The organism is Kitasatospora sp. NPDC088346 (assembly GCF_044740765.1).
GTDB lineage: Bacteria > Actinomycetota > Actinomycetes > Streptomycetales > Streptomycetaceae > Kitasatospora.
The window spans coordinates 1-57,537 of sequence record NZ_JBIURH010000004.1 but is presented as its reverse complement, the minus strand read 5'-3'; the positions used below and the strand labels follow the sequence as shown (position 1 = coordinate 57,537).

Here is a 57,537-nt window from a genome sequence, read left to right as displayed (position 1 = left end):
CGCGCCCGCGCGGGGCACCGGGGACGGGATCGCGCTGCTGGCCCGGGTCTGCCGCAGCCACCCCGAGCTGCGCGCCGTCGTGCTGGCCGCGCAGGACGACCCCCGCCGGGCCGTCCGGGCCCTGCACGCCGGGGCCAGCGGCTGGGTGGCGAAGGAGAGTTCGCTCGGCACCCTGATGACGGTGGTCCGGGGCGTGCTGCGGGACGAGACGTTCCTGCCGCCCGCCCTGCTCACCGGTGTGGTCCGGGAGTTGACCTCGGCCCGGCGGGACCGCTCGGAGAGCGAGCAGCTGGTCGCGGCGCTCACCCCGCGGGAGGAGGAGGTGCTGCGCTGCATGGTGGCCGGCCTCGGCCGCCAGGCCGTCGCCGAGCGGCTCTACCTCTCGCCGCACACCGTCCGGACCCACATGCAGAACGTCCTCGGCAAGCTGGGGGTGCACTCCACCCTCGCGGCCGTCGCGGTGGCGCGGCGGGCCGGGATCTCGCCGGCCGAGCCGCCGCCCCCGTCGCTACCCGCTCACACCGTCGCCTCGACCACAGGCCCCGGCGCCGGCTGACCAGCCCCCGCCACGCCCAGATACCGACTCCGTCAGGTCAGGGAAACCGGAGGACAGATGTCGCCGCACAGCAATGCCGCACGCCTGGATCCATTCACCATGCGCATTCCTCGGCAAGTTGACAGCTCCACGGGTCTGCGGACCCTGGTGATCGGAGCCGGCGCGGCCGGCTCGGCGCTGGTCCGCGACCTGGGCCGGACCCCGGAGTTCGGGCTCGCCCCGGTCGGCGTGCTGGACGACGACCCGGCCAAGGCCGGTCTGGAGATCGACGGCGTGCCGGTCCTCGGCGGGCTGGCCGACCTGACCGAACTGGCCGTCAAGCACCGGGCGCAGGTGGTGGTGCTGGCCATCCCGGGCCTGCCGCACCGCAAGGTCCGGGCGCTGGCCACCGCGGCGGCGGCGGCCGGGGTCGCGGTCCGCTACCTGCCGTCCTTCCTGGCCGCGCTGCGCCGGGAGGTGGTCGGCTCGGACCTGCGGAGCCTGGACGTGAACAAGCTGATCGGCCGGGCCGAGCTGCACGTGGCGTCACCGGACGTCCGGGCCGTGATCGAGGGCCGCCGGGTGCTGGTGACCGGTGCCGGTGGTTCCATCGGCAGTGAACTCTGCCGCCAGGTCAACGCCTTCGGGCCGGCCGAGCTCTACATGCTGGACCACGACGAGTCGAACCTGCACCGCCTACAGCTGGAGATCTGGGGCGAGGCCCTGCTCACCGACGACTCGCTGGTGATCGCGGACATCCGGGACCGGCCGCGGATCCAGCAGATATTCCGCGACCTCAAGCCCGAGGTGGTGTTCCACGCCGCGGCCCACAAGCACCTGCCGCTGCTGGAGCGCCATCCCTCCGAGGCGGTCAAGTCCAATGTGCTCGGTACCGACAACCTGGTCGAGGCGGCGCTGGCCACCGGCGTGGAGCGGTTCGTCCTGATCTCCACCGACAAGGCCGCCGACCCGACCTCCGTGCTGGGCGCCAGCAAGCGGCTGGCCGAGCTGATCGTGCAGGCCAACGCCCGGGACGCGCGCAACCTGGGGACGGGGGTGTTCGCCGCCGTCCGGTTCGGCAACGTGCTCGGCTCCCGCGGTTCGCTGCTGTCCGTGCTGGCCGAGCAGTTCCGCAGCGGCGGCCCGGTCACGGTGACCCACCCGGACGTCACCCGGTTCTTCATGACCATCGAGGAGGCGGTCGGGCTGGTCCTGGAGGCCGGCCGGATGGCGGAGGGCGGCGAGGTGTTCGTCCTGGACATGGGCGAGCCGGTGCGGATCGTCGACCTGGTGCACAACTTCGCCCGGCAGGTGCAGATGGGCGCGGACGAGGTGGAGATCCGCTACACCGGCCTGCGGGCGGGGGAGAAGCTGAACGAGGCGCTGTTCTCCGAGCGCGAGGAGCGGCTGCCCACGGCGCACGGGCGGATCTACGCCACGGTGGCCGAGCACTCGGCGGTGCCGGAGGACCTGGCCGGCGGTCTGACCGGTCTGTACGAGGCGGCGGCGGACAACTCCGACATCGAGGTGCGCCGCCGGCTGGCCGAGCTGTTGCCGGGGTACCGCACCCCCGAGGTGGAGGCGGTGCCGGCGCTGAGCACGCCGTACCCGGACGGTTTCTGAGCGGCCCGGGAGTCGCCCGGGGTGTCGGGACCGCCCGGCGCCCCGGGAGTGGTGGCGGCTCGGCAGGCCCGGTGGCGGTGGTGGATCAGCAGAGCCGGTGGCGGTGGTGGTTCAGCCGGCCTGGTCGAAGGGGGCGGTGAGCTGCCGCAGGAGGGCGGCGAGTTCGCCCTGCTGGCCGGAGCTGAGCTGGGCGAGCAGTTCGCGTTCGTGGGCGAGCAGCCCGGCGAGGGCCTGGTCGGCCTTGTCGCGGCCGTCGCCGGTCAGCCGGACCAGCACTCCGCGTCGGTCGTCCGGGTCGGGCAGCCGCTTGACCAGGCCCTTGCCGGTCAGGCGGTCGATCCGGTTGGTCATGGTGCCGGAGGTGACCAGGGTCTGCGTGAGCAACTGTCCGGGGGAGAGCTGGTAGGGGGAGCCGGCCCGGCGCAGGGCCGTCAGCACGTCGAACTCCCAGGGTTCCAGGCCGTGCTCGGCGAACGCGATCCGGCGGGCGCGGTCCAGGTGCCGGGCGAGCCGGCTGACCCGGCTGAGCACTTCGAGCGGTTCCACGTCGAGGTCGGGGCGCTCACGGCGCCATGCTGCGACCAGCCGGTCGACCTCGTCCTCCATGACGATCAGTGTATCGGTGGTTGTGTCGATGTGAAGTCTCTTGACATCAAGAGATAACAAAAGGCAGCCTTGAGTAGATATCTTGATGTCAAGAGACTTTGCGAGGACACCATGCCCACCTGGGATCCCGACCAGTACCTGCGCTTCGCCGACCACCGCACCAGGCCGCTGCGCGAGCTGCTCGCCCGGGTGCCCCACCTGCCGGCCGCCCCCACCGTGCTGGACATCGGCTGCGGCCCGGGCAACTCCACCGCCGTCCTGCGCGAGCGGTGGCCCGACGCCGACATCACCGGCATCGACAGCTCGGCCGAGATGCTCGCCACCGCCCGCTCGGCCGAGGGCGAGCCGAGCGCCGCGTACCTGCTGGCGGACGCGACGACCTACGACCCGGCGCCGGCCGCGCCCGACCTGATCGCCACCAACGCCACCCTGCAGTGGATCGACGGACACCTGGACCTGCTGCCCCGCTGGGCCGAGGCGCTCCGGCCCGGCGGCGCGATCGCCCTCCAGGTGCCGAGCAACTTCGACCAGCCCAGCCACATCCTGCTCGACGAGCTGCGCCGCGGCCCGCGCTGGCGCGAGCGCCTCGGCGACCTCCGGCTCCGCCCGGACATGCCCGAACCCGACGACTACCTGCACACCCTGCTGGGCGCCGGCTGCACCGCCGACGTCTGGGAGACCACCTACCGCAGCCTGCTGCCGGGCACCGACCCGGTGCTGGAGTGGATGAAGGGCACCGGCCTGCGGCCCGTCCTCGGACACCTCACCGACCCGGCCGAACGGGAGGCCTTCCTCGCCGAGTACGGCGCCCTGCTGCGCGAGGCGTACCCGACCGGCCCGCACGGCACGGTCTTCCCGTTCCACCGGGTCTTCGCCGTCGGCGTGCGCCGCTGACCGGCCGCCGCCCCGGGCCGGGCCCGCAGCGGACAGGCCCCGCAGCGGACGGGGCTCAGGACGAGCCGGGCATCGCCGGGTGCCGGCCCAGCAGGGCCACCCCGGCCACGATCGCGATCAGGCCGATCACCTGTCCGGCGATCGCCACGGGGGTGGTCCGCACCTCGTCGCCCAGGAAGCCGACCGCGCAGGCGATCCCGGTCAGCGGTTGGGCGGCGGTCAGCGCGGGCAGCGACATCCGCAGCGGCGCCGCCTCGAAGGCGGACTGCACCAGCAGCAGGCCGACCACGCCGATCGCCACCACCGTGTACGGCTGCCAGGTGGCGAGCACGGCCCCCAGGCCGTCGTGGTCCAGCTGCTCCGCGATCGAGCGGGTCAGCGCGTCCTGCAGCCCGTACAGCAGGCCCGCGGCGAGCGCCAGCAGGGTGGCCTCCTCCAGCAGCGGCAGCCGCCGGGCCACGGCGACCAGCAACAGGGCCAGCCCCGCGACGATGCCGAAGACCAGCCAGTAGCGCAGCTGGCTGTCCGGCGGCTCGCCGCCCTGTGGTCGGCCGGCGGCGATGAACAGGGTGACCCCGACGGCGATCAGCACCACCCCGCCCCAGCCCGAGCGGCCCAGGGACTGCCCGGTGAGCACCCGGGCCAGCAGCATCGCGAAGACCAGGCTGGTCGCCAGCAGCGGCTCCACCAGCGAGACCTCGCCGTGGTCCAGCGCGAGCGCGCTCAGCACCTGTCCGCCGATCATGAACCCGATGCCGAGCAGCCAGTCCGGCATCCGCATCAGGTCGAGCAGCAGGCGCCAGTGCAGCAGGTCGTCGCGCGGGGCGCGCTGCGCCGCGTGCTGCTGGAGCACGAACCCGAGCCCGAGACAGCATGCGGCGCTGATCGCCAGGAGGAAGACCGTCAACGGTCACCATCTCCCCAGGGCCCGTTCAGCCCTTCCGGTCGCCCACCAGCTTGGGATGCCGCTCCAGGCCCTCCAGCCCGTGCCAGGCGAGGTTGACGAGATGTGCCGCCACCTCGGCCTTCTGCGGCTTGCGCACTTCCAGCCACCACTGGCCGGTGAGCGCCACCATGCCGACCAGCATCTGCGAGTACATCGGTGCCAGTCGGGCGTCGAAGCCCCGGGACTTGAACTCCAGGCCCAGGATGTCCTCCACCTGGACGGCGATGTCACCGATCAGCGACGCGAAACTGCCGGTGGACTGGGCCACCGGGGAGTCCCGGACGAGGATCTTGAAGCCGTCGGTGGAGGTGTCGATGTAGTCCATCAGCGCGAACGCCGCCTGTTCCAGCAGCTCGCGCGAGTGCCCGCCGGTGAGCGCCCCGGTGACCATGTCCAGCAGCAGCTGCATCTCGCGGTCGACGACGACCGCGTACAGCCCCTCCTTGCCGCCGAAGTGCTCGTACACCACCGGCTTGGACACCCCGGCGCGCTCGGCGATCTCCTCCACCGAGGTGCCGTCGTACCCGCGCTCGGCGAAGACCGACCGGCCGATCTCCAGCAGCTGCTCGCGCCGCTGCTTCCCGGTCATCCGGACCCGCCCGCGGGTCTTGGCGCCGCGGGCCGGTGCCGGGGAGCGCGTACGGGCGGGCGCCGGGCCACCGTCCTCTGTCCGCGAGGTTCGATGGTCGGCCGCGCTGTCTCCGTTGCTCCCGTTCACCCCTACATCATGCTTCAGCGCACGCCTCATGCGGTGCGGCGGGCGGCGATCCGCTCCGTGCTGGGCCACCGGACGTCCTTCGCCCACCCGGCCCGCTCGAACCAGCGGATCAGCCGGGCCGAGGAGTCGATCTGGCCGCGCAGCACGCCGTGCCGGGCCGAGGTCGGGTCGGCGTGGTGCAGGTTGTGCCAGGACTCGCCGCAGGAGAGCACGGCCAGCCACCAGACGTTGCCGGACCGGTCGCGGGACTTGAACGGGCGCGCGCCGACCGCGTGGCAGATCGAGTTGATCGACCAGGTGACGTGGTGCAGGACGGCGATCCGGACCAGGGTGCCCCAGAAGAACGCGGTCAGCGCGCCCTGCCAGGAGAGCGTGACCAGCCCGCCGACCAGCGGCGGCAGCAGCATCGAGATCAGCGTCCAGAGCCAGAACAGCCGGGAGATCCGCCGGATGTCCGGGTCGTTGACCAGGTCGGGCGCGTACTTGTGCTGCGGGGTCTGCTCCTCGTCGAAGAGCCAGCCCATGTGCGCCCACCACAGGCCCTTGAGCAGGGCCGGCACGCTCTCGCCGTAACGCCACGGCGAGTGCGGGTCACCCTCCTTGTCGCTGAACCGGTGGTGCTTGCGGTGGTCGGCCACCCAGCGCACCAGCGGGCCCTCGACCGCCAGGCTGCCGGCGATCGCCACGGCGATCCGCAGGGCCCGGTTGGCCTTGAACGAGCCGTGGGTGAAGTAGCGGTGGTAGCCGATGGTGATGCCGTGACAGGTGAGGAAGTACATCACCGTCGCAATGGTCAGATCGAGCCAACCGAGCCCCCAGCCCCAGGCCACCGGCACGGCGGCGACCACGGCGAGGAAGGGCACCGCGATGAAGAGCCCTATGGTGACGCGCTCGGCGATGCCTTGCTGATCACCGCTCATGGTGGCGTTCAACGGTACGAGGGCGGGGTCCGCGGTCTGCGGGCGCGCTTCGTCGGCCTGAATGGTCATGACGGTCCTTGGGGTGGCGAAGCCGGTACCTACGTAGCCGTAACCTACGGCATCGTAGGTAATGCGGCCGCCGAAGGGAAGACGTGTCGCGACGGCCCAGGACCCGTGGCGGGGAACCGCCATAGTGGTGGAGCTGGGGCCGTGGAACCCGTAGGGTGTGCTTGCCATCCCCGGTTGCTCTGCTGGCACGGGCGCCCAGACTTTGAATCTGGTCTTCGCAGGTTCGATTCCTGCCCGGGGAGCCTTCTCCCCCTGCGCCGCGGGCGCTCGCCCGTTCGGCTCCCGGTTATCCTCTGACCTGCCGGGGCGCGGCTGTGCGGGCCGAGCCCGGCAGACCCCCTCCCTCACCGTGAACCGACCGAGGAGCCTCCCGCGTGAGTGCCAACCAGACCGCTGCCGTGATCGTGCTCGCCGCCGGTGGCGGGACTCGGATGAAGTCCAAGGCCCTGCCCAAGGTGCTGCACCCGATCTGCGGTCGCACCCTGGTCGGCCACGCGGTCAGCGCCGCACAGGAGTTGACCCCGCAGCAGCTGGTGGTGGTGGTCGGGCACATGCGCGAGCTGGTCCAGGCGCACCTGGCCGAGCAGTACCCCGGCGTGCGGTCCGCCGTGCAGCTGGAGCAGAAGGGCACCGGCCACGCCGTGCGCACCGCCCTGGAGGCGCTGGCCGCCGACGGCGTGCAGCTGGACGGCACGGTGATCGTGACCACCGGCGACGCCCCGCTGCTCACCGGCGCCACCCTGGCCGCGCTGGCCGGGGCACACACCGCGCAGAGCAACGGCGTCACCGTGCTCACCGCCGTGGTGCCGGACGCCACCGGCTACGGCCGGATCCTGCGCGACGCGGACGGCGGGGTCGCCGCCATCGTCGAGCACAAGGACGCCACCGAGGCCCAGCGTGCCGTCGCCGAGATCAACTCGGGCGTCTTCGCCTTCGACGCCAAGCTGCTCGCCGAGGCGCTGGGCCGGCTCGGTACCGACAACGTGCAGGGCGAGGAGTACCTGACCGACACCCTGGAGATCCTGCGCACGGCGGGTCACCGGGTGGGCGCGGTGGTCGCCGCCGACTACCGGGACATCGTCGGGATCAACGACCGGGTGCAGCTGGCCGAGGCCCGCCGGATGCTGAACGAGCGGCTGGTCGAGCGGGCGATGCGGGAGGGCGTCACCGTGGTCGACCCGGCCTCCACCTGGTTCGACGTCCAGGTCACCTACGAGCCGGACGCGGTGGTCCTGCCCGGGACCCAGCTGCACGGCGCCACCCACCTGGGCGAGGGCTGCGAGGTGGGTCCGAACACCACGCTGACGGACACCCGGGTCGGTGCCGGCGCGCATGTGAGCAACACCACGGCGCTGGGCGCCGAGATCGGCGAGCTGGCCTCGGTCGGCCCGTACGCCTACCTGCGGCCGGGCACCAGGCTGGCCCGCAAGGCGAAGGCCGGCACCTACGTCGAGATCAAGAACTCCGAGCTGGGCGAGGGCGCCAAGGTGCCGCACCTGTCGTACATCGGCGACGCCACGATCGGTGAGGGCAGCAACATCGGCGCGGCGTCCGTCACGGTGAACTACGACGGTGTGAACAAGCACCGCACGGTGATCGGGGCGCACTGCCGCACCGGCTCCGACAACATGTTCATCGCCCCGGTGACGGTGGGTGACGGCGCTTACACCGCGGCCGGCTCCGTGGTGACCAACGACATCCCCGCCGGCGCCCTCGGGGTCGCCCGGGCGCAGCAGCGGAACATCGCCGGCTGGGTGGCGCGCAAGCGGCCCGGCACGGCCTCCGCCCAGGCCGCCGAGGCCGCTGGGGCGGGCGGGGCGCAGTAGCACCGGGCCGACGGGTGGGGATCTTGAGGAGTGGTCCCGGGGCGGACGCTTCGCGGCGGGGCGCGTAACCTGGAGTACATGCGTGCGCCACTGGGCCTCCGGTCCGCGCCTCGGCGTACTCCCCAACCCCCGCCCATCCGCCCGCCCGGGTCCTGCCCGGGTGCGTCCGGGCGGGTCCATGTGCGGCAGCAACACGAGGAGACGGTGCAGTGAGCGGGATCACGACGTCGGGTGAGAAGAAGCTCAAGCTCTTCTCCGGCCGTGCCCACCCTGAGCTGGCGGCGGAGGTGGCAGCGGAGCTCGGGACGGAACTCGTCCCGACCAAGGCCCTGGACTTCGCCAACGGCGAGATCTACGTCCGCTTCCTGGAGTCGGCGCGCGGCGCGGACTGCTTTGTGATGCAGAGCCACACGGCTCCCATCAACCAGTGGATCATGGAACAGCTGATCATGATCGATGCTCTGAAGCGGGCCTCCGCCCGGAGCATCACGGCGATCCTGCCGTTCTACGGCTACGCCCGCCAGGACAAGAAGCACCTCGGTCGCGAGCCCATCTCCGCCCGTCTGGTCGCGGACCTGCTGGCCCAGGCCGGCGCCGACCGGATCATGGCCGTGGACCTGCACACCGCGCAGATCCAGGGCTTCTTCTCCGGCCCGGTCGACCACCTGTTCGCCCTGCCGGTGCTGTGCGACTACGTCGGCCAGAAGGTGGACCGCGACAAGCTGACCATCGTCTCGCCGGACGCCGGCCGGGTGAAGGTCGCCGACCAGTGGTCGGACCGCCTCGGCGCCCCGCTGGCGATCATCCACAAGCGCCGCGACATGAACCAGGCCAACACGATCCTGTCCGCCGAGGTCGTCGGTGACGTCAAGGACCGGGTCTGCGTGCTGGTCGACGACATGATCGACACCGCCGGCACCATCTGCGCGGCGGCCGACGCGCTGTTCGAGAACGGCGCCGCCGACGTGATCGTCGCCGCCACCCACGGCGTGCTCTCCGGCCCGGCCGCGGACCGTCTGAAGAACTCGCGGGTCAGCGAGTTCGTCTTCACCAACACCCTGCCGACCCCGGCGCAGCTCCAGCTGGACAAGGTGACCACCCTGTCGATCGCCCCGTCGATCGCGGCCGCGATCCGCGAGGTCTTCGAGGACGGTTCGGTGACCAGCCTGTTCGAGGGCGTGCACTGATCCACCGGCTCGATCGGCCCCCGGCGCTGCCTGCGCCGGGGGCCGATTTCATGGTTGACGCGCCCTGCGGTTAGACTCGTGAGACTGCTCGGCGAGGGATGCCGTGTGCCCACGCGGGTGCCGCATCCGTGATCGACGCGCTGGTCCAGCCGCAGCCCGGCCGGGACCACCCGTCATCTGCCGCCGAGCGTCCCCCCGAACGTACTTGAGGGTGTGGCCCGGCGGTTTTCTGTTGTCGCCTGCACCCGTCGCCAGCTTTTACGAGGAGTGCAGTCGTGTCCGAGATCCGCCTTGCCGCCGAGTCCCGCACCGAGTTCGGCAAGGGTGCCGCCCGTCGTGCCCGCCGCGCCGGTTTCGTCCCCGGTGTCGTCTACGGCCACGGCCACGCCCCGGTTCACCTGAACCTGCCCGGCCACGACCTGATGATGGCCCTCAAGACCCCGAACGCCCTGCTGGTCGTGCCGATCGACGGCAAGGACGAGTACGTGCTGCCGAAGGCCGTCCAGCGCGAGGCCATCAAGCGCAGCATCGAGCACGTCGACCTGCTGCTGGTCAAGCGCGGCGAGAAGGTCACCGTCGAGATCCCGGTCCTGACCGAGGGCGAGCTGGCCCCGGGCGGCAACCTGCTGGAGCACGTCCTGAACGCGCTCCCGATCGAGGCCGAGGCCACCCACCTGCCCGAGTCCGTGACCGTCTCGGTCGAGGGCCTGGAGGCCGGTGCCTCGATCACCGCCGGTGACATCGTGCTCCCCAAGGGCACCACCCTGGCCGTCGACGCCGACGCCGTCGTCCTGCAGGTCATCGGCGCCCAGGCGTCGCAGGCCGACGCGGACGCCGAGGCCGCCGAGGCCGAGGCCGTCGAGGCCGGCGCCGAGGCCTGAGCCTCCCGCTGAAGCGCTGAAGCGCTGAACCGCTGAACCGCTGAACCGCTCGACCGCTGCCCCGGTCGCCCCCTCGCGGGGCGGCCGGGGCAGCGGCGTGTCCGGGGCCCCGGGGCTCGGCGGACGCCAGGGCTTTCGGACGGCGGCGCGGTGGAGGTCACCCCCTGACCGTACGTCAGGGGGGCGGGCCGGGCGTTCGGGGCGGGCGGGCCCGGTCGCGGACGGCCCGGGTCGCGGATAATGGGGGCCGAGCAGGTCGACAGTGAGCGGAGAGCGGCAGGATGAGTGCGGCGGCGGACGAGTACACGGGGCCCTGGCTGGTGGTCGGGCTGGGGAACCCCGGCGACGGCTATGCCCGCAACCGGCACAACATCGGCTTCATGGTGGCCGATCTGCTGGCCGAGCGGATCGGGGCGCGGTTCAAGGCGCACAAGAGCCGGGCGCAGGTCGCCGAGGGCCGGCTGGCCGGCCGGCGGGTGGTGCTGGCCAAGCCGATGACCTTCATGAACCTCTCCGGCGGGCCGACCACGGCGCTGCGGGACTTCTACAAGGTGCCGACCGGCGGGATCGTCGCCGTCCACGACGAGCTGGACATCGACTACGCGGCGCTGCGGCTGAAGACCGGCGGCGGCGACAACGGCCACAACGGCCTGAAGTCCCTCACCAAGTCGCTCGGCCCGGACTACCACCGGGTGCGCTGCGGCATCGGCCGTCCGCCGGGCCGGATGGAGGTGGCGGACTTCGTACTGAAGGACTTCTCCTCGGTCGAGCGCAAGGAGCTGGACTGGTTCGTGGACCGCGCCGCCGACGCGGTCGAGGCGCTGCTGTCGGAGGGTCTGGAGCGGGCGCAGAGCACCTACAACTCCTGACGAGCGATCAGTTCCCGTTCGGCTCCTGTGGCGCGCGGTACACAACGGTCGTGCAACGCTTTGGGGGACGGGGGCTGAAACCCGCTCAGGCACGCCCGCACCATCGGATACGGTCAGCTCTGTACGAAGGGGTTGAGGGGTCGATTCGGGGGTAAGGACTGTGGTTCGGTCACGCCGTGTCCGCTGGGGGAGCACTGCCGGCGGAGCTGTACTGTGCCTGGCTGCGAGCGGGCTCGCGATCCAGCCCGCGCACGCGGCCGATTCGTCCGGCAGCCCGTCGGTGGCGCCGGAGCCCGCCGCGGCGCAGCTGATGCCGCCGGCACCGGTCGTCGGTTCGGTGGGCGGTTCGGCCGGGCTGTACGCGGTCGGCGGGGGCCTGCTGGTCGCCGCGGGGGGAGCGGCGACCTGGTTGCGGCGGCGCCGCGCCGGGCGGCCCACCACCTACTGACGGCGCACGACGCGCGAGAGGGACCGACCCGCGGGGGTCGGTCCCTCTCGGCGTTCGCGCGGCCGGGGTCAGCCGGTGTTGCGCAGGCCGGCCGCGATGCCGTTGACGGTCAGCAGCAGCGCGCGGGCCCGCAGCGGGTCCTCCGGGCGGCCGTGCGCGGCCAGTTCGCGCTGGTGGCGCAGCAGGGCGACCTGGAGGTAGGAGATCGGGTCGAGGTAGGCGTCCCGCACGGTGAAGGTCTGCTTGAGCACCGGGTTGTGCTCCAGCAGCTCACTCTCGCCGGTCAGCCGCAGCACCTCGCGCAGGGTCAGCTCGTGCTCGGCGACGATCTGGTCGAAGACGTGGTGCAGCTCGGCGGGCACCAGCTGCTCGACGTAGTGGCGGGCGATCCGCAGATCGGTCTTGGCCAGCGTCATCGCGACGTTGGACAGGAAGTTGCGGAAGAAGTGCCACTGGTCGTACATCTCGCCCAGGACGTCCCCGAGGCCGGCCTCGCGGGCGGCGGCGAGGCCGGAGCCGACGCCGTACCAGCCCGGGACGATCTGCCGGGACTGGGTCCAGCCGAACACCCACGGGATGGCCCGCAGACCGTCCAGGCCGGCGCCGGAGTCGGGGCGGCGGGACGGGCGGGAGCCCAGGTGCAGCGAGGCGAGCTGGTCGACCGGGGTGGCCGCGAAGAAGTACTTCGGCAGGTCCTCCTGCTCGACCAGGGCGCGGTAGGCGGTGTGCGCGGCCCCGGAGACCTGGTCCATGGCGGCGTCCCAGCGGGCCAGCTCCTCGGGGGCCTGGCGCGGCGCGGTGTGCAGCGCCGAGGCGGCCAGGGTGGCCGAGATGGTCAGCTCCAGGTTCTCCCGGGCGAGCGAGGGCAGCAGGTACTTGTCGGAGATCACCTCGCCCTGCTCGGTGACCTTGATCTCGCCCTCCAGGGTGCCCCAGGGCTGGGCGAGGATCGCCTCGTGCGAGGGGCCGCCGCCGCGGCCGACGGTGCCGCCGCGGCCGTGGAACAGGCGCAGCCGGATGCCGTAGCGGTGGGCGACGTCGCGCAGCCGGCGCTGGGCCCGGTGGATCTCCCACTGGGAGGTGGTGATGCCGCCGAACTTGGAGGAGTCGGAGTACCCGAGCATGACCTCCTGGATGTCCCCGCGCAGCGAGACCAGCAGGCGGTACGAGGGGTCCGAGAGCATCTCGTCCAGGATCCGGTCGGCCTCCTGGAGCTCGTCGGTGGTCTCCAGCAGCGGCACGATGCCGATCTTGGCGATCCCGGCGTGCAGGTCGATCAGGCCGGCCTCGCGGGCCAGCACGGCGGCGGCGAACACGTCGTCCGCGCCCTGGCACATCGAGATGATGTAGCTCTCGACGATCTCGTCGCCGAACCGCTCGAAGCCCTCGCGGATGGTGGTGAACACGCCGAGCGTCTTGGCGCCCGCCGCGTCCAGCGGGGCCGGGGTGGGGGCGAGCGGGCGGCGCGAGCGCAGCTCCTTGGAGAGCAGCCGCTGGCGGTACTCGCGCGGCATGTCGGTGTAGCGCCAGGCCTCCTCGCCGAGCCGGTCGAAGAGCTGGCCGAGCGCGTGGTGGTGGGCCTCGGCGTGCTCGCGCACGTCCATGGTGGCGAGCTGGAGGCCGAACGCCTCGATGGTACGGATCGCGCGGGCCAGGCGGCCGTCGGCGATCAGCTGGCCGCGGTGGCCGTGCAGCGAGTCCTGGATCAGCCTGAGGTCGGCGAGCAGCTCGCGGGTGCCGACGTAGTCGCGGCCGGGGACGTGCTGGGTCCCGGAGGCCAGCCGCTCGCGGGTGTTCTCCAGCTTGAGCCGCACGCAGGTGGCCTTGAGCCGGTACGGCTCCTCGGCGTTCATCCGCTTGTAGCGCGGGCTCAGTTCGGGCAGCAGCGCGAGGTCGGCCTCCAGCGACTCCAGCAGCTCGGCGGAGGCGCCGGAGAGGCGGACCGAGGTGGAGAGCGCGTTGCGCAGGTCGTCGACGGCGGCCAGGGCGTCCTTGATGCCGTACTCGTGCTGGAGGTTGAGCACGTCCCAGGTGACCTGCGGGGTGACGTTGGGGTTGCCGTCCCGGTCGCCGCCGATCCAGGTGCCGAAGGTCAGCGGGCGGACGCCCTCGGGGAGGGTGAGGCCGACCCGGGCCAGCTCCTCGTGCAGCTCCTCCAGGACCTCCGGGACGGCCTCGCGGTACAGCTCGTCCAGGTAGTAGACGGCGTTGCGGGCCTCGTCGGTGGGCTCGGGGCGGGCGATCCGCAGCTCGTCGGTCTGCCACAGCAGGTCGATCACCTCGGCGAGCCGGCGGTCGGCCTGGCGCTTGGCCGAGCTGTGCCGGACCGGGTCCGTGGTGGACAGGCCGGAGGCCACGTGCTCGCGGTGGATGCGCTCCAGCAGCTCGCCGATCCGGCGGAGCTTGTTCAGCACGCTGCGGCGGGCCGCCTCGGTCGGGTGCGCGGTGAAGACCGGCCGGACCGCGAGGTGGGCCAGGGTGTCCTGGAGGTGCTTGGGGTCGGCGTCGGCCAGCTGGTCGGCGGTCTGCGCGAGCAGCGAGCCCTCGCGGGCCCGGCGGGTGGCGAACTCACGGCCGCGGTGCACCTGCTCGGTGACGTTCGCCAGGTGGAAGTAGGTGGAGAAGGCGCGGACCAGCTTGCCGGCGGTCTCCAGGTCGATCTCGCCGAGCAGCTGGGCGGTGGCCTCGCCGTCGGTGCGGCTGAGCAGCCGGACCTGCTCGACCAGGCCGAGCAGTTCGGGGCCCTCCTGCCGGACCAGGGTCTCGCCGAGCAGGTCGCCCAGGCGCCGGATGTCCGCGCGGAGTGCGGCGTTGGCGGCTACCGGGTCGTGTCCGGACGGGGACTGGCTGTCGGCCGGGGTGGGGACCGGAGCGGTCACGGCGGGCTCCCTGTGGTGGTGGGGTTCGGGCAACGGCTCTCACGCCCGACCTTCGGCCGGGAAGTGGGCCCACCGACGGGTCGGGAGATCGGTGCGGACCGCGCTGTCCGTCGCGGACCAGCATAGGTGGCACGGGGTGCCGCGTCCGAGAAGTGGCCGGATGGCGGACAGTCGGGCGGTGTGCCGCGGCGGCCGGGAACTGGGTACGACCCCCCGGGGGCCCGCCCGTAGGCTGTCCCCCATGAGCAAGTCGCCTGACGGGGGCGGGCCGGCCCACTCACTGTGGTGGTGGGAGCGGCGCCGCAGCGCGCTGCTGGACGTCGTGCTGGCCGTGCTGGCCGCACTGGAGTGCGCCTTCGGCGCGTACGGGGTGGTGCACGACCGGTTCCATCTGGGGGTCGGGGTCGCCGTGGCGGCGGCCGTGCCGGGGGCGCTGGCCGGGGCGACCCTGGTGGTGCGGCGGCGCTGGCCGGCGGTGCCGGTGCTGGTGGCCCTGGTCTTCGTGCCGGGGCTGTTCGGGATCCTGCTGCTGGTGGTCTCGCTGTACACGCTGGCGGCCACCTGGGAGTGGCCGTCACGCCGCCGGCGGGTGGTGGCGCTGTCCTCGCTGGCCCTGGTCGAGACCTTCGGCATGGTGCTGTTCGCGATCAACGCCCCGGAGCAGGGCGACACCGCGACCCCGCTGCCGCCCACGTGGGTGTTTGTCGTGATGGCCGCGCTGGTGGCGGTCGGGCTGACCGTCCCGCCGGTGGTCACCGGCCTGTACGTGGGGGCCAGGCGCCGTCTGGTCGAGTCGCTCAAGGACCACGCCCACGGCCTGGAGGCCGAGCTCGGCCTGCTCGCCGAACAGGCCAGGGAGCGGGCCCGCAGGGCCCGGCTGGAGGAGCGGACCAGGATCGCCCGCGAGATGCACGACGTGGTCGCGCACCGGGTCAGCCTGATGGTGGTGCACGCCGCCGCCCTGGAGCGGACCATCCCCCGGGACCCGGACCGGGCGCAGCAGAGCGCCCGGCTGATGGGCGAGGTGGGCCGGCAGGCGCTGGACGAGCTGCGCGAGATCCTCGGGGTGCTGCGGATGGCGGAGCCGGTCGAGCAGGCCGAGCGGCCGGACAGCCTGGCCGGGCTGCCCCGGCTGGTGGAGCAGTCCCGGGCGGCCGGGATGCTGGTGGACCTCGCGGTCAGCGGGGACGGCTGCCCCTACTCCGGGCAGGCCGAGCGGACGGCGTACCGGCTGGTCCAGGAGGGGCTGACCAACGCGCACAAGCACGCCGGCGGCGCCCGGGTGGACGTCCTGGTCAGCTACCTGCCCAACGGGGTGCGGGTGGCGGTGGTGAACGCCCCGGCGGACGGCGGCCGCGAACGGGTCGGGCTGCCCAGCGGTGGAAACGGCCTGGTCGGCATGCAGGAGCGGGTGGTGGCGCTCGGCGGCAGCTTCAGCGCGGGCCCGGCCGAGGACGGCGGGTTCCGGGTCGAGGCGCTGCTGCCGTCACGCCTGGCCGTCCGCCCGGACCGGCTCGGCTGACCGCGGCGCCAGCAGCAGGCCCAGCCGCGGCTGGACCAGCGGCCGGAAGAAGCGGACCGCGGCCGGGGTGGCGAGCAGCACCGCGAGGGTGAGGGCGCAGGCACCCAGCAGGGGCAGCGCGGTGTACCAGTGGTGCAGCGTGCGGGCGTGGTAGACGCCGGAGGCCTGGACGAGCTTCAGCGGCAGCCCGTGCAGCAGGTAGACGTAGAGCGAGGCGCCGCCCAGCGCCGTCCACCGGGTGCGGTGCCCGGGCAGCAGGGCCAGGAACGCCGCGCCGGCGACCAGGGACAGCCCGGCCAGCGCGAGCCGCACGGCCACCCAGACCGGGTAGCCGACGTGCAGTTCGGCGGCGCTCTCGGTGTACTCCACCCAGCCCGGGTTCAGCAGTTTGGGCGAGGCCAGCCAGATCGCGCCGAACACCGCCGCCAGCGCGAACGGTGCGCAGCGGCGCACGGCCGGGCGGCGCAGCGCGGCGAGGTGGCCGGGCCGCAGCACCAGGCCGAGCACGAACCACGGCAGGAAGCCCAGGGTGCGGCCGAGCGCCAGTTCCTCGGGGAAGGCGGCCATCGCGCCCGACCCGGCCGCGACCAGGACGGCGACCGGCAGCGGGTGGCGCAGCGCCGTCCAGACCGGCACGCTGAGCCGCCAGACCAGCAGCGAGAGCAGGAACCAGGTCAGCCAGCGGGGTTCCAGCAGCCGGATCGGGGCGAGCCGCTTCTCCAGGACCATCCCGACCAGGTTGTACAGCACCTGGAAGACCAGGTAGGGGACGGCCAGTTGGGAGATCAGCCGGCCGCCGTCCACCGGCGGCCGGCCGGGTCTCGGGCGGGCGAAGTACCCGCACAGGGTGATGAACACCGGCATCGAGAAGGCCGCGATGGTGAGCACCGCGGCGGCGACCGTCCGGTCCGTCTCCAGCAGCGGCATCCAGGTGTGCGCGCAGACCACCAGCGCGACCGCGGCGAACTTGGCGTTGTCGTACAGCGGTTGGCGTTCCGGCCGGTGGGCGGGCGGTGCTGCCGTCGTGGGCGCGGCAGCCGTCTGGACGCTCATCGCGATACCTCCCGGGTTTCCCCTCACGAGCTCCACACTGCGTGCGGCACAGTGTGGCGGCAACGGAGGCCCGGTGGGAGGGGATTGACCGGAGTCGGGACGCGGCGGCGGGTCAGTCCGTCCCGGCGGCCGTCCGCAGGCGTTCCTGCGGCAGGCCGAGGACCAGGGTGCTGACGGCCTGGTCGATGGAGTGGCCGAGGAACCACTCGCCGGCGTGGTCCAGGCTGAAGACCCGGCCGCCCTCGTCGATGGCCAGCAGGGCCTGGCCGAACGCCTCCTCGCCGAGCGGCGCGACCTTGGTGTCCAGCGCGCGGCCGAGGTCGGCCAGCGTGCGGGGCTGGTGCAGCCCGCAACGCGGGTCCAGCAGGAACGGCGTCCTGGCCTGGGCGCGACCGGCCCCGGACAGGTCGAAGGAGAGCCCGCCGAATTCGGCCCAGGCCTCCACGGCGGCGGGGAACACCGAGTGCCGGACGTCCAGCGGCCCACCGTGGGCGGCCAGTTCGTCGGCCCACTGCTCGGCCTGGATGATCTCCCAGCGGCCGGGGTGCCAGCCGGCCTGCTTGAGGGCGGCGGCCACGTCGGCCGGGAAACGGGGCTGGGTGCGGACCGCGGACGGGTTCAGGGCGTACTCCGGTGACTGGGGGGCAGGGGAGGGGCGTCGGCTCAGCGGGCGGCGGGCCCGACGGCGACGCTCGTCACGTTCAGGTGGTCGAGCAGCGGGGTGCAGGACCGGCAGGGCGGTGCGTGGGTTCCGTGCGCCGGGTCGCCCTCCTCGCGGATCCGTACGGTGGTCAGCCGGGCGCCCTTGAGGGCCTTGCGCGCCTCCGCCAGGCCGAGCGGCTTGCGGGCCGCGCGCTTCGACCGGCCGGCGTCCACCGCCGCCAGGAACTGCGAGAGCAGCGCGGGCTCCGGGCAGTGGCCGAGGAAACGCTCCCGGTGCTCGACGGGCAGCTCCGCCAGGAACTCGGCGACCAGCGGGTGCAGCAGCGGCGGGCGGTCGGACTTGCCGCCGGCCAGGGTGTGGACCTCGCCGCCCTTGAGCGACAGCGCGGCGGCGACGGCCGGCAGCAGGCTGTCCCGCTGGTTGCGCAGCACGGGGGCCGGTTCGCCCGTTCCGGGTTCCGGGTGTTCCATGACCGCTCCTCGGCTGTGCTCGGCGCATCGGCAGTTCTCCGCTGCCGGGGGTCTGCTGACGGATGGTGACCACCGACGCCGGCCGGGGCCGACGCGGAGGTGGTGGGACCAGCCTGCCAAACGCCTCCGACACCCGGCGCCCCGGGGTGGTGCGGCCGGTGCTCCGGCGCCGGCCGGCGGCGGTGTACGGAGCGTGTGCTCCAGGCTGCCGCGCCGGGCCGGGGCCGTACCGGGTTTCCGGATTCGGACCCTTTTCGGCCGCGGTGCCCGGTACCGTTCCACTGCGAGGTCAGAGGGGTCGGGCCGTGGGGAGAGCGGCCTGTGCCAGGGCTTCGCCGGGCAGCAGAGGCAGCCGGGGCGAGGAGGCTTCCGGGGCCGGGGCAAGGGGGGTCTTGCAGTGGCGAGCGGGTCCAGGGATGTGGCGCACGAGGCGCCTGGTGAGCATGTGCCGACTCCGGGGGTGACCGAGCCGCAGCCGGTCGAGCGGATCGGACTGGCGGTGGTCGGCGCCGGGTACTGGGGGCCGAACCTGGTCCGCAACGCGCAGCAGACGGCCGGGCTGCGGCTGCACTGGCTGTGCGACCTCGACGAGGAGCGCTCCCGCCGGGTGCTCGGCGAGTACAGCACGGTACGGACCACCACCTCCTTCGACGAGGTGCTGGCCGACGAGCGGGTCCGGGCGGTGGCGATCGCCACCCCGGCCGCGGCGCACTACAAGCTGGTCCGGGCGGCCCTGGAGGCCGGCAAGCACGTCCTGGTGGAGAAGCCGATCACCACCACCGTCGCCGACGCGGCCGAGCTGGTCGAGCTCGCCGAGGAGCGCGGCCTGGTCCTGATGTGCGACCACACCTTCTGCTACACCCCGGTGGTCCGCCGGATCCGGGAGCTGGTGCACGGCGGCGAGATCGGCGATGTCCAGTTCTTCGACTCGGTCCGGATCAACCTCGGCCTGGTCCAGCCCGACGTCGACGTGCTGTGGGACCTCGCCCCGCACGACCTGTCGATCCTCGACTTCGTGCTGCCGCCGGGCGTCGAGCCGGTCGGGGTGAGCGCCCAGGGCGCCGACCCGATCGGGGCCGGCCGGGCCTGCGTCGCGTACCTGACGGTCCGGCTCAGCAACGGCGCGCTGGCGCACTGCCACGTCAACTGGCTCTCCCCGACGAAGGTCAGGACCACCCTGATCGGCGGCTCCCGCCGCACCCTGGTCTGGGACGACCTCAACCCGCAGGCCCGGCTGGCGGTGCACGACCGCGGCGTCGACCTCACCCCGCCGGACGAGCTGACCGACGCCATCCGGCACCGGGCGCTGATCTCGTACCGGGTCGGCGACATGGTCGCCCCCGCGCTGGTCGAGCAGGAGGCCCTGCGCAACGTGATGGGCGAGTTCGCCGCGTCCATCACCGAGGGCCGCGCCCCGCTCACCGACGGGCGCTCGGGCCTGCGGGTGCTGCAACTGCTGCACGCCGCCTCGCGCAGCCTGGAGCTCGGCGGGGCCACCGTCCCGGTCGGCGGCGCCGACGACACCGAACTGATCACCGCTCAGGAAAGGGCCGTCGCCCGATGAACGCTGTCGCCATTGAGGGCTCCCGCTGCCTGGTCACGGGCGGGGCCGGCACCATCGGCTCCACCGTCGTCGACCAGCTGGTCCGGGGCGGGGCCCGCGAGGTGATCGTGCTGGACAACTTCGTCCGGGGCCGGACGGAGAACCTCGCCGCCGCGCAGGCCGCCGCCGCTCCGGGGCAACTGCGGGTGGTGGACGGCGACATCCGGGACCGCGCGCTGCTGCGCGACCTGCTCGGCGACGACACCGACCTGCTGTTCCACCTCGCCGCGATCCGGATCACCCAGTGCGCCGCCGAACCGCGCCTCGCACTGGAGATCATGGTGGACGGCACCTTCGACGTGGTCGAGGCCGCCGCCGAGAAGGGCGTCAGGAAGGTCATCGCCTCCTCCACCGCCTCGGTCTACGGACTGGCCGACACCTTCCCGACCCCCGAGACCCAGCACCCGTACCACAACGACACCCTCTACGGTGCCGCCAAGGTCTTCAACGAGGGCCTGCTGCGCAGCTTCCACGCCATGTACGGGCTGGACTACGTCGCCCTGCGCTACTTCAACGTGTACGGCCCGCGGATGGACGTGCACGGCCGCTACACCGAGGTCTTCATCCGCTGGATGGAGCGGATCGCCGGCGACCAGCCGCCGCTGATCTTCGGCGACGGCGCGCAGACCATGGACTTCGTCCACACCGAGGACATCGCCCGGGCCAACCTGCTGGCCGCCGAGGCGCCGGTCACCGACCGGGTCTACAACATCGCCAGCTCCACCGAGGTCTCCCTGCGCGGCCTCGCCGACGCCCTGCTGGCCGCCATGGACCGCACCGACCTGGACGTCGAGCACGGCCCGGCCCGCGGCACCGCCGGCGGGGTCGTGCGCCGCCTGGCCGACATCTCGGCGGCCGAACGCGACCTGGGCTGGAAGCCCGAGCTGGGCCTGGACGAGGGTCTGCGCCAGCTGGTCGCCTGGTGGCGCGAGCAGTAACCCCGCCCTTCCCGTCACGTCCTTCCGGAGCATCCCCGTGTCCGTCATTCCCGCGACGCCCACCATTCCCGTGATGCTGCCCTGGCTCGGGGAGGAGGAGGCCGAGGCCGCCGCGGCGGCCGTCCGCTCCGGCTGGGTGGCCCAGGGCCCCCGGGTCGCCGAGTTCGAGCGCGCCTTCGCCGACCACCTCGGGGTCGAGCACGCCGTCGCGGTGTCCTCCTGCACCACCGCGCTGCACCTGGCCCTGATCGGCGCCGGGGTCGGCCCCGGCGACGAGGTGGTGGTGCCCTCGCTCTCCTTCATCGCCACCGCCAACGCCGTCACCTACGTCGGCGCGGTGCCGGTCTTCGCCGACGTCGACCCGGCCACCGGGAACCTGACCGCCGACACCGTCGCCGCCGCGCTGACCGGCCGCACCAAGGGCGTGATCGCCGTCGACCAGGGCGGCGTCCCGGTCGACCTCGACGCGATCCGCGCCCTGGTCGAGCCGCGCGGCATCACCGTCGTCGAGGACGCCGCCTGCGGCGCCGGCTCGCTCTACCGCGGCCGGCCGGTCGGGTCCACCGCGCGGATCGCCGCCTACTCCTTCCACCCGCGCAAGCTGCTCACCACCGGCGAGGGCGGCATGGTCACCTGCCAGGACGGCGACCTCGCCGCCCGGCTGCGCCGGCTGCGCGAGCACGGGATGAGCGTCTCGGCCGCCGACCGGCACGCCGCCGCGGGCGGGGCCGGCGTGGTGGAGACGTACGACGAGATCGGCTTCAACCACCGGATGACCGACATCCAGGCCGCCGTCGGCCTGGTCCAGCTGCGCAAGCTGCCCGCGATGGTCGCCCGCCGGCGCGAACTGGCCGCCCGCTACCGGGAACTGCTCGGCCCGCTGGCCGACGGCCTGGTCGCCGACCCGGCCCACGGCACCGGCAACTTCCAGGCCTGCTGGCTGCTGCTGCCCGACGGCGCCCCGGACCGCACCGAGGTGCTGACCGCGCTCGCCGCCGCCGGCGTCTCGGCCCGCCGCGGCATCATGGCCGCGCACCTGGAGGCGCCCTACAAGGGCACCGCCCGGCTGCCGCTGCCCGCCACCGAGCTGATCACCCGGCGCTCGCTGATCCTGCCCCTCTACCACTCGCTGACCGAGGACCAGCAGGACCGGGTGGTCGCCGCGCTCCGCGAGGCCATCGGGTGACGCTGCCGGCCGGGACGTCGATCAGACACCTCGGGCACGCCGGCTTCGTGGTCGAGCACGCCGGGCTGCGCATCCTGATCGACCCCTGGTTCCACCCGGCCTTCCTGGACGCCTGGTTCCCGTACCCCGACAACCGCGAGCTGCTGCCCGAGGTCGTCGCCGGGCGGTACGACTACCTCTACGTCTCGCACACCCACGAGGACCACTTCGACGAGCGACTGCTCGCCCAGCTCTCCCGGGAGACCACCGTCCTGGTGCCGCGCTTCCGGACCGGGGAGCCGGGCCGGCGGCTCGCCGCGCTCGGCTTCGGCGAGCAGGTCCGGCTCGGCCACCGCGAGCAGTACCGGCTCGGGCCGGACTGCACCGCCACCATGCTGCTGGACACCAGCCACAAGGAGGACAGCGGACTGCTGCTGGACCTCGGCGGCTACCGCTTCCTGGACCTCAACGACTGCAACACCCCGATGTCCGAACTCCCCTGCGACGTCGACCTGCTGGCCGCCCAGTACTCCGGCGCCATGTGGTACCCGAACGCCTACGACTACCCGCCCGCGACGATGGCCGCCAAGACCGCGGCCGTCCGCGCCGACCTGCTGGACACCCTGGTCCGCAAGGTCCGGCTGACCGGCGCCGCGGCCTACCTGCCGTCGGCCGGCCCGGCCTGCTTCCTCGACCCGGAGCTGGCCCGCTTCAACGACCGCGAGCGGACCATCTTCCCGCACTGGGAGGACGTCGCCGAGCGGTTCGCCGCGGCCTGCCCGCAGACCGAGGTGATCCGCACCGCCCCCGGCGACCGGGTGGACGCCCCCGCCCCGCCCGGCCGCTGGCACGACGACCCCGACGGCTACCTCGCCGACTACCGCGAGCGCCGCCGCACCGAGTGGGAGGCCCACCACCGCGAGCCGGCCGAACCGGTCACCGCCGCCGAGGTCGAGGCCCACTTCGAACGCTTGCAGCGGCTCAACCGCCCGCTGCTCGCCGACTACCGGGCCGGGCTGCGGCTGGAGGCCGACGGCACCGCCTGGGGGCTGGCCCTGGGTGAGCTCGCCGAGCACGTCGAGCTGGAGGACGAACCGGTCGACCCCTCGTACGTGATCCGGGTGCCCGCCCGCGCCCTGCGGGCCGTCCTGGACGGCCGGACCGGCTGGGAGGAGGCGCTGCTGTCCATGCGGCTCAGCCTGCACCGCGACCCGGACGTCTTCGACCTCACCCTGCTCAGCCTGCTCCGCTACGGCCACCGGCCCGCCCAGACCAGGCAACTGGTCCGCGAACGCGCGAGGGCGGAGACCATCGAACGCGACGGTCTGCGGCTCCAGCGCTACTGCCCGCACGCCGGCGAGGACCTGAGCCACGCCGTGATCGCCGACGGGCTGGTCGAGTGCCCGCGCCACCACTGGAAGTGGGACGCGGCCACCGGTGCCTGCCTGGCCGGCGGCGCGCTCCCGCTGCTCGTCGAGCCGGCGGAGCCGCCCAAGGACGCCCATCCACCCCGGCCCGAGGGCCGGACAACCAGCTGAGGAGCCCCCGGGTGACCGACATCCCGCTCGTCGACCTGCAAGCCGCCCACGCCGAGATCGCCGAGGAGGTCCGGGAGGGCTTCGACCGGGTCCTGCTGAGCGGCGCGTACATCAAGGGCCCCGACGTGGTGGCCTTCGAGGAGGAGTACGCGGCGTTCTCCGGCGTCCGGCACGCGGTCGGCGTCGCGAACGGCACCGACGCGCTGGAGCTGGCCCTGCGCGCCCTCGACCTGCCCGACGGCTCCGGGGTGGTGCTGCCGGCCAACACCTTCGTGGCCACCGCCGAGGCGGTGATCCGGGCCGGGCTGCGCCCGGTGCTGGTCGACGTCGACCCCGACCACCTGCTGATCGACCCGGCCCGGGTCGCCGAGGCGCTGCCCGGGGCCGCCGCCGTCGTCCCGGTCCACCTGAACGGCCAGCTCGCCCCGATGCGGCCGCTGCTGGACCTCGCGGGCGACCGCCCGGTCGTCGAGGACGGCGCGCAGTCCCAGGGCGCCCGGCAGGACGGCCGGCTCTCCGGGAGCTGGGGCCGGATCTCCGCCACCAGCTTCTACCCCGGCAAGAACCTCGGCGCCTACGGCGACGCCGGCGCGGTGGTCACCGACGACGCCGCCCTGGCCGCCGCCGTCCGGCTGATCGGGGACCACGGCTCCGGGCGCAAGTACGTGCACGAGCGGTTCGGCTTCAACTCCCGGATGGACACCCTCCAGGCCGTGGTGCTGCGCGCCAAGCTGCGCCGGCTGCCCGCCTGGAACGAGGCCCGCCGCGCCGCCGCCGACCGCTACGACCGGCTGCTGGCCGGACTCGACGGCCTGACCACCCCCCGGACGCTGCCCGGCAACGAGCACGTCTGGCACCTGTACGCGGTGCGGATCGAACGCGGCCGGGACACCGTCCTGGCCGAGCTGCAGGCCGCCGGGATCGGGGCCGGCGTGCACTACCCGGTCCCCGTCCACCGGCAGCCCGCGTTCCACCACCTCGGCCACCCGGAGGGCGCCTTCCCGGTCGCCGAACGGGCCGCGGGGGAGATCCTCACCATCCCGCTGTACCCCCAGATCACCGAGGCCCAGCAGGAGCGGGTGGCCGAGACCCTGGCCAAGGCGCTGGCCCGGATCTGACCGCCCGCGCCCCGCGCGCGACAACCTCCCGGGCGGGGGGACGACCCCCCGCCCGCACCCCCTACGCTGGACCCCAGCAAATCTGCTTCAGCCAGTGTGGGGGCACCCAGATGACGACAGGTCGGCCCGCCACCGCCGCCGCGCCCAACTCGGCGTACGCGGGTCAGGTGGTGCAGTTCCCGGACCCGGTCCGGGCCGCCCAGCACCCCGCCGGGGTCCGGGTGGACGAGTACGGCTACCCGGACTTCAGCGCCTACGCGGTGGCCGCCGCCGAGGTGGCCGACCCGCCCGAGGGCTTCGGCGTGGACGAACTGCGGCTCACCGACTACGTCTCGGCCAACGCGGCCCTCTACACCCAGGGCCACGGGCTCTGGGCGGACCTGGAGACCGCGGTGGCCACCCCGCCCGGCTGGACCTGGCACCACGTGGTCGGCCGGGCCGCCCCCGGCCTGCGCCGGATGGAGCTGATCCCGGTCGAGGTCAAGGCCCTGCTGCGGCACCACGGCGGGCTGGCCCGCTCCACCGCCGACCACGGCCGGCGCGGCACCCGGCCGCTCCAGGAGCACCGCCCGGTGCACTTCTCGCTGGCCAAGGACGGCGGGGACCCGCTGGCCGTCGCCGAGGACCAGGTCCAGCGCGCCGAGCAGCGGCTCGGCCACCCGCTGCCCGCCGCCTACCGCAGCTTCCTGAAGCTGGCCGGCGGCCGCGCCCCGGCCGGGGTCGCCCTGGACGTCGAGTACGGCATCCTGCTCGACCAGCCCTTCCTGACGGTCAGTGACGAGTACGGCGCCCATGACCTGGTGTACGCCAACAAGTGCCTGCGCGACCACCTGACCAAGGACTACCTGGCCGTCAGCTACGTCCAGGGCGGTCTGCTGGCGGTCAAGGTGCGCGGGGAGCGGATCGGGTCGGTCTGGTTCTGCCCGTACGACGACGCCCGGGACTCGGCCGCGCCCGAGCCGCCCGAGGAGCGGGTGGCCCGCCTGCTGCTGCCCTGCGGGGAGGACTTCGACGCCTTCCTGCTCCGGCTGGCGGGCAGCCCGCCGGAGCTGGAGACGGTCGCGGAGCTGATGGTGGACGGCGGGTTCGCCCGTGCCGTCCCGGTGAACTGATGCCGGAGCACACGGTGGCCGGTGAGGAAGGGGTGGAGGGGGCGTGGTGACGACCTACGCGCAGGCTCAGGAGACCGCCGAGGAGTGGATCAACGGCGGCGTGCCGCGTTCCCAGCACCGTGAGGTCCGGGTGCGCGAGTTCGACCTGGGCTTCGTCTGCTGGGCCGACGACCGCGCCGAGGGCCCGGCGGCCGAGGGCGGCGGCCCCCGGCTGGTGATCACCCGGGACAGCGGGGCCAGCACGCTCTGGCCGCCGCTGCCCGTCAACGAGGTGGTGCGCCAGTTCGAGGAGCGGTACGGCAGCCGCAGCGAGCCCAACCCGGCCGGCGCGGCCCGGCCGGTGCCCGGGGCGGTCGAGGCGACCTCCTTCCTGCTCAGCCCGCCGCAGTGGTTCGAGCAGGCCGGCGCCGACGCGCTGGCCGCCGAGGCGGCCGAGCTGGCCGCGCAGACGGCCGCCGTGACGCCGGCCCCCGCGCCCGCCCCGGCCGCGCCCGCCCCGCTGCCGGAGCCGGCCCACCTGTCCGAGCCGCCCGCCTCGGACCGGCCCGCCGGGGACGCCCCGACCATGCTGGCGCCGCCGCCGTCGTCGCCCGGCTCCGAGGGCCTGACCGTGCCGATGCCCGGTGGCTACGGCCTGGGCGCCCCGCCCGTGCCCGCCGCGAACTCCGAGGGTCTGACCGTGGCGCTGCCCGGGCCCGTCGGGCCCGCCGCCGCGGCGCCGGTGCCGGCGGACGCGACCATGCCGATGCCCGAGGGCTTCCTCACCGGAGCGCCCGACCTGTCCGCGGCCCCGCCGCCCCCGCCCGGCTTCCCGCCGCCGGCCGCCCCGCCCGGCCCACCCGCCCCGCCCGTGCCGTCCATCGAGCACGCGGCGACCATGCTGGCGACGCCCGACGGCCCGCTCGGCGGGCCGGCTCCGGCCGCCCCGCAGGGTCCGTCGATCGAGTACGCGCCGACCATGCTCGCCTCCGACGGCCCGCCCGGGCTGATGGGCCTGCCCGGCGCGCCCGGCGTACCCGGCGGTCCCGTCCCGGGGGTCCCGGCACCCGGGCTCGGCCGTTCCGGCCCGGCGGTCCCGCCGCCGCCCCCGCCCACCGACCTGGGCCGCGGCCCCGCCGGCGGCGGCGCCGCACCCGGTGTGCCGACCGGCCGCAACGCCCCGACCGCTCCGCCGCCGCCGGCCCCCGCCGACCTGCACGGCTCCGCGGCCGGCCGCCCGGGTGCGGGCGGCCGGGTCGGTGCCGGCGCGCCCCCGCCGCCGGTCCCCACCGAGCTGAACCCCGGCGCCGCCCGTCCGGCCGCCGAGCCGCCGCGTCCGGCCGCCTCCGAGGTGGCGTACCAGGCCACCCAGCTGGCGACCCCGGCCGTCGATCTGTCGGCCGGCGGCCCGCCGCTGCCTCCGCCGCCCCCGCCGGGTGCGGTCCCGAGCCCGGGCGCGCCGCCGGTCGGCTACGGCTACCCCGTCCCGGGCGGGGTGCCCGCGCCGGCTCCGGTGATGGCCCCGCCGGCCGTGCCGCAGGGCGTCCAGCCGCCGCCGGCCCCGGCGGCACCGGGCACGCCCGCGATCGGCCCGGGCACCCAGGCCGTGGTCAGCTACCGCGGCCCGGACGGCTCCGAACAGACCCTGCTGCACCGCAGCGAGCCCGGCACCCCGCACCCGGAGTGGAAGGCGCTGCAGGACCTGCGAGCCCTCAACGTGCCGCCGGACCAGGTGCTGGAACTGCACACCGACCTGGAACTCTGCGACCTGCCGGGCGGCTACTGCGCCCGCATGGTCAAGGCCTCCTGGCCGAACGTGCGGATCAGCCACACCGTGCCGTACGGCCGCGACCAGCGGGCCCGGCAGGCCGGGATGGCCCAGCTCAACGACCACCTGGACCAGCTGCACCAGCTGGCGGCGGCCCCGCAGCGGCCCCGGCCGGTCCGGGTGCCGCTGCCCGCCCCCGGCATGATCCCGCAGCTGCCGCCGCTCGCCCCGCAGCAGCTCGCGGGCGAGCTCGGCCAGGCCTTCGGGCCGGGCGTGTTCCGCTTCGAGCAGCGCGCGGTCGCCCGGCAGGGCGTACCCGAGCCGGTGTCGCAGACCCTGATGTGGGCCGGACTCCCGCGGGAGTTCGCGCCGTTCTTCTGGGCCCAGGCCCAGGAGGGCCGGCCGATCCCGACGCTGGCCGAGCTGGCCGCGGAGCGCGGCCGCCCGGCCGCCCCGGACTTCGGCGGCTACCTGGTGCTCGGCAACGACTACGGCCGCCAGCTGTGCGTGCAGTACGGCACCGCGGCGGTGGTCGCGGTGGACCTGGACGGGTCCGGTGAGGCGCCGCGCTTCGTCAACACCGGGGTGCCGGAGTTCGTCCGCAGCCTCGCGGTGCTCGGGCGGATGTGGCGCCTGCGGTACGGGCTGACGCCCGAACAGGCCGGCCGCTGGACGACCGACCTCCAAGCCCAGCTGATCGCCGTCGACCCGGCGGCGCTCTACACACCGGAGAGCTGGTGGGCGGTACTGGTGGAACAGTTCTGGGACGGCTTGATGTAACAGCGTCAGGTGCGGATACGAAGGGGCCCTGTCGCCCATGGTGCGGCCCCTCCGGTCGGTGGCGCGGCATCGCCTTCTTTGGCTTTCCAGCGTATCTGCGCAAAATAGGGCAAGAGGATGGGCAGTATGAGTCCTCGACGACCACATCGGATGAGGGCTGCGCAGCCCGCGAGCACGAAGGAAGAGCCGATGAGCGATGCCGTCTCCCCGTCCGGCTTCACCGTTGCCCGGCGAGGCTATGCACCCGAGCAGGTCGACCGGACGCTGGACGCGTTGAGTGTCGACCGCGACCGGGCCTGGGAGCGGCTGAGTGTCCTCGGCGCGGGCCTGCGCGAGATGGAGAACCGGCTCGCCGAGGTGGTGCAGGCCGCCGCCGAGGCCCCGGAACCCGACTACGGCCGGCTCAGTGACCAGGCGGCCGCCCTGATGGCGATCGCCGACGCCGAGTCGCTGGCCGTCCGGACGGCGGCCGAGCGGGCCGCGGAGGACGCCCGGGACACCGCCTACGAGGCCGGCCAGGACGCCGACCGGGCCGCGAAGGAGTACGCCGGGACGGTCCGCCGGGACGCGGACGAGGCCGCCCGCCGGACCGAGGAGCGCACCCGGGCGGAGGGGGAGCGACTGCGGGCCGAGGCCGACCACGAGGCCCGGACGATCCGCGACGGCGGCACCGGCGACGCCGCCCGCACCCGGGTGGAGGCGGCCGAGGCCGGCGAGCGGGCCGAGGGCAAGCTCGCCGAGCTGCGGCGCCGGGCCGACGAGATGTTCGCGGCGGCCGAGGCCAAGGCCGACGGCGAGGACGCCAAGATCTCGGCCACCGCGGAGCGCCGCCTGCGGGAGGCCGAGCAGCACCGGGAGACCGTGCTCGCGGACATCCGCCGGATCGAGGGCGAGGCGCAGGGCAAGGCCGACGAGATGATCATGAAGGCCCGTCACGAGGCCGAGCGGATCCGCACCGCGAGCGAGCGCGAGCAGCGCGACTTCACGGCCCGGCTCGACGTCGTCCAGACGCACCTGGACCACATCAAGGAGACCCTGGCGGCGCTGACCGGCGCGGCGGTCGGCGCGGTCGAGGCCCAGCCCGCCCTGCCGCCGGCTCCCGCCGCCGCACCGGCCGCCGCCGCTCCCGCTCCTGCTGCCGCTCCCGCCGCCGCGCCGCTGCCCGCGCCCGGCTCGGAGGCGGACACCGCCGGGCTTCCGGCCGTGCCGCCGCTGCCCGACGCGCTGCCCGCGGCCGAGACGCCCCCGTGGGCCCGCAAGGCGCCGCTGGACGCCGCCGAGGCACCGGCCGCACCGGCGGCACCGGCCTCCGAGGTCGAGACCAGGATCGTGCCGAAGATCGTCATCATCGACGACGGGTCCGACTACGACGCCGGCCGGGTCATCCGCCGGGGCTGAACCGGAACCGCGTCGGGGCCGGGGGCGGCTCGGCCGCCCCCGGCCCCGACGCGTCCCCACCGGCTCAGAGCACCTCGACCGCCGCTCCGGTCAGCCGGCGGCGGCAGTCCAGCACGTACCGGGAGTGCTCGACCACCGCCTCGTAGTCGAACTCGTCGTGGTCGGCCAGCAGGATCACCGCGTCGGCCGCGGCGAGCTCCTCCGGGGTCGCCTCCACGCGGCGGACACCGGCCAGCGGGCCGCCGCCGTGGCCGTCGTGCTCGGCGGTGCGCTGACCGGGGATCTCCGGCTCGGCCACGTGGACGCCGACCACCACGTGCGGGTCGGCCGCGCGGACCTCGGCGCCCATCCGGGTGAGCAGTTCCACGACCCGGGCGGCCGGGGTCTCCCGGGCGTCACCGGTGTTCTTCTTGTACGCCAGGCCGAGGACCAGGACCCGGGAGCCGTTGACCGCGCGGCGGCGCTGGTTCAGCGCCTCCGTCAGCCGCCGCACCACGTAGTCCGGCATGTGGCTGTTGACGTCGTTGGCCAGCTCCACGAACCGGAACGACTGGCCGAGCGCGCGCTCGACCCGCCAGGACAGGTAGGAGGGGTCGATCGGCAGGCAGTGCCCGCCGACACCGGGGCCGGGGGTGAACCGCAGGAAGCCGAACGGCTTGGTGGACGCGGCGTCGATCGCCTCCCAGACGTCGATGCCGAGGTCGTGGGCGAACATCGCCAGCTCGTTGACCAGCGCGATGTTCACGTGCCGGAAGGTGTTCTCCAGCAGCTTGGTCAGCTCGGCCTCCTTGCAGGAGGAGACCGGCACCGTCCGCTCGACCAGCCCGCCGTAGAAGCCGTCGACGGCGGCCAGGCCGGCCGCGGTGGTGCCGGAGACCACCTTGGGGGTGTTCTCCAGCTTCCAGGTCGGGTTGCCCGGGTCGATCCGCTCGGGGCTGTAGCCGATGTGGAAGTCCTCGCCCGCGCGCAGGCCGGAGCCCTCCTCCAGGAGCGGCGCGAGCAGTTCCTCGGTCGTCCCCGGGTAGGTGGTCGACTCCAGCACCACGGTGGCCCCGGGCCGCAGGTGCTGCGCGAGCAGCCGGGCCGAGGACTCGATGTACGAGAGGTCGGGCACCCCGTCCCGGAGCGGGGTGGGCACGGTGATGACCGCGATGTCGAAGCCGGCGACGTCCCCGGGCTCGGCCGAGGGCAGGTACGCCCCGCTGTCCAGCAGCGGCCGGAGCCGCTCGGCGGGGATGTCCTCGACGTACGACTCGCCGACGGCCAGCCGCTTGATCCGGCGGTCGTCCACGTCGTAGCCGACGACCTCGTGCCCCACCTCGGCGGCCCGGACCGCCAGCGGCAGACCGACGTAGCCCTGGCCTGCGATGACCACGCGCATGACTGAAGTACCCCCTCCGTCGCGGTGACGCCCACACCGTGTTCAGGGCTGCCCCACACCGCCTTCACACGAGGGTACGGAGCGCGGACCCGGCGCGGGCGGCTTCGCGGAAACGCGTGCACAACGGGCAGAGCGGGATCATCCCAACCTTTGGAATCGGGCCGGGAACGCCGGCGGGCCGAGACCCTCGGCGCCCTCCAGGAAAGGGCGCCGAGGTCCCGGCGTGGGGGCACGGGCGCCCCCACCCAGGGCCGCCCGGCCTCGCATTCCGACCCCCATCGGAATACGAACGGTCCCGCTGCAGCCATCCCCCACGGTTGGGTGCGGCGGGCACGGGAACCATCCTGCGCGGCCACCATGGACGGGCAGTGACAGGAGTATGTCGACTTCATGATCTCTGGTCGCCCGCCCGCACCGGGCGGCGCGGGCGGCGGCGACCGGTGCGCCGGGTGCGGGCGCGTGCCGCGGCGTAGGCTGGACACCCCCGGGGCGCAGCGCGTGCCGGGCTGTTCGCGTTGCCCGGCCGGGCTCTCCGGCCCCGGGCCACTCCAGCCACGGAGCGAAGAAGAGACTTCATGAGCCTGTCCGGACTGCTCGATGTCGTCGTACGGGACGCCGCCCTCGCCGAGGCGGTCGAGGCGGCGGCCACCGGCCGCCGCCAACACCTCGACCTGGTCGGGCCGCCCGCCGCCCGGCCGTTCGCGATCGCGGCACTGGCCCGCTCGCTGGCCGCCGGCGCCGGCGGGCGCGGCCGCCCGGTGCTGGCCGTCACGGCGACCGGCCGGGAGGCGGAGGACCTCGCCGCCAGCCTGCGGTCGCTGCTGCCGGCCGACGCCGTCGCCGAGTTCCCGGCCTGGGAGACCCTGCCGCACGAGCGCCTGTCGCCCCGCTCCGACACGGTCGGCCGCCGCCTCGCGGTGCTGCGCCGGATCGTCCACCCGCGCGCCGACGACCCGGCGGCCGGGCCCGTCCAGGTGGTGGTCGCCCCGGTCCGCTCGGTGCTCCAGCCGCAGGTGAAGGGGCTGGCCGAGCTGGAGCCGGTGGCGCTGCGCCGGGGCGAGCAGCACGACCTGGAGGAGGTCGCCCGGGGGCTCGCCGCGGCCGCCTACGCCAGGGTCGAACTGGTCGAGAAGCGCGGCGAGTTCGCCGTCCGCGGCGGCATCCTGGACGTCTTCCCGCCGACCGAGGAGCACCCGCTGCGGGTGGAGTTCTGGGGCGACGACGTCGAGGAGATCCGCTACTTCAAGGTGGCGGACCAGCGCTCGCTGGAGATCGCCGAGCACGGTCTGTGGGCCCCGCCCTGCCGGGAGCTGCTGCTCACCGCGCAGGTACGGGCCCGGGCCGGGGCGCTCGCCGAGGAGCACCCGGAGCTGGCCGAGATCCTGGACAAGATCGCCCAGGGCATCGCCGTGGAGGGCATGGAGTCGCTGGCGCCCGTCCTGGTGGACGACATGGAACTGCTGCTCGACGTGCTGCCGAAGGGGTCGATCGCGGTCGTCTGCGACCCGGAGCGGGTCCGCACCAGGGCTGCCGACCTGGTGGCGACCAGCCAGGAGTTCCTCCAGGCCTCCTGGGTGGCCGCGGCGGCCGGCGCGGACCGGCCGATCGACATCGAGCAGATCGACGTCTCGGCGGCCTCGCTGTGGTCGCTGGCCGACGTGCGCGAGCACGCCGCCGGGATCGGGCTGCCGTGGTGGTCGGTCAGCCCGTTCGCCACCAGTGACGCCGCGGTCGGCGAGGTGCCGGCCCGTGGCGAAGCCGCTGATCGGTACAGCGACGCCAACACCCTCACCCTCGGCATGCACGCGGTGGAGGCGTACCGCGGCGACACCGCCCGGGCGATCGCCGACGCCAAGGAGCGGCTGGCCGACGACTGGCGGGTCGTCATGGTGACGGAGGGCCACGGTCCGGCCTCCCGGCTGGCCGAGGTGCTCGGCAACGAGGGCATCGCGGCCCGGCTGGTCGCCGATCTCGCCGAGGCGCCGACCCGGGACGTCGTGTACGTCTCCTGCGGCTCGATCGAGCACGGCTTCGTCGACGAGACGCTGAAGCTGACCGTCGTCACCGAGACCGACCTGTCCGGCCAGCGGTCCTCCACCAAGGACATGCGCCGGATGCCGTCGCGGCGCCGCAACGCGATCGACCCGCTGGCCCTGGCCGCCGGCGACTACGTGGTGCACGAGGCGCACGGCGTCGGCCGGTACGTGGAGATGGTGCAGCGCACCGTCCAGGGCGCCACCCGTGAGTACCTGGTGCTGGAGTACGCCCCGGCCAAGCGCGGCCACCCCGGCGACCGGCTGTTCGTGCCGACCGACCAGCTGGACCAGGTGACCAAGTACGTCGGCGGCGAGGCCCCGACCCTGCACCGGCTCGGCGGCGCGGACTGGGCCAAGACCAAGCAGCGGGCGAAGAAGGCGGTCAAGGAGATCGCCGCCGACCTGATCAAGCTCTACTCGGCCCGGATGGCGGCCCCCGGCCACACCTTCGGCCCGGACACCCCGTGGCAGCGCGAGCTGGAGGACGCCTTCCCGTACGCGGAGACGCCGGACCAGCTGACCACCATCGCCGAGGTCAAGTCGGACATGGAGAAGTCCGTCCCGATGGACCGGCTGATCTGCGGCGACGTCGGCTACGGCAAGACCGAGATCGCGGTCCGCGCGGCCTTCAAGGCGGTCCAGGACGGCAAGCAGGTGGCGGTGCTGGTGCCGACCACGCTGCTGGTGCAGCAGCACTTCTCCACCTTCGCCGAGCGGTACGCCAACTTCCCGGTGGTGGTGAAGGCGCTGTCCCGGTTCCAGACCGACAGCGAGGCGAAGGCCGTCCTGGAGGGGCTCTTCGAGGGTTCGGTGGACGTGGTCATCGGCACCCACCGGCTGTTCTCCGCGGAGACCCGGTTCAAGGACCTCGGCCTGGTCATCGTCGACGAGGAGCAGCGCTTCGGCGTCGAGCACAAGGAGCAGCTGAAGAAGCTGCGGGCCAACGTCGACGTGCTGACCATGTCGGCGACCCCGATCCCGCGGACGCTGGAGATGGCGGTCACCGGGATCCGCGAGATGTCCACCATCACCACCCCGCCGGAGGAGCGGCACCCGGTGCTGACCTTCGTCGGCCCGTACGACGAGAAGCAGATCTCGGCGGCGATCCGGCGGGAGCTGCTGCGCGAGGGCCAGGTCTTCTACATCCACAACCGGGTGGAGTCGATCGACAAGGCGGCGGCCCGGCTGAAGGACCTCGTCCCCGAGGCGCGGGTCGCGACCGCCCACGGGCAGATGGGGGAGAACCTGCTGGAGAAGGTGGTGGTCGACTTCTGGGAGAAGGAGTTCGACGTGCTGGTCTCCACCACCATCGTGGAGTCCGGCATCGACATCTCCAACGCCAACACCCTGATCGTGGAGCGCGGCGACACCTTCGGCCTGTCCCAGCTGCACCAGCTGCGCGGCCGGGTCGGGCGGGGCCGCGAACGCGGGTACGCGTACATGCTGTACCCGCCGGAGAAGCCGCTGACCGAGACGGCGCACGAGCGGCTCGCGACCATCGCGCAGCACACCGAGATGGGCGCCGGCATGTACGTCGCGATGAAGGACCTGGAGATCCGGGGCGCCGGCAACCTGCTCGGCGGCGAGCAGTCCGGGCACATCGCCGGCGTCGGCTTCGACCTCTACATGCGGATGGTCGGCGAGGCGGTGGCGGAGTTCCGCGACTCGCTGGCGAACGGCGGCGCCGCTGCGGAGGAGGAGCCGCTGGAGGTGAAGATCGAGCTGCCGGTGGACGCCCACGTGCCGCACGACTACGCCCCCGGCGAGCGGCTGCGCCTGCAGGCGTACCGGTCGATCGCGGCGGTCAACTCGGAGGAGGACATCGTCCAGGTCCGCGAGGAGCTCTCCGACCGCTACGGCAAGCTGCCCGAGCAGGTGGAGAACCTGCTGCTGGTGGCCGCGCTGCGGCTGTACGCACGGCGCTGCGGCATCGGGGACATCACCCTGCAGGGGAACTTCGTCCGCTTCGGCCCGGTCGAGCTGCGGGAGTCGCAGGAGCTGCGGCTGAACCGGCTCTACCCCCGCAGCCAGGTGAAGGCCGCCGCGGCGCAGCTGCTGGTGCCGCGGCCGAGCAGCGGTGGCCGGATCGGCGGCAAGCCGCTGGTCGGTCGCGAACTGCTGGCGTGGAGCCGGGAGTTCCTCGGGACGATGTTCGACGACCTGGCGGGCGCGAAGCGGTGACGGGCCGGGCGGGGCGGGTGGTTCCGGCCACCGGCCCCGCCGCCGTCCGGGCGGCGCCGTCCGGACGCCACCGGGGGTGACCCGTTCGGACCAAGGTCTGGCACCGGGCCGCACGGCTCCCTATTGTCTGTCCGTGTCAGGAGAACCACCGGGGACCGCACCAGCCACAGCCAGACACTGGAGGCCGCACGTGATCCGCACCAGCTCCGCCGCCCGCCGACTCGCCGGGACGGCGGCCGGACTCTCCCTCGCCGCCCTGCTGACCGCCTGCGGGAGCGGCCCGGCCCACCAGGGCGCCGCCGCGGTGGTGGGCGACGAGCGGATCACCGTGTCCGCGGTGGAGGCCAAGGTCACCGCCGTCCGGGACGCGTCCGCCGCCCAGCCCGGCGGCCCCCGCGCGGAGCGGGCCGGGCTGGCCCGCCGGACGGTGGCCGAGCTGGTCCTGGACCGGGTGATCGCCCGGGCGCTGGCCGACCGCGGCGCCTCCGTCTCCCGGACCGAGATCGACCAGGCCCGCGAGGCCGACGCCAAGCTGCTGGGCGGCCCGGACGCGCTGGAGCGCGAGCTGCTCGGCAAGCAGGGCGTGCCGGCCACCGGCATCGAGGACTTCTACCGGCAGCAGCTCGGCCTGCAGAAGCTCGCCGCCGCCGACGGCCAGGACGCCCGGTCGGCGGCCGGGGACGCGGCGATCCGCAAGGCCCTGGTGACGGCCGGAACGGCGCTGAGGATCGAGGTCAACCCCCGCTACGGCCACTGGGACCCGGCACAGATCGGGCTCACCGACGCCGTCGAGGACTGGCTGCCGCAGAACAGCACCCTCTACTGACCGGCCCGCCCTGCCCGCACCCTGCCCGCTCGCCCTGCCCGCCCGCCCGGCCGGCCCGCCCGCCCGCCCGGCCGGCCCGCCCGGCCGGCCCGCCCGGCCGGCCCGCCCGGCCGGCCCGCCCGGCCGGCCCGCCCGCCCGGCCCGCCCGGCCGGTGCGCCGGGCCGGGTAGGTTCGGGGGGTGGACACTCCGAAGCTCACCCTGCTGACCACCACCCACCGGGTGGCCCCCGGCCTGCTCTCCTGGCCCGCCTGGGAGGCGCTGCGCGGCGCCCCGCGGGTGCTCGCCGGTGACCCGGCCCACCCCCAACTGCCCGCGCTGCGGCAGGCCGGGGTCGAGGTCGAGCTGGTCGAGCGCGGGACCGCCGCCGCACTGGCCCGCCGGCTGGCCGGGGCCGCCCCGGTGCTCTGGCTCGGCAGCCCCGACGGGGACCCCGGGCTGACCGACGCGCTGGCCCGGATCTCGGTGGAGGAGGCCGGCTCCGCGCCCGAGATCGAGGTGCTGCCCGGCTCGTACGACCTGCCCGGCGCCCGGCTGCTCGACCTGGCCTCGGTGATGGACCGGCTGCGGTCGCCCGGCGGCTGTCCCTGGGACGCCGAGCAGACCCACGCCAGCCTGGTGAAGTACCTGGTGGAGGAGGCCTTCGAGCTGGTCGAGGCGATCGAGGAGGAGGACCGCGTCACGCTCCGCGAGGAGCTCGGCGACGTCCTGCTCCAGGTGTTCTTCCACTCCCGGATCGCCGAGGAGCACCTGGAGGACCCGTTCACCATCGACGACGTCGCGGGCGACATCGTCGAGAAGCTGATGTACCGCCACCCGCACGTCTTCGGCGACGTGACGGCCACCGGGTCCGAGCAGGTCGAGGCCAACTGGGAGCAGCTGAAGGCCGCCGAGAAGCAGCGCGAGTCCGTGCTGGACGGCGTCCCGGCCGGGCTGCCCGCCCTCGCGTACGCGGCCAAGCTGGTCTCCCGGGTCCGCCGCGCGGACTTCACCGGCGTGCCCGACCAGCCCTGGGAACTGCCCGACCGGCTCACCGACGACTCGGCCGGCGCCCTCCTGCTGGCCGTCGCCCAGCGCGGCTACGACGCCGGCATCGACGTGGACGCGGCCCTCCGCGCCGCCGCCCGCCGCTACCGCACCGCCGTCCGCACCGCCGAGGGCCTCCCCGCCTGAGCGGCCGCCGGCGCCGCTCGGCCTTCGGGGGCGCGGGGAACCGCGCGAACACCAACCGCCCGCCCACGGCTCCGTGGGCGGGCGCCCGCGTTTTCGAGGGGCGCGGGGACCTGCGCGAACACCCGCCCGAACACCCGCACGTGCCCCGCCCGCCGCAGGCCTACCGCATGAAGCGCCGCGCCATGCCCGCCACGCACGCGATGATCCGGTCGCTGCTGATCCCCATCCGGTTGCGCTGGAAGTCGTAGAGCTCGGGGGCCAGCGGTGCCAGCAGCAGGTCGATGTGGGCGTCCGGGTCCGGCACGTCCGCGTCGACCAGCAGCGTCCGGATGTGGACCCGCCAGAACCCGTACGCGCCCGAGGTGAACCGGGCCGGCCCGGTCTCCGCGCCGAGGGCCAGCGGGAGGTGACGTTCCAGCAGGTCGATCGCGGCGACGTAGAAGGCGGCCAGCCGTTCCCCCGGGGGTGCGCCGGGCCCCAGCGGCGGGGGGCCGCTGAGCAGTTGTTCCTGGAGCCGGTACTCGTGCTCGTCCAGCAGGGCGACCGCGACCGCGGCGGGATCGGGGAAGCGCCGGTAGAGCGTGGCGCGGCCGACGCCGGCCGCCCTGGCCAGCTGCTCCATGGTGATGGTGGCCGGGTCCCTGGTGGCGAACAGCTCCTCGGCCGCCGCCAGGATCTGGGCGCGGTTGCGCGCCGCGTCGGCCCGTTCACGGGGCCTCGCCTGCGCCGGGGGAGTGGGGACCGGCAGGCCTGTCGTCATGGCCAGATCGCGTCGGTGCTGCCCGCTGTGCATGTTTTCGAGCTTACTACCCGACGCAGAAGAAACTGAGTCGACTGTCCACTTAGCCGCTCCGCGTGTACTCTAAATGGACACACTGTCCGTTTGACTCTGAGAGGACGAGGCCATGCACAGCGCGCTGCTCGCCGTTGCCCTGCTGGTCGGCTGCCTGTTGGCCGTCCAGGCCTCGGTGAATCTGCAGCTGAACTCGGCGGTCGGCACCCCGTACGGGGCCTCGACCGTCCAGCTCAGCGTCGCCACCGGCATCCTGATCGTCATCGCCGCCGTCTTCGGCACCCTGGGCGCGTTGGGCAAGCTCTCGGACGTCGAGGGCTGGCACCTGCTCGGTGGCCTGGCGAGCCCGCTCTACATCACCAGCGGCATCCTGCTGTTCCCACGCCTGGGGGCGCTGGTCAGCGTGGGCCTGTTCGTCACCGGCCAGATGTTCGCCTCGCTGGGCATCGACCTGCTCGGCCTGTTCGGGCTGGAGAAGAAGCCGGTCGGGATCGGCATCGTGCTCGGCGCGATCGCGGTGCTGGTCGGCATCGTCGTGATCGTCCGCGGCCAGTTGAAGGCCGCGTCGGGGGCCGCTCCCGGGGCCGCGCAGCTGAGCACCGCCGGCCGGGTGGGCTGGCTGGCCCTGGGCATCGTGGCCGGCGGCGTGCTGCCGATCCAGGGCGCGATCAACGCCAAGCTGCGCGCCGACCTCAACGCGCCGGTCACCGTCGCGGCGATCAGCTTCACGGTCGCCACGTTCACCATCGCGGTGGTGCTGCTGGCGCTGCGGGCCACCAACCGCACGCCGGCGCCGAAGGTCGCGCCGCTGAAGAAGATGCCCTGGTGGGGCTGGCTCGGCGGCGCCTGCGCGGCCGCCTACGTGACCGGCACCTTCATGCTCATCCCCAGCATCGGCGCGGCGGTGACGGTGGCGCTCACCGTCACCGGCCAGCAGCTCACCTCGGCCGTCATCGACCACAACGGCCTGTTCCGGCTGCCGAAGCGGGCGCTGAACTCGTCCCGGCTGATCGGTCTGGTCTGCCTGATCGGCGGCTCGCTGGCGATCCAGCTGTCCTGATCGCCGGCCCGGCCGCCGTGGCCGCGCGGACGCCCGGGCCCGGCCCCCGGGCGTCCGTCCGGCACGTCCCTCCCGCAGTACCGCAGTGCCGCAGTGCCGCAGTTCCGCCGGCGCGCCGGTGAACCGGTGCCGCGACGACCGTCCCGAACCTCCCGTCCCGTCGACGTCCAGCTCGGAGGTCCCATCCATGAGAGACAGCTACCAGGCCGGCCCGGACATCCAGGTGATCCCGTCCGACCTGCCGATCCCGGGGCTCGGCCTGCAGGCGGTCAACGCCTTCCTGGTCCGCGGCGCGGAGCCCTTCCTGGTCGACACCGGCATGCCGGTGGACCGGGTGGCGTTCCAGCAGGCGCTCTGGGACCTCATCGACCCGGCCGACCTGCGCTGGGTGGTCGTCACCCACGACGACCGGGACCACACGGGCAGCCTTCCGGCCATTCTGGAGGCGGCTCCGCAGGCCCGGCTGATCACCAACCCGATATCGCTGACCCGGCTGGGAGAGGAATTCCACATACCGGGTGAGCGGGTGGTCACGGTCAATCCCGGGGGTACCTGGAAACTCCCCGACCGGACGATCAGCTTCCATCGTCCACCGACCTACGATTCCCCGGGAACGGTCGCGCTGTTCGATCACTCGGACGGCACGCTGTACAGCTCGGACAGTTTCGGGACGGTGGTGTCGGAGTCCGCCCAGCACCTGTCGGAAATACCGGAGGACGAGTTCTTCTCCGGATTCTCCATACTCAACCGGGCCATCGCCCCCTGGACGGCGGTGGCCGGCGAGGAGAAGTTCCGGCGGGTGCTCGCCACGATCGCCGGGCTGCGGCCGGCCCGGCTGCTCAGCGCCCACGGACCGACGGTGGAGGGGCGGGTCGACGACCTGTTCACCGCGATGTCCGAGATCCCCTCGCTCCCCGCCTGGCTCGCCGACGCGGACCTCGACCTCGACGCGGCGCTGGCCGCGCACGAGGCCGGCTCCTCGGTGGGCTCATGAGTCCCGGGCCGCACCGCCGTCCCGGCGGTTCCGGGGCGAACCCGCAGGCAGATCCATCCGCAGCACCCGCAGCACCCGCACCATCCGCACCGTTCGACAGGAGCCACCCCATGTCCGCAGCCGACCTCACCCCGCAGCCGGGTGTCATCACCGTCTTTTCCGACATCTGGTGTTCGTTCGCGCACATCGCCGTGCACCGCCTGCACACCGCCCGCACCCGCCTCGGCCTGGACGGCAAGGTCTGGTTCGACCACCGGGCCTTCCCGCTGGAGCTGCTCAACAACGCGCCCAGCCCGCGGCCGGGCACCGACAGCGAGGTGGCCCGGAACGCGAGCCTGGAGCCCGGCGCCGGCTGGCAGCTCTGGCAGGCCAAGGACTGGCTGTACCCCTCGACCACGCTTCCGGCGCTGGAGGCGGTGCAGGCCGCCAAGGCGCAGAGCTTCCGCGCCGCCGAGCAGCTGGACCTGGCGCTGCGCCGGGCGTTCTGGGCGGAGTCCCGCTGCATCAGCAACCGCAAGGTGATCCTGGAGGCCGCCCGCTCGGCCGAGGTGGTCGACGTCGACGAGCTGGAGGCGGCCCTGAACGACGGCCGGGCGCGCAGCGAGCTCTCCGCGCAGGCGGCGGTCTCCGCGACGGACCGGGTCGACTGCAGTCCGCACCTGTTCCTGCCGGACGGCACGGACCACGCCAACCCGGGCATCAAGGTGCGCTGGGAGGGCGGCTACGGCATCGGCTGGCCGGTGATCGAGAGCGACGACCCGAAGGCCTTCGACGACCTGCTCCAGCGGGCCGCCGTGGTCTGATTCCCCGCCGTCCGATACGCCGCGGCACGGTTCGCGGCCGTCGGAACGTATTTTCATAGCGCATCTCGAATAGGCATCCCGGTGGCTCCGGGGTGCCTATTCGCGCTGCCCGGAAGCTCTCATCACGAACCAATCTCGGGCGCTGAATGTAAATTCAAAGTTATCGTTCTGTTACCCCTGGGCGCGGCGATGCTCCTCTAGGGTGATGCACGAAGATTCGAAGGTCGTTGACCTGATCGAATCTTCATCACCCGTAATTCGATCAGCAGCAAGGGGGATATTGCTATGTCGAGCACGAGCACCTCCGACGTCAGCTCCTTCGTGGACCTGACTCAGCACGAGATCGAAGCACTCAAGACCAGGTTCAACCTGGCCGACGCGCACACGCACCAGCGCCAGTCGGCGAGCCAGGACAAGATCGTGGGCCGGCTGCCGGAGCTCTGGTACGAGTCGGAGCAGAACCAGCAGTCCTACTTCGAGGCGCAGTTCATCGACGCCTTCTTCCGGCTGCACCGCCAGCCCACCGCCCGCACGATGGGCCGGACCCTGCTCTCGTACTCGGCGAGCGTGGCCACCATGGTCGCCGCGATGTACCTGAAGCGGCGGGAGATGACGGTCTCGCTCATCGAGCCCTGCTTCGACAACCTCACCGACCTGCTGCGCAACATGCAGGTGCCGTTGAAACCGCTCCCGGAGCAGACCCTGGCCGAGACGGCCGGCATCTACGACGGGCTGGTCGCCAACGTCGAGACCGACGCCATCTACCTGGTCGACCCGAACAACCCGACCGGCTTCACCCTGCTCGCGCAGGGGCTGGACGGCTTCCGCGAGGTCATCCGCTACTGCGTCGACCACGACAAGCTGCTGATGATCGACTTCTGCTTCGCCTCCTTCGCCCTGTGCGATCCGGAGATCGGGCGGGTGGACGTCTACCAGCTGTTGGAGGAGTCCGGCGTCACCTACATGGTGATCGAGGACACCGGCAAGACCTGGCCGATCCAGGACGCCAAGTGCGCGATGATCACGGCCAGCCGGGACATCCACGAGGACGTCTACAACCTGCACACCAGCGTCCTGCTGAACGTCTCGCCGTTCGTCCTCAACATGGTGACCCAGTACATCGAGGACTCCATCGAGGACGGCTTCGAGTCCGTCCGCGAGATCATCACCCAGAACCGCCGGGCAGCCGAGTGGGCCCTGGACGGCGCGGTGCTGGAGTACCAGACGCCGGTGGTCAACACCAGCGTCGCCTGGTTCCGGATCAAGCCCGAGCACCTGACCGCCTCGGCGCTCCAGGCCGAGCTGTACGACTCCGAGGTGTACGTGCTGCCCGGCACCTTCTTCTACTGGAACGAGCCGAGCCGTGGGGAGCGTTACGTGCGCCTCGCGCTGGCCCGTGAGCCCAAGGTCTTCGCCTCGGCGATGGAGCGGCTCCGCGAGGTGTTGAAGCGCCATGAGCAGCTCTGAGACCTTCATCGACGGCACCGCCTTCATGGCGATGCACAGCAGCGACGAGACGGTGCGGCGGAGCTTCAAGGAGTTCTTCGTCAGCCGGCTCAGTGGCCGGGTGATCCTCAGCCTGGAGCAGGTCGGTTGGTGCGACAACCTGGTCTGGCAGTACTCCCGGCAGATCCAGGACGCCTACTACCCCTTCATGGACAACCTCCACACCGACATGCGGATCGACCGGATCGGCTACTCGGACGGCGACCTCGCGGCCGCGGCCGGCACGCCCGAACTGGCCGGCCTCCCGCTCACCCAGCGGCTGCTGCTCGGCCAGGTGGTCAACCGGGGCGGCACGCTGGTCACGGCGGACCCGGCGCTGCGCGCCATGCCCGGGCTGCCGGTCGCCACGGTGCCCCTGCCGGCCCGGGAGCCCGTCTTCCCCGGCCTGCTGGAACCGCTCTACCAGGACTCGCTGGCCCTGCGGGTGCCGCCCTCCGGCTCTGAGGAGAAGTCATGACGTACTCCGGAACGATCGCTCCGCTGGTCACGCCGGTGGATCCCGACGGCCGGGTCCACGAGGCGAGCGTGGCCCGTCTGATCGGGTCGGTCCGGGCCGAGGTCACCGGCCTGATGCCGGCGCTGAGCTCCGGCGAGGGCTGGAAGCTGAGCGAGGCCCAGTGGCGGGACATGATCACGTACACGGTCCGGTACGCGGACGGGCTGCCGGTGCTGGCCGGCATCCACCTGCCCGACACCGACGCGGTGATCGAACGCGCGAGAGTCGCCCTCGACCTGGGCGCCGCGAGTGCGGTGGTGACGACCCCGTTCCGGTCGGACATCTCCCAGGACGAGATCCACGAGCACTACCGGCGGATCCGCGCGGAGGTGCCGATCCCGCTCTTCCTCTACAACGAGGAGGCGGTCTCCGGGAACAGGATCGAGCTGGAGACCCTGCTGCGGATCTGCGAACTCCCTGGCATCGTCGGCATCAAGGAGTCCAGCGGCTCCGCCGAGTACACCCGGCGGGCCGCGGCCGCCCTCACCATCCCGGTCTTCGAGGGCTGGGAGAACCTGCTCTCCGACGTCCCCGGCGTGGCGGGCATGATCGGTCCGCTGGCCAACCTGGACCCGGCGCTGTGCAACGCCGTCCTGGTGGACCCGGCGCCCGAGGTGCAGAAGCGGGTCGACGAGGCCTGCGAGCGGTACGGCATCTTCCGCGACGACTGGTACCGCTACGTCAAGCAGGAGCTGCACCGCCGCGAGGTCATCGCCTTCCCGGACGTGGTGGCCGAGCGGTGAGCGCGACCCTGGAGACCGAGGCGCAGGCCCGACTCCGGGACCAGCGCAGGCTGTTCCGGCTCAACCGCCGGCTGCCGACCGCCGAGGAGTACGGCTGGATGCGGGCCACCGAGGAGGCCTGGGTCGGCCGGCTGGCCGCGGAACACGCCGCCGCGGCACCGGAGTTCGGGTCCGTCGGGGCGCTGATGAAGGCGCTCGGCGAACTGCACGCGGCGGAGCAGGCGGACATCCCGCCCAGCCAGGACTACCTGGCGCTGACCGCCGACCGGGACGAGTTCAAGTCCGTGGTCGCCCAGTTCGCGGTCGACGGGCTGATCGAGTCCCAGCCGCTGCTGCCGGTGGTGCCCCGGCTGCCGTACCGCTCGGGCATGGCCGTCTTCCGGGTGCTGATCGACGAACTCGGCTGCGGCAACGAGGACCAGGCGCACTCCCAGCTCTACCGGGACCTGCTCACCGAGCTCGGGATGTCCGTGGAACTGGACGACTACATCGACGGGACCGGCGCCGCCGGCCTCGCCTACGTCAACCTCTTCCACTGGCTGGCCGCCCGGGCCGAGTCGCCGGAGTACTTCCTCGGCGCCTACGCCTACTTCGAGGCCAGCGTGCTGTACGGCTTCCAGGGTTTCGCCCAGGCGGCCAGGCGGCTCGGCATCACCCACCACCAGTACTTCACCGAGCACCTCTACATCGACCAGTACCACAGCCGCCAGATGCGCTCCGCGATCCGCGCCTACGACGAGGAACTCGGGGCGGACCTGGCCAAGGTGTGGGCGGGCGTCACGCTGACCAGCGCCGTGGTCGGCGAGGCCAACGACGCGGCGGTGGCGCACGCGCGGGCCCGGGCGGGGGCGGCGTCATGACCGCCGCCGCCGGACCGCGGGTGCGCCAGGTGACCGACCAGCTGGTCCTGGTGGAGCTCGCCGGCCGCCGGGTGCTGGTGCAGGCCGCCTGCCCGCACCGCAAGGGCCGGCTGCTGTTCGGCCACGTGGACGAGCAGACCCTGCGGATCCGCTGCCCGCTGCACAGCTCGACCTTCGACCTCGACTCGGGCCGGCGCACCGCCGGACCGGCCTGCGACCCGCTCCGGGTGGTCGCGGTGGTCGCGGACGGCTCGGACGGCAGCCGCGAGGCCGCCGCCCTGGCCGACGGGGCGAGGTGACGGCGCAGGGCCGTGACCTGTCCGACCTGGGGGCCGCTTCCCGCGGCCCCCAGGTCGAGCAGCACGGCATCGACCCCATCCCCGAGTCCGAACGCACCTCCAGACCCGGCGAGTTCGGCTGGATCTGGTCCTCCGCCCAGTTCTGCTTCGGCACCGTCGTGCTCGGCGCGCTGCCGGTCAGCTACGGCCTGGGCTGGTGGGCGGCGTGCACCGCGATCCTGGTCGGCGTCGCGGTGGGCACGCTGATGGTCCTCCCGCTGGTCCGCTTCGGCCTGCGGACCGGTCTCAACGACCCGATGGCCAGTGGCGCGCACTTCGGCGTCCGCGGCCGGGTACTGGGCAACGTGATCACCATCGCGGTGGCGATCGGTTTCTTCGCCATCTCGGTGTGGACCGGCGGCACCGCGGTGATGGTCGCCGCGCACCAGATCATCGGCACCCCGGTGGGCCGCGGCCCGCTGGCCCTGGCCATGCCGGCGGCCGCGGTGGCGGTGGTCCTGGTCGCGGCGCTCGGGCACAACGCCCTGGTCCGCACCTACAAGGCCACCGCCGTGCTGGGCGGCCTGGTGCTGCTGTTCCTGGTCGCCGTCCTGGCGCCCGGGTTCGAACCCGGCTACGGCGGCGGCGACCTCGCCCTCGGCAGTACGGGCGCCACCTGGCTGCTGGCCGCCACCGCCTCGGCGGCGGCGCCGCTGTCGTACGCGACCTTCCAGGGCGACTACAGCCGCTACATGTCCGGCCGCCGCGGCGACCGGCCGGTGCTGCTGTGGGCGGGGACGAGCATGTTCCTCACCTGCGTGGCCGCCCTGCTGGTCGGCGCGTACGTGACGACCTTCTTCCCCACCGACCCGCTCTGGCTGCAGGGCCTGACCGACGCCGTGCCGGGCTGGAGCGTCCCGGTGATCGTGGTGTTCGGCCTGGTCGGCACCCTCCCGCAGGGCGGGCTGTGCCTGTACGCGGCCGGGCTCTCGGTCAACTCTCTGTTCTGGCGCACCTCGCGGGCCACCGCCACCCTCGCGGTCGCGGTGCCCTCGATCCTGGCGCTCTACCTCGGCGCGGTGGTGTACGACGCGATGGACTCGATGTCCGCGTTCGTCTCGCTGCTGCTCACCGCGGTGGCGCCGTGGGCGGCCGTCCTGACCGTCGGCTACCTGTTCCACCGGGGCCGGTACCACCCGGCGGAACTCGCCCCGGACGGCGCGCCGGCGGGCCGCTACTGGTACACCGGGGGGCTCAACCCGCGAGCGGTGGCGGCCTTCGTCACCGGTGGCGTGCTGGGCGTGCTCTGGGTCAACAACCCGCTGTACGTAGGCCCGCTGGCCGAGCTGACGGCGGGCGTCGACCTCAGCCTGCCGGTCTCGTTCGGCGCCGCGGCCCTCGTCCACACGGCGCTGTGCCTGCTGTGGCCGGAGCCGGACGGCCCCGTCGGCGCGGCCGGGACGGTCGGCGCGGCCGGCCCCCGGCCCGCGGCGGGGGAGGTGCTCAGCCCCGCGGCGCCGCCACCGGCGCGGCAGGAGCCGGAACCGACTCCCGGCGCTGGGCCGGGACGACCTCGCTGATCGCCTCGCCGACCAGCGCCAGCAGTTCGGCCAGCGGTTCGAGGTGGTCGGGCAGGTCGGCGAGCGCCACGATGCGCTCGCCGTCCGGTCCGGCCACCGCGAACAGGTCGATCGGGCCGAGGTGCTTGCGGGCGGTCTCCACCAGCGCGGCGACGTCGCTGGGCTGGTGGACGTCCGCGCTCACCCCGACCACCGGGCAGCCGGGCCGGTCCAGCTCGGTGGCCAGGTCCTCGGCCACCCCGGGGTGGAGATCCGCGATCAGCAGACCGGCCGCGCCCGCGGCGGCGAAACGGCGCGCGAGGTCGGACCCCGACCCGCCGCCGAGCACCGCGATGACCACCACTGCCCCGCTTACCCGCATGGCCTGCTCCTCCTTGAGCGAACCGCGTGGACCGCACCGCACAGCGGCCCGTACACGTATTCGGAGGATCGTAGGCACGCAGCGACCCTCCGCAACAGGGATTCCCCCTCAGGTGACCAGACTCACGCCCGCACAGGCAAAGGTTACGGTCATGACATGCCGGAATCCGTCGAGTCCATCCAGCCCGAGCTCTTCACGTGGGAGTTCGCCGCCGATCCCTACCCCGCGTACGCCTGGCTGCGCGAGCACGCCCCCGTGCACCGCACCACGCTGCCCAGCGGGGTGGACGCCTGGCTGGTGACCCGGTACGCGGACGCCCGGCAGGCGCTCGCCGACAGCAGGCTCTCCAAGAACCCCGCGCACCACAGCGGGCAGGGCCACCGCAGCGGCCGGGTCGGCATCCCGGGCGAGCGGCAGGCGGACCTGATGACCCACCTGCTGAACATCGACCCGCCGGACCACACCCGGCTGCGCCGTCTGGTGTCCAAGGCCTTCACCCCGCGCCGGGTCGCCGAGTTCGAGCCCCGGGTCCAGCAGCTGACCGACCGGCTGATCGACGGGTTCGCGGCCCGCGGCTCGGCCGACCTGATCCACGAGTTCGCCTTCCCCCTCCCCATCTACGCCATCTGCGACCTGCTCGGCGTCCCGGCCGAGGACCAGGACGACTTCCGGGACTGGGCCGGGATGATGATCCGGCACGGCCGGGGCCCGCGCGGCGGCGTCGCCCGGGCGGTCAAGAAGATGCGCTCGTACCTGCTGGACCTGATCCACCGCAAGCGGGCCGACCTGGGCGACGACCTGATCTCCGGCCTGATCCGGGCGAGCGACCACGGCGAGCACCTGACCGAGAACGAGGCCGCGGCGATGGCCTTCATCCTGCTCTTCGCCGGCTTCGAGACCACCGTCAACCTGATCGGCAACGGCCTGTACGCCCTGCTCGGGCACCCGGAGCAGCGGGCCCTGCTGCAGGAGTCCGTCCGGCGCGGCGAGAGCGCGCTGATGGACACCGCGGTGGAGGAGCTGCTCCGCTACGACGGACCGGTCGAGCTGGCGACCTGGCGGTTCGCCACCAGCCCGCTCAGCATCGGCGGGGTGGACATCCCGGTCGGCGACCCGGTCCTGGTGGTGCTCGCCGCGGCCGACCGCGACCCGGCACGCTTCGCGGCGGAGAACACCCTCGACCTCGCCCGCCGGGACAACCCGCACCTGGGCTTCGGCCACGGCATCCACTACTGCATCGGCGCCCCGCTGGCCCGGCTGGAAGGCCGGCTCGCCATCGGCACCCTGCTGACCCGTCTGCCCGACCTCCGGCTCGACGCGGAGCCGGACGCGCTGCGCTGGCGCGGCGGTCTGATCATGCGGGGCCTGCGTGAACTTCCGGTCGTATTCGACCCCGCCGGGCCGTCGATCCGGGCATGACATTCCCCCATTCGGAAGCATGCTGACGGCCTGTCGTTCCGATCGGCCGGAAATCGGCTGTTTCCAGCCCGGAAGTCTCCGGGAAGGTGTTTCGGCTGTCCGGAAACAGCTCGGACGGGCGAGCGGGACACGCGGCGCGGCGTGTCCCGAGGGCCTTTCGGGGGTCGACTGAATGCCTATCAACCCGGACATACCGGGATGGTTGGTCGACGATCCATGACGGTGCGTAATTTATGCGTGATGTTGGCGATATGAGCTTGTGATTGACCGACAGATCTGTCTAATCTCCGTGGAGCCCGCAGCCGTGGGCCCCGAACGCGGAACGCCGAATCCTGTCCGCCGCGCCCGGGAAAACCGAACCAGACCCTGGACAGGGGCGGGGGACCCAGGTTTGTTGCCGTCCCCAACGGCTAGGGGTGAAGCCGCCGGTGCGGCAGCAGGAACCCCCTCCTGCTGCCGCCGAGGCGGACGGGCCAACCTCCCGGTCCGAACCCGACAGCTCACCTCGCAGGCGTGCGGAGAGGAATCCTCATGCTGTTCACCGGAACGGGCCGTCACCGTCGCAGGACCCAGGCCGAGAAGGTCATCGCCGCCGCGGGCGTGGCCGGAGTGGGCCTGGCCCTGCCGCTGCTCACCGCCGGCGGCGCGCACGCCGCACCCGTGTCGACCTGGGACCGGGTCGCGCAGTGCGAGAGCGGGGGGAACTGGGGGATCAACACCGGCAACGGTTTCTACGGCGGGCTGCAGTTCACGCCCAGCACCTGGAAGTCGTTCGGCGGCACGCAGTACGCCGCGCAGGCCAACCAGGCCTCCAAGGGCCAGCAGATCGCCGTCGCCGAGCGGGTGCTGGCCTCGCAGGGGCCCGGCGCCTGGCCGGTCTGCTCGGTCAGGGCGGGGCTCACCAAGGGCGGCGCGGCCGCACAGGTGGACACCGACGACGCGGACGGGGACTCCGCCCGCGGCTCGACGCCGGCCAAGTCGGGCCGCAAACCCTCCACGCCGAAGGCCACGCGGCCCGCCGCACCCAGGGAGGCGGTGCCGCAGGCCGCCGCCGTCGAGCAGGACGACTCCGCCGAGGAGTCCGGCGACACCTACACCGTGCACCCGGGTGACACCCTGTCCGCCATCGCCGACGCCCGGCGCCTGGCCGGCGGCTGGCAGCGGCTCTACCAGGCCAACCAGGCCGTGATCGGCGCCGACCCGGACCTGATCGAGCCCGGTCAGGTGCTCCGGCTCGGCTGACCGGCACCGGACGGCAGGCCGTCCCGTTCGGGGCGGGGCGGCCTGTTTTGTGGGCATTCAGGTGAACTACCGGCCGGTAGCCGGGTCACACGGTGAGACGGGGCCACGGTCTGCGCGGCCCCGGCGCCGCGTGCGGTTAGGCTCTGGTCGTAACGACAACACATCCCGCTTCCGCAAGGAGATGCCTCGTGCCGTCCATTGATGTCGTCGTAGCCCGTGAGATTCTCGACTCGCGCGGCAACCCCACGGTCGAGGTCGAGGTCGGGCTCGACGACGGCAGCACGGGGCGTGCCGCCGTCCCGTCCGGTGCCTCCACCGGCGCCTTCGAGGCGCTCGAACTGCGCGACGGCGACAAGAACCGCTACTTCGGCAAGGGCGTCGAGAAGGCCGTTCTCGCCGTCATCGAGCAGATCGGCCCGGAGCTGGTCGGCTACGACGCCACCGAGCAGCGCCTGATCGACCAGGCCATGCTCGACCTGGACGCCACCCCGGACAAGTCCTCGCTCGGCGCCAACGCGATCCTCGGTGTCTCCCTCGCCGTCGCGCACGCCGCCTCGGAGGCCTCCGACCTGCCGCTGTTCCGCTACCTGGGCGGCCCGAACGCGCACGTCCTGCCGGTCCCGATGATGAACATCCTCAACGGCGGCTCGCACGCGGACTCCAACGTGGACATCCAGGAGTTCATGATCGCCCCGATCGGCGCGGAGTCCTTCTCCGAGGCCGTCCGCTGGGGCGTCGAGGTCTACCACACGCTCAAGGGCGTGCTGAAGGAGCGCGGCCTGTCCACCGGCCTCGGCGACGAGGGCGGCTTCGCGCCGAACCTGGACTCCAACCGCGAGGCGCTCGACCTCATCACCGAGGCCATCAAGAAGGCCGGCTACACCCCGGGCAAGGACATCGCGCTCGCCCTGGACGTCGCCGCCTCCGAGTTCCACCAGGACGGCTCGTACCAGTTCGAGGGCAAGGCGATCTCCTCCGCCGAGCTCATCGACTACTACGCCGAGCTGGTCGCCGCGTACCCGCTGGTCTCCATCGAGGACCCGCTGGACGAGTCGGACTGGGACGGCTGGAAGGCCATGACCGACAAGCTCGGCGACAAGGTGCAGCTGGTCGGCGACGACCTGTTCGTCACCAACCCGGAGCGCCTGCGCCGCGGCATCGAGTCCGGCACCGCCAACGCGCTGCTGGTGAAGGTCAACCAGATCGGCTCGCTGACCGAGACCCTGGACGCCGTCGAGCTGGCCCAGCGCAACGGCTACCGCTGCATGATGTCGCACCGCTCCGGCGAGACCGAGGACGTCACCATCGCCGACCTCGCCGTCGCCACCAACTGCGGCCAGATCAAGACCGGCGCCCCGGCCCGCTCCGAGCGCGTCGCCAAGTACAACCAGCTGCTGCGCATCGAGGAGATCCTCGACGACGCCGCCGAGTACGCGGGCCGCGGCGCGTTCCCGCGCTTCAAGTCCGAAGGCTGAGCCTGACACACGGCCGTTGCACCTGGGCCCCGGTCCCCACCCCGTAGGGTGGGTGCCGGGGCCCCGGCGTGCAGGGCCCGCTCACCACGGGGAGGGGCAGGAGATGGCCAGGTGGAGGATTCCGGGGCTCGCGACGCGGCCGCGGTTCACCAGCCGGGCCACCGTCCTGGTGCTCGTCCTGTGCTCGCTGGTGGCGATACTCGCCTACCCCGCCCGGCAGTTCATCGCCCAGCGCTCCGAGGTCGCCGAGCAGCGGGCGCGGGCCGAGCAGGTCCGGCAGCAGGTCGAGCAGCTCACCCGGGACCGGGCCCGCTGGCAGGACCCGGAGTACGTGAAGGCGCAGGCGCGGGAGCGGCTGCACTACGCGCAGCCGGGCGAGACGCCGTTCGTGTCGGTGGACCCGTCCCCCTCCGCGACCGTGAAGTCCTCGTCGGCCGGTGCGGCCCCCGCAGCCCAGGCGAAACCCCTCAAGCCGTGGTACGCCGGATTCTGGGAGTCGGTCGACCGGGCCGACACCGTCGCACCCCCGACCGGATCCGCCCCCAGCGGCGAAGGCCACCCGAACCCCCGCCCCTCATCGAAGACAGACCGCTGATGACCACTGAGCACACTCCCGTCGCCGACTCCGACGTCGCCGCCATCGCCGCCCAGCTCGGACGCGTCCCGCGCGGCCTGCGCGGCGTCGCCCACCGCTGCCCCTGCGGCAACCCGGACGTCGTCGAGACCGCCCCGCGGCTGCCCGACGGCACCCCGTTCCCCACCCTCTACTACCTGACCTGCCCCAAGGCCGCCTCGCTGATCGGCACCCTGGAGGCGGACGGCGTGATGAAGGACCAGACGGCCCGGCTGGCCGAGGACCCGGAGCTGGCCGCCGCCTACCGGGCGGCCCACGAGGACTACATCGCCCGGCGGGACGCGATCGAGGTGCTGGAGAACTTCCCCAGCGCCGGTGGCATGCCGGACCGGGTGAAGTGCCTGCACGTGCTGGTCGGCCACTCGCTGGCGGCCGGTCCCGGGGTCAACCCGCTCGGCGACGAGGCGATCGGCATGCTGGAGGACTGGTGGGCCAAGGGCCCGTGCGTCTCCCCGGCCGAGGTGGCGGAGAGCGCCGCCACCGTCGCCGAGCAGCACGCCGCCGCGGACGACCACGCCGCCGTGATCGCGGCCAAGGAGCAGAAGGCCGCCGAGCGCGCCGCCAAGCGTGCCAGGGCGGAGGAAGAGGGCCAGTGACCGTCACCAGGGTCGCCGCGATCGACTGCGGCACCAACTCGATCCGGCTGCTGATCGCCGACCTCGACCCGGAGACCGGTGAGATTACCGACCTCGACCGGCGGATGGTCATCAACCGGCTCGGCCAGGGCGTGGACAGCACCGGCCGGCTGGCGCCCGAAGCGCTGGAGCGCACCTTCGCGGCCTGCCGCACGTACGCGGAGCTGATCACCGGGCACGGCGTCGGCCCGGACCGGATCCGGCTGACGGCCACCAGTGCCTCGCGGGACGCCGAGAACGCCGAGGAGTTCACCCGGGGCGTGCGGGAGATCCTGGGCGTGGAGCCCGAGGTCATCTCCGGCGAGGAGGAGGCCCACCTGTCCTTCCTCGGCGCCACCAAGGAACTGTCCGGCACCGACCTGGCCACCCCCTACCTGGTCTTCGACCTGGGCGGGGGCTCCACCGAGTTCGTGCTCGGCGCCGAGGAGGTGCAGGCGGCCCGCTCGGTCGACATCGGCTGCGTCCGGATGACCGAGCGGCACTTCGCCGGCTCCGAGCTGCCGACCCTGGGTCAGATCTCCCGGGCCAGGACGGACATCAGGGCCGCCCTGGACCTGGCCGCCGAGACCGTCCAGCTGGACTCCGCCGCCACCCTGGTCGGCGTGGCGGGCACCGTCACCACGGTCGCCGGGATCGTGCTGGAGCTGCCGGCGTACGACTCCGAGCGGATCCACCACTCCCGCCTCACCCTGGAGCAGGTCCGCGAGGTGGCCGGCCGGCTGCTGACCGCGACCCACGCCGAGCGCGCCGCGATCCCGGTGATGCACCCGGGCCGGGTGGACGTGATCGCGGCCGGCGCCATGGTGCTGCTGGAGATCATGGAGCGCACGGGCGCCGCCGAACTGGTGGTCAGCGAGCACGACATCCTGGACGGGATCGCCTGGAGTATCGCCCCCTGACCCCGCTCACCCCTTACCGAATCGGCCCCGGGACGGCTTCCGCCGCCCCGGGGCCGAGGTCTGTGGGCCGTCCCGCGAGAAAGTTCGTGAATTTCTTCACATGGCGATCCAGCCTTTCGATGCACCTGCGTGCCCGCAACGTCCGATATGCGGGACCGAAGGCCGCCCAGGCTGATCTCCCCGTGGATCCCAGGCAGCGCCTGCGGCTGGGCGATGGAATCGAAATGCCGCCCGGGAACCCGGGCCGGTCCGGGATCGTTGCTGCTCAGCGAGGCCGTTGCCCGCGCCGCGCTCACGGTGCGTCGGGTCGGCCCGTGAGGGCACCCACCGGGCCCCCGATTGTGGCCGCGCAGTGTAGCAGAGGGTGTCCAGAGGTCTGTGACGGGCCTCACGAAGGGTGCTCCGGGCGGGGGTGGATACTTTCGGATATGAGCACCACGGAGCGTCCTCGCATCCTCATTGTCGGCGGTGGTTACGTCGGCCTGTATGCCGCGATGCGCATCCTCAAGAAGATGCGTTATGGCGAAGCGACCGTCACGGTCGTCGACCCGCGGCCGTACATGACGTACCTGCCCTTCCTCCCCGAGGCGGCCGGCGGCAACGTCGCGCCCCGCAACCTCGTCGCCCCGCTGCGCAGCGCCCTCAAGAAGGCGGAGGTGCTCACCGGTGCGGTCACCGGTGTGGACCACGCCCGCAAGGTCGCCACCATCCAGCCCGCGGCCGGCGACTCGTACGAGCTGCCCTTCGAGTACCTGGTCGTCGCGACCGGCTCGGTCTCCCGCACCTTCCCGATCCCCGGCCTCGCCGAGCACGGCATCGGCATGAAGACGGTCGAGGAGGCGATCAGCCTCCGCAACCACGTCATGGCGCAGCTGGACAAGGCCGAGTCCACCACGGACGAGGCGGTCCGCCGCAAGGCGCTGACCTTCGTGGTGATCGGCGGTGGCTTCGCCGGCGTCGAGACCATCGCCGAGGTCGAGGACATGGCCCGCGACGCGGCGAAGATCTACAAGACCGTCAGCCGCGAGGACATGCGTTTCATCCTCGTCGAGGCGGCCAACCGGATCCTCCCCGAGATGGGCCCGGACCTCGGTCTGTGGACCAAGGAGAAGCTCGAAGAGCGCAACATCGAGATCTACATCGAGACCTCGATGGACTCCTGCGTCGACCAGCACGTCGTGCTGAAGAACGGCGTCGAGGCGGACGCCTCCACCATCGTGTGGACGGCCGGCGTGAAGCCGAACCCGGTGCTGGCCAACTTCGGCCTGCCGCTGGGCCCGCGCGGCCACGTGGACACCGCCCCGACCCTCCAGGTCAAGGGCTTCGACTACGTCTGGTCGGCCGGCGACAACGCCCAGGTGCCGGACCTCGCCGTCGGCGAGGGTGCCTGGTGCCCGCCGAACGCCCAGCACGCGGTCCGTCAGGCGATCGTGCTCGGTGACAACGTCATCTCCGGCATGCGCGGCTTCCCGCAAGCCGAGTACAAGCACAAGAACCTCGGTGCGGTCGCCGGTCTCGGCCTGCACAAGGGCGTGGCGATCCTCTTCGGCAAGTACAAGCTGAAGGGCCGTCCGGCCTGGTGGTTCCACCGCCTGTACCACGGCAGCCGGGTGCCGACCATGAACCGCAAGATCCGGGTCTTCACCGACTGGACGCTGGCGATGTTCCTCAAGCGGGAGACCGTCGGCCTCGCCGAGATGGAGAAGCCGTTCGTGGCCTTCCAGGAGGCCGCCGGACCGGCTCCCAAGATCGTGGCCCAGGCCGCTCCGGCCGAGAAGGAGCTGGCGACCAGCAAGTAGCGACCAGATCCGGGCGCGTGGACGCCCGGGTACGAGTCGGAGGCTCTCCGCCCGGCAACGTCGCCGGACCACGACCTCCGTGGTGCTCAGCCGGCAGTGCGACCGGGCGGAGTACAGAAGTTCCGAGAAGTTCCAGTGAGGCGAAAGGCCCCCGGTCGAACCCCACCCTCCGTGGGGGTCCGACCGGGGGCCTTCCCGTTGTGCCCGTCCGGTCAGTCGGTCTTGATGCTGGTCAGGATGTCCAGCCGGGCGGCCCGGCGGGCCGGCCAGATGGCGGCGACCATGCCGGTCAGTCCGGCCAGGGCCAGGAAGACCAGCATCCGGCCGTAGGGGACCACGGTGGTCAGGCCCGGCAGGTCGGAGGCCAGCGTGCGGGTGGTGGCCCAGGCCAGGAAGCAGCCGAGCAGGACGCCGATCACCGCGCCGAACAGCGAGATCACCACCGACTCCAGCCGGACCATCCGCTTGATCCCGCCGCGGTCCAGGCCGATCGCCCGCAGCATGCCGATCTCGCGCTTGCGCTCGAACACCGACATCGCCAGCGTGTTGACCACACCGAGCACGGCGACCAGGACGGACATCGCCAGCAGGCCGTACATCATGTTCAGCGCGAACGAGATGATCCGGCTGAACTCGTCCTGCATGTCCTGCTTGCTCTTGACCTCGATCACCGGGTTGCTGCCGGTGGCCTCCTTGACGGACTGCTTGAGCGCGGCCGTCGCGCCGTCGGCGCCCTTCACCAGGACCTCGCTGACGTACGGCTGCTCGGCGTGCTTGGCCACCTCGGAGTTGGCCATCAGCACCGGCGAGAGCATGTCGCTGGCACGGAACACGCCGCCGACCGTGAACGTGCCGGTGGTGTCGTCGTCGTAGGTGACGTTGACGGTGGAGCCCACCGACAGCTTCGCGCTCCTGGCGACGTCGTCGTTGACGAGGATCCTGCCCTGCTTGAGGACGTCCGCGGCGCCGCTCACCATGACCGGGGCCACCAACTGGTCGAAGGCGGCCGCGTCGAAGCCGTTGACGGCGCGGTTCTTGCCGTCGAAGGACCAGTAGACGTTGGTGACGGGGGAGGAGGCGACCACGCCGCGCGCCTTGGCGACGGCGGTGGCGACCTCGGGGGAGAGGTCCCCGTGGGTGGCCATGGCCACGTTGTAGTCGGCCTTCATGGTGCCGGTGACCGTGCGGGCGACCGCGTCGTTGACCGAACTGCCGAGCACCGTCATGGCGCTGACCAGGGTCAGGCCGATGGTGAGCGCCGCGGCGGTGGCGGCCGTCCGCCGGGGGTTGCGCACCGCGTTGCGCCGGGCCAGCTTGCCGGGGGTGCCGGCCAGCCGGGCGAGCAGCGGCCCGACCAGGGCGATCACCGGGCGGGAGAGCAGCGGCAGCAGGACGAAGATGCCGATCAGGGTGAGCGGCGCGCCGAGCTCGATCAGGGTGCGCCCGGACTTGTCCGCGGCGGACGCGCCGCCCAGGATCAGGGCCAGGCCGCCGGCGGTCACCAGCGAGCCGATGGTGTTGCGGACGATCAGGCCCTTCTGGGTGGTGGGCACCTCACCGCTGCTCATCGCGGCGACCGGGGGGATCCGCGCGGCCCGGACGGCGGGCAGCACCGCGGAGACCACGGTGACCAGCACGCCGACGGCGAGGGCGGTGACCACGGTGGCCGGGGCGACCACCAGGGAGCCGGTGGGCATCCCCGGGTTGAAGGAGTGGATCAGCGCCTGCATCCCGGCGCCGATGCCGACGCCGGCCAGCAGACCGGCGGCCGAGGCGGTGGTGCCGATCAGCAGGGCCTCGACCAGGACCGAGCCGGTGACCTGGCCACGGCCGGCGCCGACGGCGCGCAGCAGGGCCAGCTCCTTGATGCGCTGGGCGATCAGCATGCTGAAGGTGTTGGCGATGATGAAGATGCCGACGAACAGGGAGATGGCCGCGAACACCAGCAGCATGGTCTTCATGGCGGTGGTCGTCTCGGCGATCATCCGGGTCTGCTGGTCGGTCAGCTCCTGGCCGGTCTCCAGGAGCAGCGGACCGTCCTTGGGCAGCGCGTCGCGGACGGTGGCGAGCAGGGTGCCCTCGGCGGTGCCCGGCTTCGCCGTCAGCACCACGTTGCTGTACCGCCCGGGGGTCGACAGCATCCGCTGGGCGGTGGCGGTGTCCATCAGGGTCAGTGTGCCGCCGGAGGTGACGGTCGGGTCGTCGGTGGTGACGATGCCGGTCAGGGTGGCGTTCACGGCCTGGCCGTTGCCGGCCACCCGGACGGTGGCGCCGACCTTGAAGCCGTTCGCCTCGGCGGTGGTGCGGTCCAGCGCGACCTCGGTGCCGGTGCGCGGGCCGCGGCCCTCGACCAGCGGGTAGCGGGAGTCGTTCCCGGCCGCGTCCGGAACGTAGTTGGCGCCCTGGGCGCTCCACGCCTCACCGATCAGGTTGCCCTTGGCGTCCGCCACGCCGGTGAAGCCGGAGACCACGCCGCGGGCCTGCTGGACGCCCGGAAGGGCGGCGAGCTGACGGACGGTCGCATCGGTCAGCGGGTCGGCGGTGTGCTCGCCGCGCTGGTCGGCGCGGAGCGAGGAGCCGGCCGCCCGGTCGGTCACCAGCACCGACACGTCGGAGTAGCTCTTGGAGTAGCTGTTCTTCATGGCCCGTCCGAGCGTGTCGGAGAAGACCATGGTGCCGGCGACGAAGGCGGTGCCGAGCATGATGGCGAGCGCCGTCATCAGCAGGCGGCCCTTGTGGGCGAGCACGTTGCGCAGTGCGGTGCGGTGCGGTACATGGCGGGTGTCGTGTCCTGGGGTCGGTGGTGCGGGTCGGCGGGGGCCGGGGGCTGGCGGTGGGTCAGCTGGTGCGGCCCT

At 73.1% G+C, this 57,537-nt stretch carries 48 protein-coding genes, 1 tRNA gene and 1 riboswitch (1 of these 50 only partly in view); of the genes, 37 read left to right on the top strand and 12 right to left on the bottom strand.

Annotation, left to right across the window (positions count from 1 at the left end; translation table 11 throughout):
- Together ACIOFR_RS08050 and ACIOFR_RS08045 are read left to right on the top strand one after the other, a co-directional pair.
- On the top strand, positions 1–556 hold the 3' portion of the coding sequence (locus tag ACIOFR_RS08050) for a LuxR C-terminal-related transcriptional regulator (protein WP_400993410.1). 419 nt of this gene lie to the left of the window's left edge; only the last 556 of its 975 coding nucleotides appear in the window; its start codon lies beyond the left edge, outside the window; the stop codon is at positions 554–556.
- A 99-nt stretch (positions 557–655) separates the two neighbouring features.
- Positions 656–2,158, top strand: a complete 1,503-nt coding sequence (locus ACIOFR_RS08045; protein ID WP_400993407.1) for a polysaccharide biosynthesis protein — start codon at positions 656–658, stop codon at positions 2,156–2,158.
- Positions 2,159–2,269: 111 nt separating this feature from the next.
- On the opposite strand, the gene ACIOFR_RS08040 is transcribed toward ACIOFR_RS08045, so the two are convergent.
- Positions 2,270–2,764: a MarR family winged helix-turn-helix transcriptional regulator gene (locus ACIOFR_RS08040; protein WP_400993405.1), complete on the bottom strand. Its 495-nt coding sequence runs from the start codon at positions 2,762–2,764 to the stop codon at positions 2,270–2,272.
- A gap of 111 nt (positions 2,765–2,875) precedes the next feature.
- On the opposite strand from ACIOFR_RS08040, the gene ACIOFR_RS08035 reads away from it, so the two are divergent.
- Positions 2,876–3,658 carry a methyltransferase domain-containing protein gene (locus ACIOFR_RS08035; protein WP_400993403.1) on the top strand — a complete coding sequence of 261 codons (783 nt, stop codon included), beginning with the start codon at positions 2,876–2,878 and terminating at the stop codon, positions 3,656–3,658.
- A gap of 55 nt (positions 3,659–3,713) precedes the next feature.
- Here ACIOFR_RS08035 and ACIOFR_RS08030 read toward each other — a convergent pair whose 3' ends face one another.
- From ACIOFR_RS08030 to ACIOFR_RS08020, 3 genes are read right to left on the bottom strand one after another with little or no spacing between them, the layout of a single operon-like run.
- Entirely contained in the window at positions 3,714–4,565 is an 852-nt protein-coding gene (locus ACIOFR_RS08030) for a DMT family transporter (protein WP_400993400.1), read from the bottom strand.
- A 25-nt stretch (positions 4,566–4,590) separates the two neighbouring features.
- Positions 4,591–5,352, bottom strand: coding sequence for a TetR family transcriptional regulator (locus ACIOFR_RS08025; RefSeq protein ID WP_400993397.1), 762 nt, complete (start codon positions 5,350–5,352; stop codon positions 4,591–4,593).
- Positions 5,349–6,311, bottom strand: coding sequence for an acyl-CoA desaturase (locus ACIOFR_RS08020; RefSeq protein ID WP_400993394.1), 963 nt, complete (start codon positions 6,309–6,311; stop codon positions 5,349–5,351). Before ACIOFR_RS08020 ends, ACIOFR_RS08025 begins: the two co-directional genes overlap by 4 nt.
- Positions 6,312–6,478: 167 nt before the next feature.
- Here ACIOFR_RS08020 and ACIOFR_RS08015 point away from each other — a divergent pair.
- The 6 genes from ACIOFR_RS08015 (at position 6,479) to ACIOFR_RS07990 (ending at position 11,522) form a co-directional block, all read left to right on the top strand.
- Positions 6,479–6,553 (top strand) — tRNA-Gln (locus tag ACIOFR_RS08015).
- 132 nt (positions 6,554–6,685) lie between these two features.
- Positions 6,686–8,137 (top strand): bifunctional UDP-N-acetylglucosamine diphosphorylase/glucosamine-1-phosphate N-acetyltransferase GlmU, encoded by a 1,452-nt coding sequence (gene glmU, locus ACIOFR_RS08010; protein ID WP_400993392.1) that lies wholly within the window; start codon positions 6,686–6,688, stop codon positions 8,135–8,137.
- A gap of 209 nt (positions 8,138–8,346) precedes the next feature.
- Positions 8,347–9,324, top strand: a complete 978-nt coding sequence (locus ACIOFR_RS08005; RefSeq protein WP_400993389.1) for a ribose-phosphate diphosphokinase — start codon at positions 8,347–8,349, stop codon at positions 9,322–9,324.
- Between the two features lie 275 nt (positions 9,325–9,599).
- Positions 9,600–10,205, top strand: coding sequence for a 50S ribosomal protein L25/general stress protein Ctc (locus ACIOFR_RS08000; RefSeq protein WP_400993387.1), 606 nt, complete (start codon positions 9,600–9,602; stop codon positions 10,203–10,205).
- 281 nt (positions 10,206–10,486) lie between these two features.
- Complete coding sequence (gene pth, locus ACIOFR_RS07995; RefSeq protein ID WP_400993384.1) at positions 10,487–11,074, top strand: aminoacyl-tRNA hydrolase; 588 nt, start codon at positions 10,487–10,489, stop codon at positions 11,072–11,074.
- 280 nt (positions 11,075–11,354) lie between these two features.
- Positions 11,355–11,522 (top strand): hypothetical protein, encoded by a 168-nt coding sequence (locus tag ACIOFR_RS07990; RefSeq protein ID WP_400993381.1) that lies wholly within the window; start codon positions 11,355–11,357, stop codon positions 11,520–11,522.
- Between the two features lie 68 nt (positions 11,523–11,590).
- Here the strand turns inward: ACIOFR_RS07990 and ppc are convergent, their stop codons facing one another.
- Positions 11,591–14,314 carry a phosphoenolpyruvate carboxylase gene (gene ppc / locus ACIOFR_RS07985; protein ID WP_400993985.1) on the bottom strand — a complete coding sequence of 908 codons (2,724 nt, stop codon included), beginning with the start codon at positions 14,312–14,314 and terminating at the stop codon, positions 11,591–11,593.
- A gap of 328 nt (positions 14,315–14,642) precedes the next feature.
- Between ppc and ACIOFR_RS07980 the strand changes: the two genes are divergently transcribed.
- Entirely contained in the window at positions 14,643–15,923 is a 1,281-nt protein-coding gene (locus tag ACIOFR_RS07980) for a sensor histidine kinase (protein ID WP_400993378.1), read from the top strand.
- Here the strand turns inward: ACIOFR_RS07980 and ACIOFR_RS07975 are convergent.
- The 3 genes from ACIOFR_RS07975 to ACIOFR_RS07965 all read right to left on the bottom strand — a co-directional run bounded on the left by ACIOFR_RS07975 (position 15,888) and on the right by ACIOFR_RS07965 (position 18,110).
- The gene (locus ACIOFR_RS07975) at positions 15,888–16,976 is read right to left on the bottom strand and encodes an acyltransferase family protein (RefSeq protein WP_400993375.1); all 1,089 of its coding nucleotides are present in this window, start codon (positions 16,974–16,976) and stop codon (positions 15,888–15,890) included. The two genes, ACIOFR_RS07980 and ACIOFR_RS07975, sit on opposite strands and share 36 nt — an antisense overlap.
- A 112-nt stretch (positions 16,977–17,088) precedes the next feature.
- Entirely contained in the window at positions 17,089–17,553 is a 465-nt protein-coding gene (locus tag ACIOFR_RS07970) for an SUKH-3 domain-containing protein (RefSeq protein ID WP_400993373.1), read from the bottom strand.
- An 86-nt stretch (positions 17,554–17,639) separates the two neighbouring features.
- The gene (locus ACIOFR_RS07965) at positions 17,640–18,110 is read right to left on the bottom strand and encodes a YwqJ-related putative deaminase (protein WP_400993370.1); all 471 of its coding nucleotides are present in this window, start codon (positions 18,108–18,110) and stop codon (positions 17,640–17,642) included.
- A 460-nt stretch (positions 18,111–18,570) separates the two neighbouring features.
- On the opposite strand from ACIOFR_RS07965, the gene ACIOFR_RS07960 reads away from it, so the two are divergent.
- The 8 genes from ACIOFR_RS07960 (at position 18,571) to ACIOFR_RS07925 (ending at position 29,509) form a co-directional block, all read left to right on the top strand.
- Entirely contained in the window at positions 18,571–19,674 is a 1,104-nt protein-coding gene (locus tag ACIOFR_RS07960; RefSeq protein ID WP_400993368.1) for a Gfo/Idh/MocA family protein, read from the top strand.
- On the top strand, positions 19,671–20,651 hold the full coding sequence (locus ACIOFR_RS07955; protein WP_400993365.1) for an NAD-dependent epimerase/dehydratase family protein: 981 nt from the start codon (positions 19,671–19,673) through the stop codon (positions 20,649–20,651). The genes ACIOFR_RS07960 and ACIOFR_RS07955 overlap by 4 nt, the downstream gene beginning before the upstream one ends.
- 37 nt (positions 20,652–20,688) lie before the next feature.
- Positions 20,689–21,837 carry a DegT/DnrJ/EryC1/StrS family aminotransferase gene (locus ACIOFR_RS07950; RefSeq protein ID WP_400993363.1) on the top strand — a complete coding sequence of 383 codons (1,149 nt, stop codon included), beginning with the start codon at positions 20,689–20,691 and terminating at the stop codon, positions 21,835–21,837.
- Positions 21,834–23,354 carry an MBL fold metallo-hydrolase gene (locus ACIOFR_RS07945; RefSeq protein WP_400993360.1) on the top strand — a complete coding sequence of 507 codons (1,521 nt, stop codon included), beginning with the start codon at positions 21,834–21,836 and terminating at the stop codon, positions 23,352–23,354. The genes ACIOFR_RS07950 and ACIOFR_RS07945 overlap by 4 nt, the downstream gene beginning before the upstream one ends.
- 11 nt (positions 23,355–23,365) lie before the next feature.
- Entirely contained in the window at positions 23,366–24,472 is a 1,107-nt protein-coding gene (locus ACIOFR_RS07940) for a DegT/DnrJ/EryC1/StrS family aminotransferase (RefSeq protein ID WP_400993357.1), read from the top strand.
- A gap of 110 nt (positions 24,473–24,582) precedes the next feature.
- Positions 24,583–25,584: an SMI1/KNR4 family protein gene (locus ACIOFR_RS07935; RefSeq protein WP_400993354.1), complete on the top strand. Its 1,002-nt coding sequence runs from the start codon at positions 24,583–24,585 to the stop codon at positions 25,582–25,584.
- A gap of 43 nt (positions 25,585–25,627) precedes the next feature.
- The gene (locus tag ACIOFR_RS07930; protein ID WP_400993351.1) at positions 25,628–28,111 is read left to right on the top strand and encodes an SUKH-4 family immunity protein; all 2,484 of its coding nucleotides are present in this window, start codon (positions 25,628–25,630) and stop codon (positions 28,109–28,111) included.
- Positions 28,112–28,300: 189 nt separating this feature from the next.
- Positions 28,301–29,509 carry a hypothetical protein gene (locus tag ACIOFR_RS07925; RefSeq protein WP_400993349.1) on the top strand — a complete coding sequence of 403 codons (1,209 nt, stop codon included), beginning with the start codon at positions 28,301–28,303 and terminating at the stop codon, positions 29,507–29,509.
- Between the two features lie 64 nt (positions 29,510–29,573).
- On the opposite strand, the gene ACIOFR_RS07920 is transcribed toward ACIOFR_RS07925, so the two are convergent.
- Positions 29,574–30,890, bottom strand: a complete 1,317-nt coding sequence (locus ACIOFR_RS07920; RefSeq protein ID WP_400993347.1) for a nucleotide sugar dehydrogenase — start codon at positions 30,888–30,890, stop codon at positions 29,574–29,576.
- A gap of 575 nt (positions 30,891–31,465) precedes the next feature.
- On the opposite strand from ACIOFR_RS07920, the gene mfd reads away from it, so the two are divergent.
- The 3 genes from mfd (at position 31,466) to ACIOFR_RS07905 (ending at position 37,105) form a co-directional block, all read left to right on the top strand.
- Positions 31,466–35,107: a transcription-repair coupling factor gene (mfd, locus tag ACIOFR_RS07915; protein WP_400993344.1), complete on the top strand. Its 3,642-nt coding sequence runs from the start codon at positions 31,466–31,468 to the stop codon at positions 35,105–35,107.
- A 190-nt stretch (positions 35,108–35,297) separates the two neighbouring features.
- Complete coding sequence (locus tag ACIOFR_RS07910) at positions 35,298–35,933, top strand: hypothetical protein (protein ID WP_400993341.1); 636 nt, start codon at positions 35,298–35,300, stop codon at positions 35,931–35,933.
- Positions 35,934–36,112: 179 nt separating this feature from the next.
- The gene (locus ACIOFR_RS07905; RefSeq protein ID WP_400993338.1) at positions 36,113–37,105 is read left to right on the top strand and encodes a MazG family protein; all 993 of its coding nucleotides are present in this window, start codon (positions 36,113–36,115) and stop codon (positions 37,103–37,105) included.
- Between the two features lie 160 nt (positions 37,106–37,265).
- Here ACIOFR_RS07905 and ACIOFR_RS07900 read toward each other — a convergent pair whose 3' ends face one another.
- Entirely contained in the window at positions 37,266–37,865 is a 600-nt protein-coding gene (locus tag ACIOFR_RS07900) for a TetR/AcrR family transcriptional regulator (RefSeq protein ID WP_400993983.1), read from the bottom strand.
- Positions 37,866–38,010: 145 nt separating this feature from the next.
- Here ACIOFR_RS07900 and ACIOFR_RS07895 point away from each other — a divergent pair, with 145 nt between their 5' ends.
- The 9 genes from ACIOFR_RS07895 (at position 38,011) to ACIOFR_RS07855 (ending at position 46,218) form a co-directional block, all read left to right on the top strand.
- Entirely contained in the window at positions 38,011–38,958 is a 948-nt protein-coding gene (locus ACIOFR_RS07895; RefSeq protein ID WP_400993336.1) for a DMT family transporter, read from the top strand.
- 187 nt (positions 38,959–39,145) lie between these two features.
- The gene (locus tag ACIOFR_RS07890; protein ID WP_400993334.1) at positions 39,146–39,952 is read left to right on the top strand and encodes an MBL fold metallo-hydrolase; all 807 of its coding nucleotides are present in this window, start codon (positions 39,146–39,148) and stop codon (positions 39,950–39,952) included.
- A gap of 110 nt (positions 39,953–40,062) precedes the next feature.
- Positions 40,063–40,755 carry a DsbA family protein gene (locus ACIOFR_RS07885; protein WP_400993331.1) on the top strand — a complete coding sequence of 231 codons (693 nt, stop codon included), beginning with the start codon at positions 40,063–40,065 and terminating at the stop codon, positions 40,753–40,755.
- 285 nt (positions 40,756–41,040) lie between these two features.
- Positions 41,041–42,222 carry an aminotransferase class I/II-fold pyridoxal phosphate-dependent enzyme gene (locus tag ACIOFR_RS07880; protein ID WP_400993329.1) on the top strand — a complete coding sequence of 394 codons (1,182 nt, stop codon included), beginning with the start codon at positions 41,041–41,043 and terminating at the stop codon, positions 42,220–42,222.
- A complete protein-coding gene (locus ACIOFR_RS07875; RefSeq protein WP_400993326.1) occupies positions 42,209–42,718 on the top strand; it encodes a DUF6190 family protein in 510 nt (169 codons plus the stop codon). Before ACIOFR_RS07880 ends, ACIOFR_RS07875 begins: the two co-directional genes overlap by 14 nt.
- The gene (locus ACIOFR_RS07870; RefSeq protein WP_400993324.1) at positions 42,715–43,500 is read left to right on the top strand and encodes a dihydrodipicolinate synthase family protein; all 786 of its coding nucleotides are present in this window, start codon (positions 42,715–42,717) and stop codon (positions 43,498–43,500) included. Before ACIOFR_RS07875 ends, ACIOFR_RS07870 begins: the two co-directional genes overlap by 4 nt.
- On the top strand, positions 43,497–44,360 hold the full coding sequence (locus ACIOFR_RS07865) for an iron-containing redox enzyme family protein (protein ID WP_400993321.1): 864 nt from the start codon (positions 43,497–43,499) through the stop codon (positions 44,358–44,360). The genes ACIOFR_RS07870 and ACIOFR_RS07865 overlap by 4 nt, the downstream gene beginning before the upstream one ends.
- The gene (locus ACIOFR_RS07860; protein ID WP_400993318.1) at positions 44,357–44,659 is read left to right on the top strand and encodes a Rieske (2Fe-2S) protein; all 303 of its coding nucleotides are present in this window, start codon (positions 44,357–44,359) and stop codon (positions 44,657–44,659) included. Before ACIOFR_RS07865 ends, ACIOFR_RS07860 begins: the two co-directional genes overlap by 4 nt.
- Entirely contained in the window at positions 44,656–46,218 is a 1,563-nt protein-coding gene (locus ACIOFR_RS07855) for a purine-cytosine permease family protein (protein ID WP_400993315.1), read from the top strand. The genes ACIOFR_RS07860 and ACIOFR_RS07855 overlap by 4 nt, the downstream gene beginning before the upstream one ends.
- Here ACIOFR_RS07855 and ACIOFR_RS07850 read toward each other — a convergent pair.
- Entirely contained in the window at positions 46,142–46,579 is a 438-nt protein-coding gene (locus ACIOFR_RS07850; RefSeq protein ID WP_400993312.1) for an SDR family NAD(P)-dependent oxidoreductase, read from the bottom strand. The genes ACIOFR_RS07855 and ACIOFR_RS07850 overlap by 77 nt on opposite strands.
- 156 nt (positions 46,580–46,735) lie before the next feature.
- Here ACIOFR_RS07850 and ACIOFR_RS07845 point away from each other — a divergent pair, with 156 nt between their 5' ends.
- The 7 genes from ACIOFR_RS07845 (at position 46,736) to ACIOFR_RS07815 (ending at position 54,682) form a co-directional block, all read left to right on the top strand.
- The gene (locus tag ACIOFR_RS07845) at positions 46,736–47,998 is read left to right on the top strand and encodes a cytochrome P450 (protein ID WP_400993310.1); all 1,263 of its coding nucleotides are present in this window, start codon (positions 46,736–46,738) and stop codon (positions 47,996–47,998) included.
- A 347-nt stretch (positions 47,999–48,345) separates the two neighbouring features.
- Positions 48,346–48,526: riboswitch (cyclic di-AMP (ydaO/yuaA leader) on the top strand.
- A gap of 3 nt (positions 48,527–48,529) precedes the next feature.
- A complete protein-coding gene (locus ACIOFR_RS07840; protein ID WP_400993307.1) occupies positions 48,530–49,240 on the top strand; it encodes a transglycosylase family protein in 711 nt (236 codons plus the stop codon).
- Between the two features lie 188 nt (positions 49,241–49,428).
- A complete protein-coding gene (gene eno, locus ACIOFR_RS07835; protein ID WP_400993305.1) occupies positions 49,429–50,715 on the top strand; it encodes a phosphopyruvate hydratase in 1,287 nt (428 codons plus the stop codon).
- A gap of 103 nt (positions 50,716–50,818) precedes the next feature.
- Entirely contained in the window at positions 50,819–51,310 is a 492-nt protein-coding gene (locus ACIOFR_RS07830; RefSeq protein ID WP_400993302.1) for a septum formation initiator family protein, read from the top strand.
- Positions 51,310–51,945: a DUF501 domain-containing protein gene (locus ACIOFR_RS07825; RefSeq protein ID WP_400993299.1), complete on the top strand. Its 636-nt coding sequence runs from the start codon at positions 51,310–51,312 to the stop codon at positions 51,943–51,945. Before ACIOFR_RS07830 ends, ACIOFR_RS07825 begins: the two co-directional genes overlap by 1 nt.
- The gene (locus ACIOFR_RS07820; protein WP_400993296.1) at positions 51,942–52,883 is read left to right on the top strand and encodes an exopolyphosphatase; all 942 of its coding nucleotides are present in this window, start codon (positions 51,942–51,944) and stop codon (positions 52,881–52,883) included. The genes ACIOFR_RS07825 and ACIOFR_RS07820 overlap by 4 nt, the downstream gene beginning before the upstream one ends.
- 428 nt (positions 52,884–53,311) lie before the next feature.
- The gene (locus tag ACIOFR_RS07815) at positions 53,312–54,682 is read left to right on the top strand and encodes an NAD(P)/FAD-dependent oxidoreductase (protein ID WP_371498814.1); all 1,371 of its coding nucleotides are present in this window, start codon (positions 53,312–53,314) and stop codon (positions 54,680–54,682) included.
- 212 nt (positions 54,683–54,894) lie between these two features.
- On the opposite strand, the gene ACIOFR_RS07810 is transcribed toward ACIOFR_RS07815, so the two are convergent.
- Complete coding sequence (locus ACIOFR_RS07810) at positions 54,895–57,429, bottom strand: ABC transporter permease (RefSeq protein ID WP_400993294.1); 2,535 nt, start codon at positions 57,427–57,429, stop codon at positions 54,895–54,897.
- Between the last annotated feature and the right edge of the window lie 108 nt (positions 57,430–57,537).

Bases quoted from the DNA above. Each gene is read 5' to 3' on its own strand.
- mfd (WP_400993344.1), top strand. From the start codon at position 31,466: ATGAGCCTGTCCGGACTGCTCGATGTCGTCGTACGGGACGCCGCCCTC.
- ACIOFR_RS07925 (WP_400993349.1), top strand. From the start codon at position 28,301: ATGAGCGATGCCGTCTCCCCGTCCGGCTTCACCGTTGCCCGGCGAGGC.
- ACIOFR_RS08020 (WP_400993394.1), bottom strand. From the start codon at position 6,311: ATGACCATTCAGGCCGACGAAGCGCGCCCGCAGACCGCGGACCCCGCC.
- ACIOFR_RS07845 (WP_400993310.1), top strand. From the start codon at position 46,736: ATGCCGGAATCCGTCGAGTCCATCCAGCCCGAGCTCTTCACGTGGGAG.
- ACIOFR_RS08035 (WP_400993403.1), top strand. From the start codon at position 2,876: ATGCCCACCTGGGATCCCGACCAGTACCTGCGCTTCGCCGACCACCGC.
- ACIOFR_RS07975 (WP_400993375.1), bottom strand. From the start codon at position 16,976: ATGAGCGTCCAGACGGCTGCCGCGCCCACGACGGCAGCACCGCCCGCC.
- ACIOFR_RS07920 (WP_400993347.1), bottom strand. From the start codon at position 30,890: ATGCGCGTGGTCATCGCAGGCCAGGGCTACGTCGGTCTGCCGCTGGCG.
- ACIOFR_RS07860 (WP_400993318.1), top strand. From the start codon at position 44,357: ATGACCGCCGCCGCCGGACCGCGGGTGCGCCAGGTGACCGACCAGCTG.
- ACIOFR_RS07880 (WP_400993329.1), top strand. From the start codon at position 41,041: ATGTCGAGCACGAGCACCTCCGACGTCAGCTCCTTCGTGGACCTGACT.
- ACIOFR_RS07870 (WP_400993324.1), top strand. From the start codon at position 42,715: ATGACGTACTCCGGAACGATCGCTCCGCTGGTCACGCCGGTGGATCCC.
- ACIOFR_RS07890 (WP_400993334.1), top strand. From the start codon at position 39,146: ATGAGAGACAGCTACCAGGCCGGCCCGGACATCCAGGTGATCCCGTCC.
- ACIOFR_RS07850 (WP_400993312.1), bottom strand. From the start codon at position 46,579: ATGCGGGTAAGCGGGGCAGTGGTGGTCATCGCGGTGCTCGGCGGCGGG.
- ACIOFR_RS07825 (WP_400993299.1), top strand. From the start codon at position 51,310: ATGACCACTGAGCACACTCCCGTCGCCGACTCCGACGTCGCCGCCATC.
- ACIOFR_RS07875 (WP_400993326.1), top strand. From the start codon at position 42,209: ATGAGCAGCTCTGAGACCTTCATCGACGGCACCGCCTTCATGGCGATG.
- ACIOFR_RS07840 (WP_400993307.1), top strand. From the start codon at position 48,530: ATGCTGTTCACCGGAACGGGCCGTCACCGTCGCAGGACCCAGGCCGAG.
- ACIOFR_RS07935 (WP_400993354.1), top strand. From the start codon at position 24,583: ATGACGACAGGTCGGCCCGCCACCGCCGCCGCGCCCAACTCGGCGTAC.
- ACIOFR_RS07900 (WP_400993983.1), bottom strand. From the start codon at position 37,865: ATGACGACAGGCCTGCCGGTCCCCACTCCCCCGGCGCAGGCGAGGCCC.
- ACIOFR_RS07980 (WP_400993378.1), top strand. From the start codon at position 14,643: ATGAGCAAGTCGCCTGACGGGGGCGGGCCGGCCCACTCACTGTGGTGG.
- pth (WP_400993384.1), top strand. From the start codon at position 10,487: ATGAGTGCGGCGGCGGACGAGTACACGGGGCCCTGGCTGGTGGTCGGG.
- ACIOFR_RS08025 (WP_400993397.1), bottom strand. From the start codon at position 5,352: ATGAGGCGTGCGCTGAAGCATGATGTAGGGGTGAACGGGAGCAACGGA.
- ACIOFR_RS07955 (WP_400993365.1), top strand. From the start codon at position 19,671: ATGAACGCTGTCGCCATTGAGGGCTCCCGCTGCCTGGTCACGGGCGGG.
- ACIOFR_RS07815 (WP_371498814.1), top strand. From the start codon at position 53,312: ATGAGCACCACGGAGCGTCCTCGCATCCTCATTGTCGGCGGTGGTTAC.
- ACIOFR_RS07885 (WP_400993331.1), top strand. From the start codon at position 40,063: ATGTCCGCAGCCGACCTCACCCCGCAGCCGGGTGTCATCACCGTCTTT.
- ACIOFR_RS08040 (WP_400993405.1), bottom strand. From the start codon at position 2,764: ATGGAGGACGAGGTCGACCGGCTGGTCGCAGCATGGCGCCGTGAGCGC.
- ACIOFR_RS07965 (WP_400993370.1), bottom strand. From the start codon at position 18,110: ATGGAACACCCGGAACCCGGAACGGGCGAACCGGCCCCCGTGCTGCGC.
- ACIOFR_RS07895 (WP_400993336.1), top strand. From the start codon at position 38,011: ATGCACAGCGCGCTGCTCGCCGTTGCCCTGCTGGTCGGCTGCCTGTTG.
- ACIOFR_RS07830 (WP_400993302.1), top strand. From the start codon at position 50,819: ATGGCCAGGTGGAGGATTCCGGGGCTCGCGACGCGGCCGCGGTTCACC.
- ACIOFR_RS08045 (WP_400993407.1), top strand. From the start codon at position 656: ATGCGCATTCCTCGGCAAGTTGACAGCTCCACGGGTCTGCGGACCCTG.